This is a genomic window from Agromyces badenianii, assembly GCF_003070885.1.
GTDB lineage: Bacteria > Actinomycetota > Actinomycetes > Actinomycetales > Microbacteriaceae > Agromyces > Agromyces badenianii.
Genome location: NZ_CP028913.1, coordinates 2,391,230 through 2,446,240 on the forward strand (window position 1 = coordinate 2,391,230; position 55,011 = coordinate 2,446,240).

General features: G+C 68.2%; 65 protein-coding genes (2 of these 65 only partly in view). 7 read left to right on the plus strand and 58 right to left on the minus strand.

Going from position 1 to position 55,011, the window contains the following annotated elements:
* On the minus strand, positions 1-847 hold the 5' portion of the coding sequence (guaB, locus tag DCE93_RS11290; protein ID WP_108595964.1) for an IMP dehydrogenase. 656 nt of this gene lie to the left of the window's left edge; the window shows 847 of its 1,503 coding nt (coding positions 1-847); the start codon lies at positions 845-847; the stop codon falls past the left edge of the window.
* Between the two features lie 400 nt (positions 848-1,247).
* Here guaB and DCE93_RS11295 point away from each other — a divergent pair, with 400 nt between their 5' ends.
* Genes DCE93_RS11295 through DCE93_RS11310 form a run of 4 tightly spaced genes read left to right on the plus strand, consistent with a single transcriptional unit; the run spans position 1,248 to position 5,053 of the window.
* Positions 1,248-2,399, plus strand: a complete 1,152-nt coding sequence (locus DCE93_RS11295; RefSeq protein ID WP_338027571.1) for a branched-chain amino acid ABC transporter permease — start codon at positions 1,248-1,250, stop codon at positions 2,397-2,399.
* A 15-nt stretch (positions 2,400-2,414) separates the two neighbouring features.
* Complete coding sequence (locus DCE93_RS11300) at positions 2,415-3,395, plus strand: branched-chain amino acid ABC transporter permease (protein WP_108596744.1); 981 nt, start codon at positions 2,415-2,417, stop codon at positions 3,393-3,395.
* Entirely contained in the window at positions 3,385-4,299 is a 915-nt protein-coding gene (locus tag DCE93_RS11305; protein ID WP_108595966.1) for an ABC transporter ATP-binding protein, read from the plus strand. Before DCE93_RS11300 ends, DCE93_RS11305 begins: the two co-directional genes overlap by 11 nt.
* Positions 4,286-5,053, plus strand: coding sequence for an ABC transporter ATP-binding protein (locus DCE93_RS11310; RefSeq protein WP_108595967.1), 768 nt, complete (start codon positions 4,286-4,288; stop codon positions 5,051-5,053). The genes DCE93_RS11305 and DCE93_RS11310 overlap by 14 nt, the downstream gene beginning before the upstream one ends.
* A gap of 276 nt (positions 5,054-5,329) precedes the next feature.
* Here the strand turns inward: DCE93_RS11310 and DCE93_RS11315 are convergent, their stop codons facing one another.
* The 3 genes from DCE93_RS11315 to groES all read right to left on the minus strand — a co-directional run bounded on the left by DCE93_RS11315 (position 5,330) and on the right by groES (position 8,312).
* Positions 5,330-6,619, minus strand: coding sequence for an ABC transporter substrate-binding protein (locus DCE93_RS11315; RefSeq protein WP_108595968.1), 1,290 nt, complete (start codon positions 6,617-6,619; stop codon positions 5,330-5,332).
* A gap of 265 nt (positions 6,620-6,884) precedes the next feature.
* Positions 6,885-7,841, minus strand: coding sequence for an EamA family transporter RarD (gene rarD, locus DCE93_RS11320; RefSeq protein ID WP_420836956.1), 957 nt, complete (start codon positions 7,839-7,841; stop codon positions 6,885-6,887).
* Positions 7,842-8,015: 174 nt separating this feature from the next.
* Entirely contained in the window at positions 8,016-8,312 is a 297-nt protein-coding gene (gene groES, locus DCE93_RS11325) for a co-chaperone GroES (RefSeq protein WP_108595970.1), read from the minus strand.
* 152 nt (positions 8,313-8,464) lie between these two features.
* Here groES and DCE93_RS11330 point away from each other — a divergent pair, with 152 nt between their 5' ends.
* Positions 8,465-9,652, plus strand: coding sequence for a class I SAM-dependent methyltransferase (locus DCE93_RS11330; RefSeq protein WP_108595971.1), 1,188 nt, complete (start codon positions 8,465-8,467; stop codon positions 9,650-9,652).
* 40 nt (positions 9,653-9,692) lie between these two features.
* On the opposite strand, the gene DCE93_RS11335 is transcribed toward DCE93_RS11330, so the two are convergent.
* The 10 genes from DCE93_RS11335 to glmS form a co-directional block, all read right to left on the minus strand.
* Positions 9,693-10,304: a DUF4190 domain-containing protein gene (locus DCE93_RS11335; RefSeq protein ID WP_133411764.1), complete on the minus strand. Its 612-nt coding sequence runs from the start codon at positions 10,302-10,304 to the stop codon at positions 9,693-9,695.
* A gap of 10 nt (positions 10,305-10,314) precedes the next feature.
* A complete protein-coding gene (locus DCE93_RS14920) occupies positions 10,315-10,980 on the minus strand; it encodes a hypothetical protein (protein ID WP_108595973.1) in 666 nt (221 codons plus the stop codon).
* An 84-nt stretch (positions 10,981-11,064) separates the two neighbouring features.
* Entirely contained in the window at positions 11,065-11,472 is a 408-nt protein-coding gene (locus DCE93_RS11345; RefSeq protein WP_165906008.1) for a DUF4190 domain-containing protein, read from the minus strand.
* A 125-nt stretch (positions 11,473-11,597) separates the two neighbouring features.
* A complete protein-coding gene (gene tsaD, locus DCE93_RS11350; protein WP_108595975.1) occupies positions 11,598-12,665 on the minus strand; it encodes a tRNA (adenosine(37)-N6)-threonylcarbamoyltransferase complex transferase subunit TsaD in 1,068 nt (355 codons plus the stop codon).
* Positions 12,662-13,303: a GNAT family N-acetyltransferase gene (locus DCE93_RS11355; RefSeq protein ID WP_235825134.1), complete on the minus strand. Its 642-nt coding sequence runs from the start codon at positions 13,301-13,303 to the stop codon at positions 12,662-12,664. Before DCE93_RS11355 ends, tsaD begins: the two co-directional genes overlap by 4 nt.
* The gene (gene tsaB, locus DCE93_RS11360; protein ID WP_108595976.1) at positions 13,300-13,935 is read right to left on the minus strand and encodes a tRNA (adenosine(37)-N6)-threonylcarbamoyltransferase complex dimerization subunit type 1 TsaB; all 636 of its coding nucleotides are present in this window, start codon (positions 13,933-13,935) and stop codon (positions 13,300-13,302) included. The genes DCE93_RS11355 and tsaB overlap by 4 nt, the downstream gene beginning before the upstream one ends.
* Before the next feature lie 10 nt (positions 13,936-13,945).
* Positions 13,946-14,527, minus strand: coding sequence for a tRNA (adenosine(37)-N6)-threonylcarbamoyltransferase complex ATPase subunit type 1 TsaE (gene tsaE, locus DCE93_RS11365; RefSeq protein WP_108595977.1), 582 nt, complete (start codon positions 14,525-14,527; stop codon positions 13,946-13,948).
* Complete coding sequence (alr, locus tag DCE93_RS11370) at positions 14,524-15,666, minus strand: alanine racemase (RefSeq protein WP_108595978.1); 1,143 nt, start codon at positions 15,664-15,666, stop codon at positions 14,524-14,526. The genes tsaE and alr overlap by 4 nt, the downstream gene beginning before the upstream one ends.
* Complete coding sequence (locus DCE93_RS11375; RefSeq protein ID WP_108595979.1) at positions 15,663-16,028, minus strand: holo-ACP synthase; 366 nt, start codon at positions 16,026-16,028, stop codon at positions 15,663-15,665. Before DCE93_RS11375 ends, alr begins: the two co-directional genes overlap by 4 nt.
* A 25-nt stretch (positions 16,029-16,053) precedes the next feature.
* Positions 16,054-17,904 carry a glutamine--fructose-6-phosphate transaminase (isomerizing) gene (gene glmS, locus DCE93_RS11380; RefSeq protein ID WP_108595980.1) on the minus strand — a complete coding sequence of 617 codons (1,851 nt, stop codon included), beginning with the start codon at positions 17,902-17,904 and terminating at the stop codon, positions 16,054-16,056.
* A gap of 134 nt (positions 17,905-18,038) precedes the next feature.
* Between glmS and coaA the strand changes: the two genes are divergently transcribed.
* A complete protein-coding gene (gene coaA, locus DCE93_RS11385) occupies positions 18,039-18,995 on the plus strand; it encodes a type I pantothenate kinase (RefSeq protein WP_108595981.1) in 957 nt (318 codons plus the stop codon).
* Between the two features lie 32 nt (positions 18,996-19,027).
* On the opposite strand, the gene glmM is transcribed toward coaA, so the two are convergent.
* From glmM to rpsJ, 34 genes are all read right to left on the minus strand, one after another.
* Complete coding sequence (gene glmM, locus DCE93_RS11390) at positions 19,028-20,392, minus strand: phosphoglucosamine mutase (protein WP_108595982.1); 1,365 nt, start codon at positions 20,390-20,392, stop codon at positions 19,028-19,030.
* 23 nt (positions 20,393-20,415) lie between these two features.
* Positions 20,416-20,901 (minus strand): 30S ribosomal protein S9, encoded by a 486-nt coding sequence (gene rpsI / locus DCE93_RS11395; protein WP_108595983.1) that lies wholly within the window; start codon positions 20,899-20,901, stop codon positions 20,416-20,418.
* Positions 20,902-20,944: 43 nt separating this feature from the next.
* Positions 20,945-21,391: a 50S ribosomal protein L13 gene (rplM, locus tag DCE93_RS11400; RefSeq protein ID WP_108595984.1), complete on the minus strand. Its 447-nt coding sequence runs from the start codon at positions 21,389-21,391 to the stop codon at positions 20,945-20,947.
* Between the two features lie 144 nt (positions 21,392-21,535).
* Positions 21,536-22,507, minus strand: coding sequence for a tRNA pseudouridine synthase A (locus DCE93_RS11405; protein ID WP_108596746.1), 972 nt, complete (start codon positions 22,505-22,507; stop codon positions 21,536-21,538).
* Positions 22,508-22,648: 141 nt separating this feature from the next.
* Positions 22,649-23,185, minus strand: a complete 537-nt coding sequence (gene rplQ, locus DCE93_RS11410) for a 50S ribosomal protein L17 (protein ID WP_108595985.1) — start codon at positions 23,183-23,185, stop codon at positions 22,649-22,651.
* Between the two features lie 52 nt (positions 23,186-23,237).
* A complete protein-coding gene (locus DCE93_RS11415) occupies positions 23,238-24,224 on the minus strand; it encodes a DNA-directed RNA polymerase subunit alpha (RefSeq protein WP_108595986.1) in 987 nt (328 codons plus the stop codon).
* Between the two features lie 138 nt (positions 24,225-24,362).
* Positions 24,363-24,761 (minus strand): 30S ribosomal protein S11, encoded by a 399-nt coding sequence (gene rpsK, locus DCE93_RS11420; protein ID WP_022889749.1) that lies wholly within the window; start codon positions 24,759-24,761, stop codon positions 24,363-24,365.
* Positions 24,762-24,793: 32 nt separating this feature from the next.
* Positions 24,794-25,174 (minus strand): 30S ribosomal protein S13, encoded by a 381-nt coding sequence (gene rpsM, locus DCE93_RS11425; RefSeq protein ID WP_108595987.1) that lies wholly within the window; start codon positions 25,172-25,174, stop codon positions 24,794-24,796.
* A gap of 161 nt (positions 25,175-25,335) precedes the next feature.
* The gene (gene rpmJ / locus DCE93_RS11430; protein ID WP_005050492.1) at positions 25,336-25,452 is read right to left on the minus strand and encodes a 50S ribosomal protein L36; all 117 of its coding nucleotides are present in this window, start codon (positions 25,450-25,452) and stop codon (positions 25,336-25,338) included.
* A 68-nt stretch (positions 25,453-25,520) separates the two neighbouring features.
* Entirely contained in the window at positions 25,521-25,742 is a 222-nt protein-coding gene (gene infA, locus DCE93_RS11435; protein ID WP_021759551.1) for a translation initiation factor IF-1, read from the minus strand.
* A 182-nt stretch (positions 25,743-25,924) separates the two neighbouring features.
* A complete protein-coding gene (gene ptsP / locus DCE93_RS11440) occupies positions 25,925-27,607 on the minus strand; it encodes a phosphoenolpyruvate--protein phosphotransferase (protein ID WP_108595988.1) in 1,683 nt (560 codons plus the stop codon).
* 401 nt (positions 27,608-28,008) lie between these two features.
* Positions 28,009-28,836: a type I methionyl aminopeptidase gene (map, locus tag DCE93_RS11445; protein ID WP_108595989.1), complete on the minus strand. Its 828-nt coding sequence runs from the start codon at positions 28,834-28,836 to the stop codon at positions 28,009-28,011.
* A 9-nt stretch (positions 28,837-28,845) separates the two neighbouring features.
* Positions 28,846-29,472, minus strand: a complete 627-nt coding sequence (locus DCE93_RS11450) for an adenylate kinase (protein WP_108595990.1) — start codon at positions 29,470-29,472, stop codon at positions 28,846-28,848.
* Entirely contained in the window at positions 29,469-30,791 is a 1,323-nt protein-coding gene (gene secY / locus DCE93_RS11455; RefSeq protein ID WP_108595991.1) for a preprotein translocase subunit SecY, read from the minus strand. Before secY ends, DCE93_RS11450 begins: the two co-directional genes overlap by 4 nt.
* 114 nt (positions 30,792-30,905) lie before the next feature.
* Positions 30,906-31,571 carry a 50S ribosomal protein L15 gene (gene rplO / locus DCE93_RS14730; protein WP_108595992.1) on the minus strand — a complete coding sequence of 222 codons (666 nt, stop codon included), beginning with the start codon at positions 31,569-31,571 and terminating at the stop codon, positions 30,906-30,908.
* On the minus strand, positions 31,571-31,756 hold the full coding sequence (gene rpmD, locus DCE93_RS11465) for a 50S ribosomal protein L30 (protein ID WP_108595993.1): 186 nt from the start codon (positions 31,754-31,756) through the stop codon (positions 31,571-31,573). Before rpmD ends, rplO begins: the two co-directional genes overlap by 1 nt.
* Positions 31,756-32,427 carry a 30S ribosomal protein S5 gene (rpsE, locus tag DCE93_RS11470; RefSeq protein WP_268876716.1) on the minus strand — a complete coding sequence of 224 codons (672 nt, stop codon included), beginning with the start codon at positions 32,425-32,427 and terminating at the stop codon, positions 31,756-31,758. The genes rpmD and rpsE overlap by 1 nt, the downstream gene beginning before the upstream one ends.
* A 41-nt stretch (positions 32,428-32,468) precedes the next feature.
* Complete coding sequence (gene rplR / locus DCE93_RS11475) at positions 32,469-32,828, minus strand: 50S ribosomal protein L18 (protein ID WP_108595994.1); 360 nt, start codon at positions 32,826-32,828, stop codon at positions 32,469-32,471.
* Positions 32,829-32,830: 2 nt separating this feature from the next.
* On the minus strand, positions 32,831-33,367 hold the full coding sequence (gene rplF, locus DCE93_RS11480; RefSeq protein ID WP_108595995.1) for a 50S ribosomal protein L6: 537 nt from the start codon (positions 33,365-33,367) through the stop codon (positions 32,831-32,833).
* A 4-nt stretch (positions 33,368-33,371) separates the two neighbouring features.
* Positions 33,372-33,770: a 30S ribosomal protein S8 gene (gene rpsH / locus DCE93_RS11485; RefSeq protein ID WP_108595996.1), complete on the minus strand. Its 399-nt coding sequence runs from the start codon at positions 33,768-33,770 to the stop codon at positions 33,372-33,374.
* 128 nt (positions 33,771-33,898) lie between these two features.
* Positions 33,899-34,486: a 50S ribosomal protein L5 gene (gene rplE / locus DCE93_RS11490; RefSeq protein WP_108595997.1), complete on the minus strand. Its 588-nt coding sequence runs from the start codon at positions 34,484-34,486 to the stop codon at positions 33,899-33,901.
* Complete coding sequence (rplX, locus tag DCE93_RS11495) at positions 34,486-34,845, minus strand: 50S ribosomal protein L24 (RefSeq protein WP_108595998.1); 360 nt, start codon at positions 34,843-34,845, stop codon at positions 34,486-34,488. Before rplX ends, rplE begins: the two co-directional genes overlap by 1 nt.
* 2 nt (positions 34,846-34,847) lie before the next feature.
* Positions 34,848-35,216, minus strand: coding sequence for a 50S ribosomal protein L14 (gene rplN / locus DCE93_RS11500; RefSeq protein ID WP_108595999.1), 369 nt, complete (start codon positions 35,214-35,216; stop codon positions 34,848-34,850).
* 32 nt (positions 35,217-35,248) lie between these two features.
* Complete coding sequence (gene rpsQ, locus DCE93_RS11505) at positions 35,249-35,551, minus strand: 30S ribosomal protein S17 (RefSeq protein ID WP_108596000.1); 303 nt, start codon at positions 35,549-35,551, stop codon at positions 35,249-35,251.
* A gap of 2 nt (positions 35,552-35,553) precedes the next feature.
* A complete protein-coding gene (rpmC, locus tag DCE93_RS14925; RefSeq protein ID WP_108596001.1) occupies positions 35,554-35,883 on the minus strand; it encodes a 50S ribosomal protein L29 in 330 nt (109 codons plus the stop codon).
* Positions 35,883-36,302 (minus strand): 50S ribosomal protein L16, encoded by a 420-nt coding sequence (rplP, locus tag DCE93_RS11515; RefSeq protein ID WP_108596002.1) that lies wholly within the window; start codon positions 36,300-36,302, stop codon positions 35,883-35,885. The genes rpmC and rplP overlap by 1 nt, the downstream gene beginning before the upstream one ends.
* 2 nt (positions 36,303-36,304) lie before the next feature.
* Positions 36,305-37,057: a 30S ribosomal protein S3 gene (gene rpsC, locus DCE93_RS11520; RefSeq protein WP_022893876.1), complete on the minus strand. Its 753-nt coding sequence runs from the start codon at positions 37,055-37,057 to the stop codon at positions 36,305-36,307.
* Positions 37,057-37,422 (minus strand): 50S ribosomal protein L22, encoded by a 366-nt coding sequence (gene rplV / locus DCE93_RS11525; protein ID WP_108596003.1) that lies wholly within the window; start codon positions 37,420-37,422, stop codon positions 37,057-37,059. Before rplV ends, rpsC begins: the two co-directional genes overlap by 1 nt.
* A gap of 25 nt (positions 37,423-37,447) precedes the next feature.
* Positions 37,448-37,729 (minus strand): 30S ribosomal protein S19, encoded by a 282-nt coding sequence (gene rpsS, locus DCE93_RS11530; protein WP_108596004.1) that lies wholly within the window; start codon positions 37,727-37,729, stop codon positions 37,448-37,450.
* A gap of 12 nt (positions 37,730-37,741) precedes the next feature.
* Positions 37,742-38,581, minus strand: a complete 840-nt coding sequence (gene rplB, locus DCE93_RS11535; RefSeq protein ID WP_108596005.1) for a 50S ribosomal protein L2 — start codon at positions 38,579-38,581, stop codon at positions 37,742-37,744.
* Positions 38,582-38,598: 17 nt separating this feature from the next.
* Positions 38,599-38,904 carry a 50S ribosomal protein L23 gene (gene rplW, locus DCE93_RS11540; protein ID WP_056010886.1) on the minus strand — a complete coding sequence of 102 codons (306 nt, stop codon included), beginning with the start codon at positions 38,902-38,904 and terminating at the stop codon, positions 38,599-38,601.
* A complete protein-coding gene (rplD, locus tag DCE93_RS11545; RefSeq protein ID WP_108596006.1) occupies positions 38,901-39,560 on the minus strand; it encodes a 50S ribosomal protein L4 in 660 nt (219 codons plus the stop codon). The genes rplW and rplD overlap by 4 nt, the downstream gene beginning before the upstream one ends.
* Before the next feature lie 3 nt (positions 39,561-39,563).
* On the minus strand, positions 39,564-40,220 hold the full coding sequence (rplC, locus tag DCE93_RS11550) for a 50S ribosomal protein L3 (RefSeq protein WP_108596007.1): 657 nt from the start codon (positions 40,218-40,220) through the stop codon (positions 39,564-39,566).
* Positions 40,221-40,228: 8 nt separating this feature from the next.
* A complete protein-coding gene (rpsJ, locus tag DCE93_RS11555) occupies positions 40,229-40,537 on the minus strand; it encodes a 30S ribosomal protein S10 (RefSeq protein WP_017201594.1) in 309 nt (102 codons plus the stop codon).
* Positions 40,538-41,055: 518 nt separating this feature from the next.
* Here rpsJ and DCE93_RS11560 point away from each other — a divergent pair.
* Complete coding sequence (locus DCE93_RS11560; protein WP_108596008.1) at positions 41,056-41,505, plus strand: OsmC family protein; 450 nt, start codon at positions 41,056-41,058, stop codon at positions 41,503-41,505.
* A 6-nt stretch (positions 41,506-41,511) separates the two neighbouring features.
* On the opposite strand, the gene DCE93_RS11565 is transcribed toward DCE93_RS11560, so the two are convergent.
* The 10 genes from DCE93_RS11565 to rpoB all read right to left on the minus strand — a co-directional run.
* Positions 41,512-42,744 (minus strand): acyltransferase family protein, encoded by a 1,233-nt coding sequence (locus DCE93_RS11565; protein ID WP_108596009.1) that lies wholly within the window; start codon positions 42,742-42,744, stop codon positions 41,512-41,514.
* 139 nt (positions 42,745-42,883) lie between these two features.
* A complete protein-coding gene (gene tuf / locus DCE93_RS11570) occupies positions 42,884-44,077 on the minus strand; it encodes an elongation factor Tu (RefSeq protein ID WP_108596010.1) in 1,194 nt (397 codons plus the stop codon).
* A 112-nt stretch (positions 44,078-44,189) separates the two neighbouring features.
* On the minus strand, positions 44,190-46,304 hold the full coding sequence (gene fusA / locus DCE93_RS11575) for an elongation factor G (RefSeq protein WP_108596011.1): 2,115 nt from the start codon (positions 46,302-46,304) through the stop codon (positions 44,190-44,192).
* Positions 46,305-46,386: 82 nt separating this feature from the next.
* Positions 46,387-46,857, minus strand: coding sequence for a 30S ribosomal protein S7 (gene rpsG / locus DCE93_RS11580; RefSeq protein WP_108596012.1), 471 nt, complete (start codon positions 46,855-46,857; stop codon positions 46,387-46,389).
* Complete coding sequence (gene rpsL, locus DCE93_RS11585) at positions 46,857-47,231, minus strand: 30S ribosomal protein S12 (RefSeq protein ID WP_108596013.1); 375 nt, start codon at positions 47,229-47,231, stop codon at positions 46,857-46,859. Before rpsL ends, rpsG begins: the two co-directional genes overlap by 1 nt.
* 296 nt (positions 47,232-47,527) lie before the next feature.
* Positions 47,528-48,253, minus strand: a complete 726-nt coding sequence (locus DCE93_RS11590; protein WP_338027572.1) for a spermidine/putrescine ABC transporter substrate-binding protein — start codon at positions 48,251-48,253, stop codon at positions 47,528-47,530.
* Positions 48,250-48,729, minus strand: coding sequence for a DUF6121 family protein (locus DCE93_RS11595; RefSeq protein WP_108596014.1), 480 nt, complete (start codon positions 48,727-48,729; stop codon positions 48,250-48,252). Before DCE93_RS11595 ends, DCE93_RS11590 begins: the two co-directional genes overlap by 4 nt.
* Before the next feature lie 119 nt (positions 48,730-48,848).
* Positions 48,849-49,877 carry a hypothetical protein gene (locus tag DCE93_RS11600; protein WP_108596015.1) on the minus strand — a complete coding sequence of 343 codons (1,029 nt, stop codon included), beginning with the start codon at positions 49,875-49,877 and terminating at the stop codon, positions 48,849-48,851.
* A 246-nt stretch (positions 49,878-50,123) separates the two neighbouring features.
* Positions 50,124-54,020 carry a DNA-directed RNA polymerase subunit beta' gene (gene rpoC, locus DCE93_RS11605; protein WP_108596016.1) on the minus strand — a complete coding sequence of 1,299 codons (3,897 nt, stop codon included), beginning with the start codon at positions 54,018-54,020 and terminating at the stop codon, positions 50,124-50,126.
* A gap of 43 nt (positions 54,021-54,063) precedes the next feature.
* Positions 54,064-55,011, minus strand: partial view of a DNA-directed RNA polymerase subunit beta gene (gene rpoB / locus DCE93_RS11610; RefSeq protein ID WP_108596017.1) — the 3' end only. The gene runs 2,544 nt beyond the window's last position; 948 of the gene's 3,492 nt are visible here — the last part of the coding sequence; its start codon lies off the right edge, out of view; its stop codon occupies positions 54,064-54,066.

Genomic DNA, 55,011 nt, shown 5'->3' on the forward strand with positions numbered 1-55,011 from the left:
CACCGATGACGTCGATGTGCGCGAACGTCGGGTCGGACTTCAGCCGGCGGATGATGTCGAGCACGCCCGCGCTCTCGCCGTTGGCCGTGTCGACGACGAGCACGTCGACGCCGGCATCGCGGAGCGCCTCGGCGCGCTCCCACGCGTCGCCGAAGAAGCCCATCGCCGCACCGACCCGAAGGCGGCCCTCGAGGTCTTTCGTGGCATTCGGATACTGCTCGGACTTGTCGAAGTCCTTGACGGTGATGAGCCCGGTGAGGCGGCCGTCTTCGTCGATGAGCGGCAGCTTCTCGATCTTGTGCTTGGCGAAGATCGCGAGCGCCTCGTCGGGGTTCATGCCCACCCGGCCCGTGATGAGCGGCATCTCGGTCATGACCTCGCTCACCCGCGTGGTGGGCTTCTCGAAGTCGGAGACGAACCGCATGTCGCGGTTCGAGATGATGCCGACGAGCTTGCCGTCGGTGTCGACGACCGGCAGTCCGCTGACCCGGTAGGTCGCGCAGAGCGCATCGACATCGGCGACGGATGCCTCGGGCGTCGTCGTGACCGGGTTGGAGACCATGCCCGACTCGCTGCGCTTGACCAGGTCGACCATGTCGGCCTGATCGGCGATCGAGAGGTTTCGGTGCAGGATGCCGATGCCGCCCTGACGGGCCATGGCGATCGCCATGCGGGCCTCGGTCACCGTGTCCATCGCCGCAGACAGCAGCGGGGTCGCGACGCTGATGCGACGCGTCAGGCGCGATGTCGTGTCAGCTTCACTCGGGATCACGTCGGTGTGGCCAGGCAGCAGGAGGACGTCGTCGTAGGTGAGTCCTGTGAGTCCGAACGGGTCGGCCTGGTCCATGTCGCTCCTCGTGTCGAGTGCTGCTCGAATGCCGCGCACACCGTTTTCGCGCGCGATATCCATCTTAAGCGAGTTTGCATCGCGAGCATTCCCGGATAACAATCGAACGCCGTTTGCCTCATGTGTGAAACGTATGAGACATAATCGGCACGTACTGTCGACGAAGTTGTCGACAGGTCAGGACCGAACCCAGACGGCCATCAGCCTGACGGGCGCCCTTGGAGGTGCAGTGAAACCCACACGAACGCTCGCCCATCGGTCTCCAGGGAGGTGGCTCGTTCTCCTCGGAATCCTCGCGTCCGCACTCACTCTGTCCGGCATCGCAGCGTCCCCTGCGATGGCGGAGGATGGGAGTACGGCCCAGGCTTCCGAAGAATTCGAGTACTTCTTCACGGGGAACGTGCAATTCGATCGCGAGCCGCTCGAAGGCGTGAAGATCACGGTCGAAGGCGGCGGCTTCGAAGCCGACGCCGAGACCGACGCCGAAGGCAAATGGCGAATCGGCGTGCCCGAAAAGGGCGAGTACGAGGTCACACTCGACGAAGACACCCTGCCCGAGGGCGTCGTCGTCGCGAAGGGCGAGGCCACGATCACGGCCGAGTTCGCGCTCACGAAGCTGAAGGCCGTCAACTTCTTCCTCGGCGAGGGCGAACGCACGACCACGAACTTCGCGGCCCAGCTGCTCGAACGCGTGATCAACGGCCTGAACTTCGGCCTCCTGCTCGCGCTCGCGGCCATCGGGCTCTCGCTCATCTTCGGCACGACCGGGCTCTCGAACTTCGCCCACGCCGAGATGGTGACCTTCGGTGCACTGATGGTGCTGAGCTTCGGCGTCGATCTCGCCTGGCCGATCTGGCTGGCGATCGCCGTCGCCCTCGTGCTCAGCGCAGCGCTCGGCTGGAGCCTCGACGCCATCATCTGGAAACCGCTCCGCAAGCGCGGCGTCGGGCTGATCCCGCTCATGATCGTGAGCATCGGCCTCTCGCTCGCGATCCGGTACACGTACCAGTTCTTCTACGGCGGAGCGACCCGGCAGCTGCCGGGGGCCACCGCGCCGAAGGAGCTGTCGTTCGGCGGTGTCCAGCTCTCCTGGATCGACGTCGGCAGCATGATCGTCTCGGTCGTCGTGCTCCTCGCCGTGGCGTTCTTCCTGCTGCGCACCCGCATCGGCAAGGCCACGCGCGCCGTCTCAGACAACGCGAGCCTGGCCTCCGCGAGCGGCATCGACGTCGACCGCGTCATCCGCATCGTCTGGGTGCTCGGTGCAGCCCTCGCCGGCCTCAGCGGAATCCTCTGGGCCTACTTCCGCCCCGGCGTCAGCTGGGACATGGGCTTCCAGATCCTGCTGCTGATCTTCGCCGCCGTCACCCTCGGTGGCCTCGGTACCGCCTTCGGCGCCCTCGTCGGCTCCCTCATCGTCGGTCTCTTCATCGAGATCTCGACGCTGTGGCTGCCGAGCGACCTGAAGTACGTGGGCGCGCTCGTCGTGCTGATCCTCGTGCTGTTGTTCCGACCGCAGGGCATCCTCGGTCGCCGCGAGAGAATCGGCTAAGGAGGACCGACCATGATCGACTGGATTCAGATCTTCTCCAACGCGGCGCAGGAGCTCATCAGCCCCACGACCGCGGCGTACGCGCTGGCGGCCCTCGGCCTCGCGATCCACTTCGGGTACACGGGCCTGCTGAACTTCGGCCAGGCCGGGTTCATGGCGCTCGGCGCCTACGGCTACGCCATCTCGGTGCTCTCCTTCGGCCTGCCCGTCTGGGCGGCCGTGCTCGTCGGCATCGGCGCGTCCGTCGTGTTCGCGTTGATCCTCGGCATCCCGACCCTGCGGCTCCGGGCCGACTACCTCGCGATCGTCACGATCGCGGCGGCGGAGATCCTGCGGCTCATCTTCACGACGAACACCTTCGAGGCGGTCACCGGGTCTGCTCAGGGCCTGAACGGGTACAAGGGCAGCTTCGCCGCCCTCAACCCGATCCCGAAGGGCACCTACGGTTTCGGCCCGTTCCAGTACAACGAGTACGACTGGTGGCTGCGAATCGTCGGATGGACCGTCGTGGTGCTCCTGGCACTGCTGACCTGGCTCATCATGCGCAGCCCGTGGGGCCGCGTCATCAAGGGCATCCGTGAAGATGAGGACGCGGTACGCGCACTCGGCAAGAACGTCTACTCGTACAAGATGCAGAGCCTGATCCTCGGTGGCGTCTACGGCACCCTCGCGGGCATGATCTTCGTCCTGCCCCGAGCGGTCGTGCCGGCGAACTACCAGACCTCGCTCACCTTCTTCGTCTATGCGATCCTGCTCCTCGGCGGGGCCGCCACGATCCTCGGGCCGATCATCGGCTCGATGATCTTCTGGGTGCTGCTCTCCTTCTTCTCGGGCTTCATCTCCCGGGCGGTCGAGGCGGGCTGGCTCCCGTTCATGACGCAGGTGCAGGCCGGACAGCTCCGGTTCATCCTCGTCGGCGTCGCGATCATGTTGATCGTGATCTTCAGGCCTCAGGGCATCTTCGGAAACAAGAAGGAGCTGGCCTTTGTCAAGTGATGTCACTCCCACGTCCAAGCCGGTGAAGACCACCGGTCTCCACGTCGGTGCAGCAGAACCGGGATGCCGCAAGGTCGACCCGATCCTCATCGCCGACGGCGTCACCCGCACCTTCGGCGGTCTCAAGGCGGTCGATGTCGAGCACGTCGAGATCCCCCGCGGTGCGATCACCGCCCTCATCGGCCCGAACGGCGCCGGTAAGACCACGTTCTTCAACCTGCTGACGGGCTTCGACAAGCCCGACTCCGGCACGTGGGAGTTCGAGGGGCGCTCGCTCGCGCACGTCCCGGCCTACCGCGTCGCCCGCATGGGCCTCATCCGCACCTTCCAGCTGACGAAGGCCCTCGGGCTGCTGACCGTGCTCGACAACATGAAGCTCGGAGCGAAGGGCCAGAGCGGCGAGAACCTCTTCCGCTCGGTGCTGCCCTTCCTCTGGCGCAAGCAAGAGGAGGAGATCGAGGCGAAAGCCGTCGAGCTGCTGACTCGCTTCAAGCTCGACGCCAAGCAGACCGACTACGCCGCGAGCCTCTCGGGCGGGCAGCGCAAGCTGCTCGAGATGGCGCGGGCCCTCATGAGCGATCCCACGCTCGTGATGCTCGACGAGCCGATGGCCGGGGTGAACCCGGCACTGACGCAGTCGTTGCTCGACCACATCCTCGACCTGAAGTCGCAAGGCATGACCGTGCTGTTCGTCGAGCACGACATGCACATGGTGCGCCATATCGCCGACTGGGTCGTGGTGATGGCCGAGGGCCGCATCGTCGCCGAGGGCGATCCGCACACCGTCATGGAAGACCAGGCCGTGATCGACGCCTACCTCGGCGCCCATCACGACGCCGATCTCGGCGCGACCGACACCGAGCACGTCGAAGTTCTGAAGGAGCTCATCGATGACGAACAGTAATCCCGCCCCGGGCGCGGTGCTCGAACCCGTCGGCGACATGGTCGTCGAGGTCGATACGGTGACGGCGGGCTACCTGCCCGGCGTCAACATCCTGAACGCGTGCTCGCTCCAGGCGCGGCAGGGTGAACTCATCGGCATCATCGGCCCGAACGGTGCCGGCAAGTCCACCCTGTTGAAGGCGATCTTCGGTCTCGTGAAGGTGCGAGAGGGCACGATCCGCCTGAACGGTGAAGAGATCACGAACCTCAAGGCGAACAAGCTCGTCGCCAAGGGCGTCGGCTTCGTGCCCCAGACGAACAACGTGTTCCCGTCGCTCACCATCCAGGAGAACCTCGAGATGGGCCTGTTCCAGAAGCCCAAGGGGCTGAAGGAACGGCTCGAGTTCGTCACCGAGATCTTCCCCGAGCTCGGCAAGCGACTCGGCCAGCGGGCGGGCTCGTTGTCTGGCGGCGAGCGCCAGATGGTGGCCATGTCGCGCGCCCTCATGATGGGGCCGCACGTGATGCTCCTCGACGAGCCGAGCGCCGGCCTCTCGCCCGTGCGCCAAGACGAGGCCTTCCTGCGGGTGAAGGAGATCAACCGCGCCGGCGTCACGACGATCATGGTCGAGCAGAACGCCCGTCGCTGCCTGCAGATCTGCGACCGCGGCTACGTGCTCGACCAGGGTCGCGACGCCTACACCGGCACCGGTCGCGACCTGCTGAACGACCCGAAGGTCATCGGCCTCTACCTGGGCACGCTCGGCCAGGACTGAGCAGCGCCGAGCGCGCGCACGAAACGAAGGGGCGGATGCTGCGGCATCCGCCCCTTCGCGGTGCCGGAGAGGCCCGCGCCGGGGTCGCCAGCGTCCCTCGGCGAGCGGCCGCGAAGCGCACCGGCCGCGCCCTGGCCGGCGCCCGCGCCGCGCACCGGGAGGGCCGCGGTTGACGGACCCGTCGATAACCGGCCCTGCCGCCCTTTGCGAGGCACGACCCGGGGACGCGAAAGAGGGCCCCGGCCGAAGCCGGGACCCTCTCAGTGACGACCCGTACTAGTTGATGCGGGTGTACTTGTTGTCGTCGCCGTACTCGTAGACGCCGATGGTCGCCTCGGTCGGGTCACCGTGCTCGTCGAGCGTGATGGGACCGGAAGCGCCGTCGAAGTCGATCTGCTTGCCCTCAGCGAGGAGCTTCGCGCCGTCGGCGAAGGTGGTGACCTTCTCGCCGTCGCCCGAGCCACCCGACACCTGACGCAGGTACTTGGCGATGTCGGCACCTTCGGTGCTGTTCGCCGCGTACGCCGCAAGTGCGATCAGGACCGTCGCGTCGTACGACTCGGGGCCGTAGCTGAAGTCGGCGAGGTCGGGATCGATTGCGAGCAGGCGATCACGGAAGTCGTCTTCGAGCTTCGGGCCGGGCAGCGTGCCCTTCGAACCTGCGATGAGGCCCTCGGCGAAGTCGGCGCTGTAGTCCGACAGGTTGCCGTCGACGAAGTAGAGCTGTTCGCCGGGGTAGCCCGAGCCGACGAGCGCCGGCACGACGACCTTCGCCTCGTCGAAGGTGATGACCGCGACGGCGTCGGGGTTCGCGGCCGAGATGGCCGAGAGCTGCGCGTCGAAGTTGGAGTCACCGGTGTTGAAGAGCTCTTCGGCGACCACTTCGCCGCCTGCTGCCTCGAACGCTTCCTTCGTCGCGGCCGCGAGGCCGGTGCCGTAGGGGTCGTTCAGCACGAGCAGGCCGAGCGTCGAGTTGCCGTCGTCGGCGATCTGCGTGCCGAGCACCTCGCCCTGGAGCAGGTCGGAGGGCGCCGTGCGGAAGTACAGGCCGGCGTCTTCGTACTCGGTGAAGTCGGGCGAGGTGTTCGCCGGGGAGAACTGCACGACTCCGGCCGAGCTGATCTGGTCGATGACGGTGAAGGAGACACCCGACGACGCAGCACCGACGATCGCCGAGACGTCCTGCGAGAGCAGGTCGGTCACGGAGACGGTCGCGATGTCGGTCGTGGTGTCGCCCGAGTCACGGAAGATCACCTCGAGGCTCATTCCCGCATCCGCCTCGTTGACCTCTTCCGCGCCGAGCGCGACACCGGCCTCCTCGGGCGGGCCGAGGAACGCGAGCGTGCCGCTCTGGGGAAGGATCGTGCCGATCTTGAGGTCGAGGTCTCGCTCGCCGGCTTCGATCGGCAGTGCGTCACCGGTGTCGGCCGGCTCTTCCGTCTCGGCCGACGGCGTGCCGCCCGACGCGCACGCAGACAGGAGGAGGGTGCTGACGCCGGCGATGGCGAGACCCGTCCAGGCTGCGCGAGCCGAACGCTTGGCCGTGGCCTTCGCGAATACGCTCATGTTGCTCCTTGGGACTGAAGGAATTGGTACACAATGCAGCGCCATGGTGACGCCGTTGTCTGACAGTATTCCGCGCCAATGGCGGAAACAAGTCAGTGCGGTCACAACCGTGTAACGCCCCCTCAATCGTTACCTCGCCGACACCTCGCCTCGATCCGGCGCAAGGAACCCGCATGATTCCGGGCTCTCACGCGAGGATCGCGCGTCCGCGACATCCGCTCGCCGTGTGTCGCGAAGAGGGGGACGGCAGACCGTCGGCTCGGCCTCAGGCCGGTTCGGCGACCACGCGTCGCGAGGCGCGAACACCCCGCAGCAGGTCGACCGTCAGCACGATGAGCGCCACCCAGACGAGGGCGAACCCGATCCAGCGTTCGGGCGGCATCGGTTCCTTCAGCACGAAGACGCCCACGAGGAACTGGATGAAGGGGGCGAAGTACTGGATGAACCCCATGAAGATGAGGGGCAACCGTCGCGACGCCGCTGCGAAGAGCAGGAGCGGCACCGCGGTGATCGCTCCGGCGAGCAGGAGCAGCACCGTGTGCCACACGCTGACCGTACCGATGGTGAGGCCCGTGGTCATCGACACGAAGACGAGTTGCACGACGGCGAGCGGCGCGAGCCACACGGTCTCGATGGTCAGGCCCGAGACGGCGTCGACCTTCGGGCCGACCCGCTTCTTGATGAGGCCGTAGAAGCCGAACGAGAACGCGAGCACGAGCGCGATCCACGGCAGCTGCCCGTAGCCGACCGCGAGCACGACGACGGCGACGATCGAGATGCCGACGGCGATCCACTGCGTCAGATTCAGGCGCTCGCGCAGCACGAGCACGCCGAGGAAGACCGTGACGATCGGGTTGATGAAGTAGCCGAGCGCCGCCTCGACCACCTGGTTCGAGAGCGCGGCGTAGACGTAGGTCTGCCAGTTGATGAAGATGAGGAGCCCGGCCAGGCCCATCGTGAGCACGATGCGCCGGTCGCGGAGCAGCACCGCGAGCGGCCGCAACGCCCGCGTGACGGTGATGAGCAGCGCGCAGAAGACGAGGGAGAACAGCACGCGCCAGCCGACGATCTCGAACGGACCCGACGGTGCCAGCGCGATGAAGTAGACGGGCAGGAAGCCCCAGAGCCCGTAGGCGCCGATCGCGAAGAGAAGCCCGGAGCGACTCACGCCTGCCGAGGAGTCCGTCGAGGGGGAAGGCGCGGTCGCGGGGCGGGATGACACCAGCACAGACTACGCCCGGCCCGCGACGCCGCGCCGCGCCGCGTCAGCCGTCTGACGTCGAGATCCAGCCACACTGCCGCGACCCCGATCGGCCGAGGCATCCGCTCACCGGAACGACGACGAGGCCCGGACGCCCCGAGGGGGCATCCGGGCCTCGGATGAATCGTGTCGCCCTTAGCGGACGACGACTGCGAGCACGTCGCGAGCCGACAGCACGAGCAGGTCGTCGCCGCCGAACTTGACCTCGGTGCCGCCGTACTTCGAGTAGATCACCTTGTCGCCGACTGCGACGTCGAGCGGGACGCGGTTGCCGTTGTCATCGATGCGGCCGGGGCCCACTGCCACGACCTCGCCCTCCTGGGGCTTCTCCTTGGCGGTGTCGGGGATGACCAGACCCGATGCGGTGGTCTGCTCGGCCTCGACCTGCTTGATGACGATGCGATCCTCGAGCGGCTTGATGGAAACCGACACGGTTGACCTCTTTCTTGACGAAGACTGGTTAGCAGCCTCAGAGCGAGAGTGCTAAACCGAGTCTAGGCGCGATTTGGCACTCGTGCAACGTGAGTGCCAGCCCGTTCAGCCACGGGCGAACCTCGCCCAAGGGGCGATGCTAGCGTGGCCGGGTGGATCGCGCCGAACTCGTCGAACTGCTCTCGCCCGAGGGCCTCACGCTGCTCGACGGGCTGCCCGACTGGGACTCGAAGGCCGACATCGTCAAGACCGTCGCCGACCTCCGCAAGCAGGGGCATCCGCCGACGCTCGTCGCCGCCGTGCTCAGCCAGGCGAAGCTCCGCGCGAAGGCCGGAACGAAGTTCGGCCCGTTCGCCTCCCGGATGCTCTTCACCGAGGCCGGACTCGAGCAGGCGACGCGATTGAAGGTCGCCGCGCTGCACGCCGGGCGGTTCTCCCGCGCGGGACTCGGGCACGTGGCCGACCTCGGCTGCGGCATCGGCGGAGACGCCCTCGCGATGGCGGCGATCGACCTCGAGGTCACCGCCGCAGAGGCCGACGAGGTCACCGCGGCCATCGCAGCGTACAACCTCACCCCGTTCCCACGGGCGCGGGTGCTCCACGAGCAGGCCGAGCGCGTTCCGCTCGGCGGCATCGACGGCGCCTGGCTCGACCCCGCACGGCGCACCACCGCGGGCGGCACCACCAGGAGAATCACGGATGCCTCGGGCTACTCCCCCTCGCTCGACTTCGCCTTCCGGCTCGGCGAGCGCATGCCCGTCGGAGTGAAGCTCGGCCCGGGCACCGATCGCGAGGTCATTCCGTCTGACGCCGAGGCACAGTGGGTCTCGGTCGACGGCGACCTCGTCGAGCTCGGCGTGTGGTTCGGGCTCGTGGCCCGGCCCGGCATCCGCCGCGCCGCCCTCGTCGTCCGCGGCGAGGCCGCCCACGAGCTCACAGCCGGCGCCGACAGTGAAGACGCGCCCGTCGGCCCACTCGGCGACTACCTCTACGAGCCCGACGGGGCGGTGATCCGGGCACGCCTGATCGGCGACCTGGCCCGCGCCCACGGCGCGTGGATGCTGAGCAGCGGAATCGCCTACCTCACCGCCGACACTGCGTTCGACTCGCCGTTCGCCCGGGGCTTCCGGGTGCTCGAGCGACTGCCGGCCGACGAACGGCAGTTGCGCCAGGCGCTCGCCGCTCGCGGCATCGGCACGCTCGAGATCAAGAAGCGCGGCGTCGACGTCGACCCGGCCGCGCTGCGCACGCGACTGAAGCTGCGCGGTTCGGCATCAGCGACGATCGTGCTGACCCGTGAGGCCGGTCGCCATGTCACGCTGCTCGTCGAGCGGATCTGACGCGGGCGTCAGGGCGTCACCGCGTCGGTGCGTCAGGGCGTCACGACGTCAGCGCGCCGAAGACGATCGCGTAGTACCCGATCCAGACGGCCGAGAAGACGAGCCCGGCGAGCCCGGTGCCGATGCCGACGAAGGCGAGCGCGCGGCCGTGCTCCTCGCGGCGCAGGCCGAGCACCCCGAAGACGATCGCGGCGATCGACAGTGGCAGCATCCAGCCGACGAAGAGGGATGCCGCGCCGCCGATGGTGCCGATCACGGCGGCGACCCAGCTGAAGACCCGCCGCTGGGTGCGATCTTCCGCCGCGTCGCTCGCGTCGGTGCTGCCGGGGCGATGCACGATGAGGAGCTGCCCCGTCGAGATCGACCGGAGCTGCCCGGTGTCGAAGGGCACATCGAACTCGCGCACCGTCGGATCTGGACGGAAGGTCGGCTCGGCCGGCTGGAACGGCGCAAGCGCTTCGAGCGGCGTCGAGGCACGGTCGAGTGGGACGACCGGCCGGCCGTCGCCCGCGCCGGCCGGACCCGACGGGTCGGGTCGACCCGGTGCACCGGCCGCGGTCATCGGGTTCGTTCCGGATGCTTCTGCACTGCTCGCCCCCGACAAGCGGTCGGGGGTCCCGCCGTCGGGCGAAACCCCCTCGCGCTCAACCATGGACTACTCCTCAGTAGTAGTAGTTGTTGTCGTAGCTGGCGAAGAGCACGCCCCACAGCACGAACGACAGCAGCGCGATGCCGATGCCGACGAATCCGAGGATGATGCCCGTCAGCCACATGCCCTTGGCCGCCGGCTCCTTCTTCTTGCCGAGGAAACCGAGCACCACGGCCGCCGCCGGGATGAACAGCTGCAGGATGCCGCCCACGAACGGGATGAAGACGACGAAGAAGCCGATGACGCCGACGATGCCGGCGATCAGCGAGATCAGGCTGAGCACGGGGGTCGACTTGGTCGGTGCTGCCGCGCCATAGGCGGCTGCGCCGTACGCGGCCGCCGGAGCACCGTACGCGGGCGCCGGCTCACCGGGCGCAGCCGGCGCCGGAGCACCGTACCCGGGCGGCGGCGGGGGCGGGGTCGCAGCGCCGTAGCTCGGCGGCACGGGCGGCGCCGGAGGAACGGGCGGTGCGGGCGGCTCGGGCGCGGCCGGCGGCTCGGGTGCAGACGGCACCTCGGGCACGTCGGGGCCGGTCGCGGAGACGTCGACGGGGGCGACAGGCTCGGGCGCGCCCGGAATCGCGGGCTCTGGGGCGTCGGGCGACGTGGGCTCGGGAACGCGCGGCGTCTCGGGCTCGGCCGGCACCTCGGGGAGGTCGGGATTCTTGGGATCACTCATGGCATTCGCCCTTCTGCGTGGTCGATGGAGGCTCGGTCGGCCCGCGGCTCAGTACGGTCGCGCCGCTCAGTACGGTCGCGCCGCTCAGTACGTGGTGTCGAAGCTGCCCGACGACGCCAGCGATGCGAACAGCGCGATGAAGATGATCACGCCGATGATCGAGAGGACGATGCCGATGTACCCGACGATCAGGCCGGCGACTGCGAGTCCACGACCCTGTTCGCCGGTCTTCTTGATCTGGCCGAGCGCGATGTGGCCGCAGATGACTCCGACGATGAAGCCGATGCCCCAGATGACCACGCCGGCGATGGAGGCGACGAGCGAGACGATCGCAAGGGTGTTCGTCTTGGTAGCAGGCGCCTGCCCGTAAGCGGGCTGCCCGTAGGCCGGCTGCCCGTAGGCCGGTGCCGCAGCCTGCGGTTCCCCGTAGGCGGGGGCAGCGGGCGCGGTCGGCGGTACGGCGGGCTGCTCAGGAAGGTTCGGATCAGTCACGGTGGTTCCCCTCGATGCTGTGGAATGCGACCCCGCCACGATGGCGGGAACTCCCGGGCGTCGTCGACGACGGCGGCATCCGGTCTCCCGCTCACACTAGCGCGCCCGGCGTCCGGCCGCACGGATCACGGCATTCGCGCCGCGACCTGGATCTCGGTCGCCGGCAGCGTCGAGTCCGCCCCGAAGTCGAGCGTCGACGGCGGATGGCCCGCCATGACGAGTTGCGCACCGAGCGCCGCGATCATCGCGCCGTTGTCGGTGCAGAGCGACAGCGGCGGAATGCGCAGTGCGATGCCGGCGGCATCCGCTCGCTCGGTCGCGAGCTCACGCAGGCGGGCGTTGGCGACCACGCCTCCGCCGAGCAGCAGTCGCGGCACGCCGAGCTCGGTGCAGGCGGCGACGGCCTTCGTCACGAGCACGTCGGCGACGGCCTCGCGGAAGCTCGCCGCGACGTCTGCGAGCGGCACGGGCTCCCCCGCCGCCTCCCTCTGCTCGACCCAACGGGCGACGGCGGTCTTCAGCCCCGAGAAGCTGAAGTCGTAGCGGTGCGCGGCGAGATCTTTCGGCTGGGTGAGCCCGCGCGGGAACCGGATCGCCCGGGGGTCGCCGCCGATCGCCGCGCGGTCGATCTCGGGGCCTCCGGGGTACGGCAGGCCGAGGAGTCGCGCCACCTTGTCGAACGCCTCCCCCGCCGCGTCGTCGATCGTCTCGCCGAGCAGTTCGACGTCGGAGACGAGGTCGCGCACGAGCAGGAGCGAGGTGTGGCCGCCCGAGACGAGCAGCGCGACGGTGGGGGTCTCGAGCGGCGCCGCGGTGTCGAGCAGGTCGGCGCCGACGTGGCCGACGAGGTGGTTGACGGCGTAGATCGGCACGTCGAGCGCGAGCGCGAGCGCCTTGGCCGCGCCGACGCCGACCATGAGTGCGCCGGCCAGTCCGGGACCACTCGTCACGGCGATCGCGTCGACCTCGGCGAGGGTGACGGATGCCTCGTCGAGCGCTGCCCGGATCGTGGGGCCGAGTGCCTCGAGGTGCGCACGCGCGGCGACCTCCGGCACGACCCCGCCGTAGCGCGCGTGCTCCTCCATGGACGAGGCGATCGTGTTGGCGAGCAGCGTCGTGCCGCGCACGATGCCGATGCCGGTCTCGTCGCAGGAGGTCTCGATGCCGAGGATGAGGGGGGTGTCGCGGTTCATCGACCCGCCTTCGCGTCGCCGGCGCCGCGCCCCGATCGCCCGCCGCTGCCGTCGGTCTCGTCGCCGGCCGGTCGGGTGATCGCCGGTGGCACGGTCAGGCGCATGTGCACCGCGTCGACGCCGTGCCGGTAGTAGCCGCGTCGGACCCCGATCTCCTCGAAGCCGAGCGAGTCGTAGAGCGCCCGCGCGATGGGGTTGTCTGCGCGCACCTCGAGGAAGAGCTCGGCGACGTGGCGTCTGCGGGCCTCGGTGATGAGCGCGTGCATGAGTCCGCGGCCGAGGCCGATGCCGCGCGTCGAGGGAGCCACCGCGATCGTCTGGATGTCGCCCTGACCGCCGCCGGCGGGCGCCAGGAGACCGGCGTAGCCGAGCAGGCCGGCGGCCGGGTCGGCGTCGCCGTCTTGGTCGAGGTCGGGGTCGGCAGCGGGGTCATGGTGGTCGTCGGTGCCGCTCTCCGCGCGGGCGTCTCGCCGGGCCTCGAGCTCGTCGTCGACGGCGATGAGGTAGTAGCCGTGAGGGCTCTCGAGCTCTCGGCGCATGGCATCGATCGACCAGGCATCGGCCTCGAAGGTCTCGCGCTCGAGCACCATGATGCGGTCGAGATCGCCGACGTTCGCACGCCGCATGAACACGCTCATCGAAGCACCTTCTTGCCGGCCGAGGGGGTCACATCGGGTGCCCGAAGGTAGATCGGACGGTCGGCTGCGAGCGGCAGCCGACCGGCGGCGAAGGCGAGTTCGGCGAGCATGCCGACCGCGCCCGCCGAGACGATCGACGCGTCGAAGCGGATGCCTCGGGCCGGCGGCACCTCGTCACGCGGCACGAGCCCCGGGCCATCGACGCGCACCGGCAGGCCGTCGGCGTCGAGGCCCTCGTATTCCGAGACGGCGAACTCCCGGCGCCGCGCGTCGGTGACGACCTGCACGAGACCCTCGTCGCCCGCGAGATACCGAGTCAAGGCGATCGCATCGTGGCTGACGACCGGCACGAAGGGGCGAGCGATGCCGAGCGCGAAGGCGTGAGCGGCCGCGATGCCGACCCGCAGCCCGGTGAAGGGCCCCGGCCCCATTCCCGCCGCGACTCCCGACAGCTCGTGCGGCCCGATGCCCGCGCCCGCGAGCGCGCCTCGGATGAACCCGCCGATCACCTCGGCGTGCCGCATGGTGTCGTCGGTGCCCGTCTCGGCGAGGCAGCGCAGTTCGCCGCTGGCACGGTCTCGATCGACCACGGCGACGCTCGTGCCAGTCGAGGTGTCGATCGCGAGAAGCATGCCGTCAAGCCTACGCGGGCGCGGCGAACGGGGTGGCCGCCCAGCGGGGGCCGAATCCCGTCGCGGTGACGACGCGGGGCTCGTCGGCGTCGAGAGCCGCGTCAGCGTCGGCGGCATCGGCATCGGTGTCGGCATCGGGCGCGACGACGTGCTCGGCGTCAGTTGCGGCATCCGTTGCGGCATCCGTCGCGGCATCCGTCGCGCGCGCACCCGTCGGCCGGTCGATCACGATCTCGAGCCAGGAGTCCGTGACGTCGTCGACGAGCCCCGCGCCCCATTCGACGACGACGACCGAGCGGTCGAAATCGAGGTCGAGGTCGTCGAGCAGGGCCGCACTGCCGAGCCGATAGGCGTCGACGTGCACGAGCGGAGCGCCGCCGATGAGGCTCGGATGGGTGCGCGCGAGCACGAAGGTCGGGCTCTGCACCGGCCCGCGCACACCGAGACCGGCGCCGATGCCCCGCGTCAGGGTGGTCTTTCCGGCCCCGAGCGGCCCGGTGAGCACCACGACGTCGCCGGCGCGGAGCATCGCCCCGAGCTCACGGCCGAACGCCTCCATGGCCGCCGTGTCGGGCGCCTCGAACCGCATCATGCGCCGCCCACGTAGCGCCGCGGCACCCGCGGGCCGATGCGGGTGACGATCTCGTAGCCGATGGTGCCTGCGGCATCGCCCCAGTCGTCGGCCGACGGCGCGCCCGTCGCCGGGTCGCCGAACAGCACGATCTCGTCGCCCGTCTCGACGTGGTCGTCGCCGACGTCGACGACGAACTGGTCCATCGCGACGCGGCCGACGATCGGGCGGCGGGCACCGGCGATCCAGACCTCGGCCCGGCCCGACGCGTGACGGGGGATGCCGTCGGCGTAGCCGAGGGGCACGAGCGCGAGCGTCGTCGGGCGTTCGGCCCGCCAGGTGTAGCCGTAGGAGACGCCTGTTCCGGGCTCGACCCGGCGTACAGCAGCGACTCGGCCGCGCAAAGTCATCACGGGGCGCAGTCCCAGCTCGGCGGCGGTCGTGCCGTCGCCGAACGGGGGGATGCCGTAGATGCCGATGCCGATGCGCACGAGGTCGAATCGCGCGGCCGGCACCCGCAGCGCACCCGCGGTCGACGCGAGGTGGCGTACCTCGGGGCGAAGCCCCGCGGTCGAGGCCTGCACGAGCCCGCGGTCGAAGGCCTCGACCTGGCGCACATCGTCGTCGGGCGAGGCGTTCGCGAGGTGGCTGAAGAGTCCACGAACGTGGATGTGGCCGGCCTGCTCGAGGCGGGCCGCGCGAGCCACGACCGCGGCCCAGTGCTCGGGGGCGACGCCGCTGCGGCTCAGCCCGGTGTCGAGTTTCAGGTGCACGGCCGCGATGCGATCGACGGATGCCGCGGCATCCGCGATCGCCTCGAGCTGGCCGAGCGACGAGACACCGAGGTCGATGTCGCGCTCGATCGCGGGAGCGAATGCGGCCCCGGGGTCGTGCAGCCAGGCGAGGAGCGGCGCGTCGATGCCGGCACCGCGAAGCTCGTGCGCCTCGTCGATGTCGGCGACGCCGAGCCAGTCGGCCCCGCCTGCGAGCGCCGCCCTCGCCACCGGAACGGCGCCGTGGCCGTAGGCGTTGGCCTTCACGACCGCCATCGTCTGCGCGGGCGCCACGGCTGCTGCGAGGGCGGCCACGTTCTCGCGCACGGCGCCGAGGTCGACGACCGCCTCGCGGAACGGGCGCTCCGCAGCATCCGACCCGCTCATGCCCCGCTCCCCCCGGTCTCGAGCACGACGAACGCACTCGCGATGCCGGCGTCATGGCTCATCGTGAGGTGCACCCGATCGATGCCGAGTTCGCGAGTGAGCTGCGAGATGGCCCCGGACAGCTCGAAATCGGGGTTGCCGTGCTCGTCTTGCACGACTCGCATGTCATGCCACCGGATCACCCTGTTACCGCCGAGCGCCTTGATGAGCGCCTCTTTCGCCGCGAATCGGGCGGCGAGCGAGCGGGCCGGTCGGTCCCGTTCGCTCTCGGCGAACAAGCGGTCGCGAAGCGCGGGGGTCCGCGTCATGGATCGCTCGAACCGGGCGATGTCGACGACATCGATGCCGATTCCTGCGATCACGCCGCTCTCCCCCGCGCCCGTCGGCTCACTCGACCGTGACCGACTTCGCCAGGTTCCGAGGCTGGTCGACGTCGAGGCCCTTGGCCTGCGAGAGCTCCATCGCGAAGATCTGCAGCGGCACGACCGCGAGGAGCGGCTCGAAGAGCGGCGCCGCGAGCGGGATGCGCAGCACCTCGTCGGCGAACGGCAGCACCGCGGCGTCGCCCTCCTCGGCGATGGCGATCACGCGGGCGCCGCGTGCGCGGATCTCCTGGATGTTCGAGACGACCTTCGGATGCAGTGCCGCCGAACCACGCGGGCTCGGTACGACGACGAAGACCGGCTGGCCGGGCTCGATGAGCGCGATCGGCCCGTGCTTGAGCTCGCCCGCCGCGAAGCCCTCGGCGTGGATGTAGGCGAGCTCCTTGAGCTTCAGCGCTCCCTCGAGCGCGATCGGGTAGCCGACGTGACGGCCGAGGAAGAGCACGGAACGAGTGTCGGCCATCCAGTGCGCGAGCTGAGTGACCTTCTCGGACTCGGCGAGCACGGCCTCGAGCTTCTCGGGCACCGCCTGCAGCTCGGCCAGCTGATCTGCGAGCGCCTCGGCGGAGAGCGTGCCGCGCACCCGCGCGAGGTGCAGGCCGAAGAGGTAGAGCGCCGCGATCTGCGCCACGAACGCCTTCGTCGACGCGACGGCGACCTCGGGGCCTGCGTGCGTGTAGACGACCGCGTCGGACTCACGGGGAATCGTGGCACCCTGCGTGTTGCAGATCGAGATCGTGCGGGCACCCTGTTCGCGGGCGTACTTCACGGCCATCAGCGTGTCCATGGTCTCGCCCGACTGGCTGATGGAGACGACGAGGGTGTGCTCGTCGAGCACCGGCTCGCGGTAGCGGAACTCGTGGCTCAGCTCGACCTCGACCGGCACTCGCGCCCACTGCTCGATCGCGTACTTCGCGACCATCCCCGCGTAGGCGGCCGTGCCGCACGCGATCAGGGTGATGCGACGGATGCCGCGGAGTTCCTCATCGCCGAACGACTCGAGCTCGGGAATCACGACCCGGCCGTCGACGACCCGGCCGAGGAGCGTCTTCGCCACGGCCTCGGGCTGCTCGGCGACCTCCTTGCGCATGAACGACGACCAGCCGCCCTTCTCGGCGGCGGAGGCGTCCCAGGCGACCTCGAACGACTCGACCTCGACCGGCTGCCCGTCGAAGTCCGTGACGACGACCTCGTCTGCCGTGATCGTCACGATCTGGTCCTGGCCGATCGCGACGGCGCGCTTCGTGTACTCGACGAATGCCGCGACATCCGACCCCAGGAAGTTCTCGCCCTCGCCGAGGCCGATCACGAGCGGCGAGTTCCGGCGCGCTCCGACGACGACGCCCGGCTCCGCGCGGTGCACCGCGAGCAGGGTGAACGCGCCGTCGAGCCGCGACACGGTGTTGCGGAACGCCTCGCGGAGGTCGCCCGTCGCCGCGTACTCCTTGCCGAGGAGCACAGCGGCCACCTCGGTGTCGGTCTCGCTCTCGAAGGAGAAGCCCTCGGCGAGGAGCTCCTCTTTCAGCTCGGAGAAGTTCTCGATGATGCCGTTGTGGATGAGCGCGAGACGCCCGTCGTCGCCGAGGTGCGGGTGGGCGTTGCTGTCGGTCGGGCCGCCGTGAGTCGCCCACCGGGTGTGCCCGATCCCCGTGCCACCTCGGTGCAGAGGGTTCTCGGAGAGTTCATCGGCGAGCACCTGTAGTTTGCCCGCCCGTTTCATGGTTTCGATGGCACCGTCGTCATCGACGACCGCCACCCCCGCCGAGTCGTAGCCACGATACTCGAGGCGGCGAAGGCCTCCCATAAGGACGTCGAGGCTGTTGCGCTCTCCGACGTATCCGACGATTCCACACATGGTTCGATTCTACTGGCGCGCCGGTGTGCGGTCGCGCTGTCCGGGCCCGGCGTGCTGGCGTCCGGGCCCGGCGTGCTGGCGTCCGGGCCCGGCGTGCTGACGTCCGGACCTGGCGTGCTGACTACACTGGCACGGTGTCCGATCCGCAGAGTCCCTCGTCGCACACGGCGCAGATCTCCCCGTTCGTCGAACTCGATCGGGCCGACTGGGCCGCGCTCGCGCCGTCGATGCCCTCACCCCTGCGCGAGACCGAGATCGTGCAGTTGCGCGGTCTCGGCGAGCCCCTCGACCCGCGCGAGGTCGCCGAGGTATACCTGCCGCTCAGCCGGCTGCTGAATCTCTACGTGGGCGGCACGAAGTCGCTGCACAACGTCACGAGCGAGTTCTTGCGCGAGCGGTTCGAGTCGACGCCTTTCGTCATCGGCGTGGCCGGCTCGGTCGCCGTCGGCAAGTCGACGATCGCCCGGCTGCTCCGCGAGCTGCTCGCCCGCTGGGAGCACACGCCGCGCGTCGAGCTCGTCACGACCGACGGCTTCCTCTTCCCCAACGCCGAGCTCGAGCGGCGCGGCCTCATGGCCCGCAAGGGATTCCCCGAGTCGTACGACCGGCGCGCGCTGCTGCGCTTCGTGAGCGAGGTGAAGGCCGGTGCCGCCGAAGTGCGCGCTCCGTTCTACTCGCACCTCGCTTACGACATCGTGCCCGACGCCCAGGTCACCGTGCGCCGGCCCGACGTGCTGATCGTCGAGGGCCTGAACGTGCTGCAGCCCCCCGGACCGGGCCATCGGCTCGCGGTCAGCGACCTCTTCGACTTCACGATCTACGTCGATGCGCGCACCAGCGATATCGCCCGTTGGTACGAGGAACGGTTCCTGAAGCTCCAGCGCGGCGCGTTCGTCAACCCGCGCTCGTACTTCCACCGCTTTGCGAGCCTCACCGAGACCGAGGCCCGAACCCGCGCTCACGAAATCTGGCACTCCATCAACGAGCCGAACCTGCTGCAGAACATCCGGCCGACGAGATCGCGCGCCTCGCTCGTGCTGCGCAAGAGCGCCGACCACGCCGTGTCGAGCGTGTTGCTCCGCAAGCTCTGACCCACGCACCCCGCGTCGCGGGGCGGGAGACCTCAGGCGGTTGCCAGCCGATCGTGCACCACTGCGGCGAGCTTCTCGGCGTGGCGCTCGGCGGCCTCCTGATCGGCCGCCTCGACCATGACCCGAACCATCGGCTCGGTGCCCGACGGTCGCAGCAGCACGCGACCCGTGTCGCCGAGCTCGGCCTCGACTGCGGCGACCGCGGCTGCGATCTCGGCGTCACCGCCGAGGGCGTGGTGGTCGACCCCGCGCACGTTCACGAGCACCTGCGGGTAGACGGTCATGAGCGAGGCGAGCTCTGCCATCGACTTGCCTGTGCGCGCCATCTCGGCCGCGAGGTGCAGTCCGGTCAGCACGCCGTCGCCGGTCGTGGCGAACTCGCTCATGATCACGTGACCCGACTGCTCCCCGCCGAGGGCGAGGCCTTCGGCCGCGAGGGCCTCGAGCACGTAGCGGTCGCCGACCTTCGTCTCCACGACGCGGATGCCGTGTTCGGCCATCGCGCGGCGCAGGCCGAGGTTCGACATGACGGTCACGACGAGCGTGTCGTCGGTGAGCGCGCCGCGCTCCTTCATCGAGACGGCGAGGATCGCCAGGATGCGGTCGCCGTCGATGACGTTGCCGTCGGCGTCGATGGCCAGGCACCGGTCGGCGTCGCCGTCGTGCGCGATGCCCAGATCGGCGCCGTGCTCGAGGACGGCGGCCTGCAGCGGCTCGAGGTGGGTCGAACCCACTCCGTCGTTGATGTTCATGCCATCGGGATCGGCCCCGATGACGACGACCTCGGCGCCCGCGTCGGTGAAGGTCTGGGGCGAGACGCCGGCGGCAGCGCCGTGCGCGCAGTCGAGCACGATCTTCAGGCCTTCGAGGCGGTGCGGCAGCGTGCCCAGCAAGTGCACGATGTAGCGGTCTTCGGCATCGGCGAAGCGGCGGATGCGGCCGACTCCGTCGCCGACCGGCGCGAGCTTCTGGCGCCCGAGGAAGGACTCGATGCGGTCTTCGACCTCATCGGGCAGTTTCGTGCCGCCGAACGAGAAGAACTTGATGCCGTTGTCGGGCGCGGGGTTGTGCGACGCCGAGATCATCACGCCGAAGTCGGCGCCGATCGAGTCGATCAGGAACGCGGCCGCGGGGGTGGGGATGACTCCTGCATCGAGCACGTCGACACCCGAGCTCGCGAGCCCGGCCGAGACGGCGGCGGTGATGAACTCGCCCGAGACGCGCGGATCGCGCGCCACGACAGCGACGGGGCGCCGGCCGGCGGCGCGGAGCTCGTCGGCGTGACGGCCCTGCGTGAGGACTGCAGCTGCAGCCTGGGCGAGGCCCAGGGCCAGGTCAGCCGTGAGTTCACGGTTGGCCAGGCCCCGCACCCCGTCGGTTCCGAATAGCCGTGGCATCGACGAAGGACCGGTCGCCGGGATCAGCGCTTCGAGAACTGCGGCGCCTTGCGCGCCTTCTTGAGTCCGGCCTTCTTGCGCTCGATGACGCGAGCGTCACGCGTGAGGAAGCCCGACTTCTTGAGCGTCGCACGGTTGTTCTCGCGGTCGATCTCGTTCAGCGCACGAGCGATCGCGAGGCGCAGCGCACCGGCCTGGCCCGAGGGTCCGCCGCCGGTGATCTTCGCGACCACGTCGTACGAGCCGGTGAGCTCGAGCACGGTGAACGGGTCGGTGATGAGCTGCTGGTGCAGCTTGTTGGGGAAGTAGGCCGCGAACTCACGGCCGTTGACGGTGATGCCGCCGGCGCCGGGAACGAGGCGCGCGCGCGCGATGGCCTGCTTGCGGCGACCGACGGCGGCGCCCGACACGTTGAGCACGGGGCGGGGGGTGCTGGGAGCTGCCTCGGCGGCGCTCTCGGTGGTGTAGCTCTCGGGAGCCGCTTCGATCTGGTCTGCGATCTTCGCCATGGTGGTGTGAATCCTTATTTCGAGAACGTCGAGGGTGCCGGAATTACTGGGCGACCTGGGTGAGGGTGTACGGCTTGGGCTGCTGAGCCGCGTGCGGGTGCTCCGGCCCGGTGTAGACCTTTAGCTTCTTGAGCTGGGCCCGACCGAGCGAGTTCTTCGGGAGCATGCCGCGGATCGCCTTCTCGACGGCGCGGACGGGGTTCTTCTCAAGGAGCTCGGCGTAGCTGACGGCCTTGAGGCCACCCGGGTACCCGGAGTGGCGGTAGGCCTTCTTCTGCTCGAGCTTCTGACCGGTGAGGGCCACCTTGTCGGCGTTGACGATGATGACGAAGTCACCGGTGTCGACGTGGTTCGCGAAGATCGCCTTGTGCTTGCCGCGCAGCAGGGCTGCGGAGTGGCTCGCGAGGCGACCGAGGACGATGTCGGTTGCGTCGATGACGACCCAGTCGCGCTGGATGTCGGACGGCTTGGGAGTGAAAGTGCGCGTCACGGAAGTGCTGCTTTCTGATCGAGTGAGAAGTTCGTGAATCCCACTCCGGTGGGTGTTCGCCTGCGATGCGTTCGAACGCCCCGTTGGAGGGCTCATCTTCGGATGCCGCCGCGGACGACGGCACCAACGGGCAAGTTTAGCGGTTCATGCCCCGGGCGTCCAATCGACCCCGGATCGCTCCCCCACCTTCGGCTCCTCGGCGCCGGTCGAGTCCGGTTGCACGCGCAACTCCCGCCGGGCCCGGGTCTGCGCCGCACGGGCCTCGAGCTCGCCGTCGTCGGGGTACCCGACCTCGGTCAGCACGAGGCCCTTGGCGGGCATCACCATGAAGGCGCTCGTGCGATGGGCCGCTCGAAGCAGGTCCGCCGGTTCCTCGACGGTCAGCCGCCCCTCGCCCACCGCGACGGCCGCGCCGATCAGCGCGCGGACCATCGAGTGGCAGAAGGCATCGGCCTGCAGCGACGCGACGAGCACGCCGTCGGCGTCACGGCGCCAGCGGTAGGACTGCAGGGTTCTGATCGTCGTGGCACCGTCTCGCGGCTTGCAGTATGCGGCGAAGTCGTGCAGCCCCACCAGCCGGTCGACGGCTGCCCCCATCGCCGCGTCGTCGAGTACTCGCGGGTGGGCGACCGTTCGGTGACGCTGAAGCGGGTCGCGGCGAGCGGATGCATCGGCCACGCGATACTCGTACCGCCGCCACACGGCCGAGAACCGCGCATCGAAGCCGCGGGGTGCATGATCGATGCCGTTCACGACGACATCGGAGCCCGCGCCGAGGATGCCGGTGAGTCGACGTGCGAGCACGCTCGCATCGCTCGTCGCCTCACCCGGATGACCGCGGCGCACTCTCGTCACAGCGCTGAGCGCCTCGCGCGGCACATCGAGGTGGGCGACCTGGCCGATCGCATGCACGCCGGCGTCCGTTCGACCGGCGACCGTGAGCCGAGGTGCGACCCCCGACCGGCGGAACAGGGTCGCGAGCGCGTCTTCGAGCACGCCCTGCACGGTGCGGAGCCCCGGCTGACGGCTCCACCCCGTGAAGCCAGCACCGTCGTAGGCGAGGCTCAAGCGAAGTCGCGCGAGGGATACCGCGTCGGCGGCGGCTTCGAGAGCGATCTCGGGCGCGACGGGCGCGCCCTCGCGAAGCGTCAGCGGGTCGTGCTCGGTCACGCCTCCCAGCCTAGACGCCGAGGCACGCCGGAGACGGCGAAGGACCCCGGCGCATGCACCGGGGTCCTTCGTGAACGAGCGTCGAGACTACTTGGCCTCGGCGGGCTCGGCCTCTTCGACGGGAGCCTCGTCGGCGGCAGCCTCGGAGGTCTCCTCGGCAGCAGCCTCTGTCTCCTCGACCGCTGCGGTCTCTTCGACCTCGACGGGAGCCTCCTCGGCGACGGGCGCCTCGGCGGCCGGCTTCGCGGCCCGCTTCTTCGGGGTCACGGGCTCGAGCACGAGCTCGATGACCGCCATGGGCGCGTTGTCGCCCTTGCGGTTGCCGATCTTCGTGATGCGGGTGTAGCCGCCCTCACGGTCGGCGACCTGGGGTGCGATGACCGTGAACAGCTCGTGCACGACGGTCTTGTCACCGATGACGGCGAGCACGCGACGGCGCGCGTGAAGGTCGCCGCGCTTGCCGAACGTCACGAGACGCTCGGCGAGCGGACGCAGGCGCTTGGCCTTCGTCTCGGTGGTGGTGATGCGCTTGTGCGTGAACAGCGCAGCCGCGAGGTTCGCGAGCATCAACCGCTCGTGGGCGGGTCCGCCTCCGAGGCGGGGGCCCTTCGTGGGCTTCGGCATGGTTCGTTATCTCCAGTAGTCGGGGGTTGGTGCGGCGGCCGCCTTGGCCGTCTCAGTTCTCGTCGTCGAAGCCCGTGTAGAAGTGGGCGCCGTCGAATCCGGGGACGGAGTCCTTCAGCGACAGGCCCATTTCGGTGAGCTTGTCCTTGACCTCATCCACCGACTTCTGACCGAAGTTGCGGATGTTCATGAGCTGCGACTCCGACAGGGCGACGAGCTCGGACACCGTGTTGATTCCCTCGCGCTTCAGGCAGTTGTAGCTGCGCACCGAGAGGTCGAGGTCTTCGATCGGGATCGAGAGCTCGCTGGAGAGCACGGCGTCGACCGGCGCGGGGCCGATCTCGATGCCCTCGGCAGCGGTGTTCAGCTCGCGGGCGAGACCGAACAGCTCGGTGAGCGTACGGCCCGCCGAGGCGATCGCGTCGCGCGGCGTGATGGCCGGCTTCGACTCGACGTCGACCACGAGGCGGTCGAAGTCGGTGCGCTCGCCGGCACGGGTGGCCTCGACGCGGTAGGTGACCTTGAGCACCGGCGAGTAGATCGAGTCGACCGGGATCTGGCCGGCCTCGGAGTACTCGTTGCGGTTCTGACTGGCCGAGACGTAGCCACGGCCGCGCTCGATCGTGAGCTCGAGCTCGAACTTCGCCGAGTCGTTGAGCGTCGCGATGACGAGCTCGGGGTTGTGCACCTCGACACCCGCCGGAGCGGAGATGTCGGCGGCCGTGACCTCACCGGAGCCCTGCTTGCGCAGGTACGCGGTGATGGGCTCGTCGTGCTCGCTGGAGACGACCAGGTTCTTGATGTTGAGGATGATCTCGGTGACATCCTCCTTCACGCCCGGAACGGTCGAGAACTCGTGGAGCACGCCGTCGATGCGGATGCTCGTCACGGCTGCGCCGGGGATCGAGGAGAGGAGGGTGCGACGGAGCGAGTTGCCCAGGGTGTAACCGAAGCCCGGCTCGAGGGGCTCGATCACGAAACGCGAACGGAACTCCGAGATGTTCTCTTCGGTGAGCGTCGGGCGCTGTGCGATCAGCACTGTTGATTCCTTTCGGCAGGGTGTCCGCTATATGACACCTGCGAGTACGAGGATCTTGAGTTGTGTGAGAGAACGGATGTCCCGGTGATCGAGGAGTGCCCGGCTGAGCCGGACCTCTCCTCGATCACCGGGAGCGAATCAAACGCGGCGACGCTTGGGCGGGCGGCATCCGTTGTGCGCCTGGGGCGTCACATCGTTGATGCTGCCGACCTCGAGGCCTGCGGCCTGGAGCGAGCGGATCGCGGTCTCGCGGCCCGAGCCGGGGCCCTTGACGAAGACGTCGACCTTCTTCATGCCGTGCTCCTGCGCCTGGCGAGCGGCCGACTCGGCGGCGAGCTGCGCGGCGAACGGGGTCGACTTGCGCGAGCCCTTGAAGCCGACGCCACCGGAGGAGGCCCAGCTGATCACGGCACCGTTGGTGTCGGTGATCGAGACGATCGTGTTGTTGAACGTCGACTTGATGTGGGCCTGGCCCACGGCGATGTTCTTCTTTTCCTTCTTGCGCGGCTTGCGAGTAGCCGCCTTGGGTGCTGCCATGTGTGAAATCTCCTAGATCTGGCGACGAGCGGTTACTTGCGGCCGGGCTTCTTCTTGCCGGCGACGGTGCGCTTCGGGCCCTTGCGGGTACGAGCGTTGGTCTTGGTGCGCTGGCCGCGGACCGGGAGACCGCGACGGTGGCGGATGCCCTCGTACGAGCCGATCTCGACCTTGCGGCGGATGTCGGCGGCCACCTCGCGGCGGAGGTCACCCTCGACCTTGAAGTTTCCCTCGATGTAGTCGCGCAGCGCGACGAGCTGGTCGTCGCTGAGGTCTTTCACGCGGATGTTTCCGTCGATGCCGGTCTCGGCAAGCGTGGTGAGCGCTCGCGTGCGGCCGACGCCGTAGATGTAAGTCAGTGCGATCTCCACGCGCTTCTCGCGCGGGATGTCGACTCCTGCCAGACGTGCCATGTGTGGCTTCTCCTGTTTCGAAGTGGAGGTGTGGAGCAGCGCCGGTGCCCGGGCCTCCAACCTGAGGTGTCCCCGCGGCATCCGTGGATGCCTGCGGTTCTGGCGCTGCCGATGTGTTCAGTTGCGGGAAGCGGGGCGCGATGCGCCCCGACGTCTGGTGCCTAGCCCTGGCGCTGCTTGTGGCGCGGGTTCGACTTGCAGATGACCATGACGCGGCCGTGGCGGCGAATCACCTTGCAGTGGTCGCAGATGGGCTTGACGCTGGGGTTGACCTTCACGATTGTTCCTTGATGTCGCTGTCCTCGTACCCGCGAGATGTCGCGGGCCGTTACTTTCCGAGCAACCCTTACTTGTAGCGGTAGACGATGCGGCCGCGCGTCAGGTCGTATGGGCTCAGCTCGACGATCACGCGGTCCTCGGGGAGGATGCGGATGTAGTGCTGGCGCATCTTTCCTGAGATGTGCGCGAGGACCTTGTGCCCGTTCGTGAGTTCCACCCGGAACATCGCGTTCGGGAGGGCCTCGACAACCGAGCCTTCGATCTCGATGACGCCGTCTTTCTTGGCCATAGCCTCACTATCGCTTGAGTTTGGGATGCTGGTCGTGCGATGGTTCCGCTCACCGAGCTGAAGATCCGTGAGAACACAGCTCGTCAGGCATGCCGAAGCAGGCGTGCAGAACACCAAGGGTCAACTCTAGGTGATTCCGAGCATTTTCGCCAGTCGGGCCGAGGATGCCGCCGGCCCGGCGCTCACGACGCGGTCTCCCGCGCCTGGGTGCTGATGACGGCGGCGGCGGCATCTGCCGCCGTTCGGGCTTCGGCCGCTCCCTCAGCGGCCAAGGCTGCCCGGGCGAGCGCTTTCGCGTCGTCCAGGCTGTACCGCGCGAGGGAGGCGCGGACATCGGCGAGCGCCGACGGCGACATCGACAGGCTCGTGGCACCGAGTCCGACGAGCACGACGGCGAGCAATGGGTCGGCGGCGGCCTCGCCGCAGATGCCGACCGGCTTGCCGAGCTCGGCACCGGCCGCCCCGACCTCCGCGATGAGGCGGAGCACGGCGGGGTGCCAGGGGTTCTGCAGCATGGCGATCGTGCCGAGCAGGCGGTCGGCGGCCATCGTGTACTGCGTCAGGTCGTTCGTGCCGATCGAGGCGAAGTCGGTCTCGGCGAGCACGCGGTCGGCGATGAGCGCCGCCGAGGGCGTCTCGACCATCACGCCGGCGACCGCGATGCCGAGTTCCTTCGCGAGCGCGGTGAAGTAGCGCGTCTCCTCGACGGTCGCGACCATCGGCGCCATGACCCACAGCTCGGCGTCGGTCGCCGCGCCGGCCGCGGCGAGCGCGGTGAGCTGCTCCCGCAGGATCACCTCGGAGTGACGCAGGGCCCGGATGCCGCGGAGCCCGAGTGCCGGATTCTCCTCCGGCGCGTCGTTGAGGAACGCGAGCGGCTTGTCGGCGCCGGCGTCGAGCACGCGTACGACGACCTTCTTGCCGGCGAACGCCGTGAGCAACCGCGTGTACTGGGCCTGCTGCTCGCGCACGCTCGGTGCGGTGTCGGCGTCGAGGAAGAGGAACTCGGTGCGGAAGAGGCCAACGCCCTCGGCGCCGAGGCGGAGCGCCTCGGCCGCACCGTCGGCCGAGCCGAGGTTCGCGAGCAGCGGCACCGGCGTGCCGTCGGCGAGGGCGCCCGGCGCGAGCGGTGCGGCGGCCTGCGCGGCGCGCTCGGCGATCCTCGCCTTCGCCGCGGCGATCTCGTCGGCAGTGGGCACGGCCACGACGAGGCTCCTCGCGGCATCGACGATGACGGTGTCGCCGTCGGCGAGACTCGCGGCATCCGCTGCCCCGACGACCGCGACGATCGACTTCTCGCGGGCGAGGATCGCCGTGTGCGAGGTCGGGCCGCCGTCGATCGTGACGAGGCCCTGCACCTGGTCGAGGTCGAGCAGTGCCGTGTCGGCGGGCGCGAGATCGCGAGCCACGAGGATGAACGGATGCCCGGGGTCGGGCACGCCCGGAGCCGGGAGCTTCAGCAGGTGCGCGATGACCCGCTGCGAGATGTCGTCGAGGTCGGCCGCGCGCTCGGCCATGTACCCGCCCATGCCGGCCAGCAGGTCGCGGTAGGAGGCGAAGGCCTCGAACACCGCACGCTCGGCGGTCTTCCCCGCGGCGAGCCGTGTGGTGATGACATCGATGAGGCTCGGGTCTTCGGCCATCATGGCCTGGGCCTCGAGCACGTCCTTCGCGGCGCCGCCGGCCTTGGCCCCGCGACCGGCGAGCTCGGCTGCGACGACCGAGAGCGACGCCCTGGCCCGCTCCCCCTCGCGCTCGGGGTCGAGGTGGCTCGGCCGGTCGACCGGCTCTGGCAGGTGTTCCGCCATGCGCACCACCGGCCCGATGGCCACCCCCTGGCCGATGCCCGTTCCCGTGATCTCCATCAGTCGCCTTTCCGAATCGGATCGACGGGAGACGAATGTCCCGCCCTACTCGTCGTGATCGGTTCGTTCAAGCATGTGTCCGGCCTCCGTCGCGAGTGTCCGTTCCCTCGTCCACCATATCCCCCGGCCGCGGATGAGGGCGCGGTGAGCATCGCGCAGCGGTTCATGGGCGCGTCTCGATCGAGTCGAGCACGAGGTCGAGCACCCGGCCTCCGTCGGCGGCTGCCGCGTCGGCGGGCCGCACGGCGAGGGCGACGGATGCTGCGGCCGCCCGTGTGCGCACCGACTCGAGTCGCTCGCCGAGATGGGCGCCGACGAGCGTCAGATCGCCACACGACTGGCGGGCACCGGGCTCTCGCTCGTCGGTCTACATCGCCCACGAACTCGCCCAGATCGAATGCTCAGGCGATCTCCGTCGGGCGTACGCCGAACGGTGCGAGGCCCGCTGCACCGCCGTCCGGGGCCGTGAGCACCCAGATCCCGTCGGCGTGCACGGCGACGGAGTGCTCCCAGTGGGCGGCATCCGAGCCGTCGGACGTCGTGACGGTCCAGTCGTCGTCGCGCGTGAACGTGTCGATCGCGCCGCCGACGATCATCGGCTCGATCGCCACGACGAGCCCCGGCTTGACCGCGGGACCCCGACGGTCGACGCGGTAGTTGAACACCGGCGGTTCCTCGTGCATGGAACGGCCGATCCCATGGCCGACGTAGTCGGTGAGGATGCCGAAGTCGCCCTCGCTGCGGACGAAGTCCTCGATGGCCGCTCCCACCTCGTTGAGGTGGGTCGAGCGGGCGAGCGCGGCGATGCCGTGCCACAGGGCCTGCTCGGTCACGCGGTTGAGCTGCTCGCGCGAGGACACCACGTCGGGGCGCGACGCATCGGGCAGCACGACGGTGAAAGCGGAGTCGCCGTTCCAGCCGTCGACCTCGGCGCCGCCGTCGATCGAGACGATGTCGCCCGGCCGCAACGGCCGATCGCCGGGAATGCCGTGCACGACGTCGTCGTCGACGGAGACGCAGAGCGTGTGCCGATAGCCCGGGACGAGCTGGAAGTTCGGTCGGCCTCCGCCGCTTCGGATCACCCGCTCTGCGGCGGCGTCGAGTTCGAGCGGGGTCGCGCCGGGAACGAGCAGTCGGCGTGCCTCGGCGAGTGCTGCGGCCGTCAGCTCACCGGCCGCCCGCATCGAGCGCAGCTCGGCCGGCGACTTGTAGATCGAACGTCGGAACACCCGCGCCGCTCAGGCGGAGACGGTGTCGCCGGCCGACGGCGTGAGGCCGCGGTCGGCGAGTGCCGCGAAGATGCGCTGCGTGACCTCGTCGAGCGAGCCCACGCCGTCGACGCGTGCGACGATGCCGTGATCGCGATAGACGTCGAGAATCGGCGCCGTCTCGCGCTCGTAGATCGCCAGGCGGTTCGCGATGACCTCTTCGGTGTCGTCGGTGCGCCCCTGCTCGGCCGCGCGCTGCTGCAGGCGGTCGATGCTCTCGTCACGCGGAACCTCGAGTTCGATCACCGCGTCGAGCGCCTCGCCGCGAGCTGCGAGGAACGCGTCGAGGTCGTCGACCTGGCCGCGGTTGCGCGGATAGCCGTCGAGCAGGAACCCGCCAGCGGCATCGGGCTGCTCGAGTCGATCGCGCACGAGCGCGCTCGTCAGCTCGTCGGGCACCAGGTCGCCGGCCTCGACGATCGTCTTGACCTGTTGGCCGAGCTCGGTGCCGCCCGAGATGTTCGCACGGAAGACGTCGCCGGTCGAGACCTGCGGCACACCGAACGCCTCGGCGACGAGCACGCCCTGTGTGCCCTTGCCAGAGCCCTGAGGGCCGACGATCAGGAAGCGAGCGGAGGCGGGTGCAGAAGCCGTCATCGGAGGAGTCCTTCGTAGTGTCGTTGCTGGAGCTGGGCGTCGATCTGCTTGACCGTCTCGAGGCCGACGCCGACGATGATCAGGATCGATGCACCGCCGAACGGGAAGTTCTGGTCGGCGCCGACCAGTGCGAAGGCGATCAGAGGGATCAATGCCACGAGACCGAGGTAGAGCGAGCCCGGGAGGGTGATGCGGGTGAGCACGTAGTCGAGGTACTCGGCGGTCGGGCGCCCGGCACGGATGCCCGGGATGAAGCCGCCGTACTTCTTCATGTTCTCGGAGACCTCGTCGGGATTGAACGTGATCGCGACGTAGAAGTAGGTGAAGCCGACGATGAGCAGGAAGTACATGAGCATGTACAGCGGGTGGCTGCCCTGCGTCAGGTAGTTCGTGATCCACACGACCCACGGCTGCGGCGTCTCACCGGCGGCCGGGGTGTTGAACTGCGCGATGAGCGCCGGCAGGTAGAGCAGCGACGAGGCGAAGATGACCGGCACGACGCCCGCCATGTTGACCTTGATCGGGATATAGGTGTTGTTGCCGCCGTAGGTGCGCCGGCCGACCATGCGCTTCGCGTACTGCACCGGGATGCGCCGTTGCGACTGCTCGACGAAGACCACGGCGACCACCACCAGCAGGCCGATGGCGAGCACGATCGCGAACACGTCCCAGCCGCGGGCGATGCCGATCGCCCACAGCGAGCCGGGGAAGGTCGCGGCGATCGAGGTGAAGATCAGGAGCGACATGCCGTTGCCGATGCCGCGCTCGGTGATGAGCTCGCCCATCCACATGATGAGGCCGGTACCGGCGGTCATCGTGATGACCATGAGGAGGATCGCGTACCAGGCGTCGTTCGTGATGAGCTGCGAGCACTCGGGGGCGCCCGACGGGAACAGCGCGCCGGAACGGGCGACCGTGATGAGCGTCGTCGACTGGAGCACGCCGAGCGCGATCGTGAGGTAGCGGGTGTACTGGGTGAGGCGGCCCTGGCCGGCCTGGCCCTCTTTGTACAGCGTCTCGAAGTGAGGGATCACCACGCGCAGCAGCTGCACGATGATCGACGCGGTGATGTAGGGCATGATGCCGAGCGCGAAGATCGAGAGCTGCAGCAGCGCGCCGCCCGAGAAGAGGTTGACGAGGTCGTAGAGGCCGGCTGCGCCGGCCTGGTTGGCGGCGAGGCACGCCTGCACGTTGCCGAAGTCCACGAACGGCGCGGGGATGAACGAGCCGAGCCGGAACAGGGCGACGATGCCCAGTGTGAACCCGAGCTTGCGGCGAAGATCCGGCGTGCGGAAGATCCGCCCGATGGCGTTGAACACTCGTCCTCCTGTTGCTCCGTGTGGAGTCAGTCCATATGCGGCTCGAGCCAGTCGAGACCCCCGTGAATCATACGCGAGGTCCCGACTGGCTCGAACAATCGGTGCTGTTTCGGTCTACTTGACCGAGCCGCCAGCGGCGACGATCTTCTGCTCGGCGGAGCCGGAGACCTTGTCGACGGCGACGTTGAGCTTCACCTGGATGTCACCGTTGCCGAGCACCTTGACGCGCTCGTTCTTGCGAACGGCACCCTTCTCGACGAGGTCGGCGATCGTGACGTCGCCGCCCTTCGGGTACAGCTCGGCGAGCTTCTCCAGGTTGACCACCTGGTACTCGACACGGAACGGGTTCTTGAAGCCGCGCAGCTTCGGCGCACGCATGTGGTACGGAAGCTGGCCACCCTCGAACCCGGGGCGGATGTTGTTGCGGGCCTTGGAACCCTTGGTGCCGCGACCGGCCGTCTTGCCCTTCGAACCCTCACCGCGTCCGACGCGGGTCTTGTCCTTCTTGGCACCCGGAGCCGGGCGGAGGTGGTGAACCTTCAGCACCTGCTCGCGCTTCTCCGCGACGTCGGCCTTGGGAGCAGCCTTCTTCGCGGGAGCCTTCTTGGCCGGAGCCTTCGCGGCGTCGGCCGAGTCGGCCTTCGCAGCGGCAGCCTTGGGAGCCGCCTTCGCAGCGGCAGCCTTGGGGGCGGCCTTCGCGGCAGCGGGCTTGTCGGCCGTCTTCTTCGCCGGAGCCTTCTTGGGGGCCTCGGCGGCGGCGTCGTTCTTCTCGTCAGCCATTAGTCAATCTCCTCAACCTTCACGAGGTGGGCGACGGTGTTCACGTAGCCGCGGTTCTGCGGGTTGTCCTCGCGAACCACCGAGTCACCGATGCGCTTGAGTCCGAGGCTGCGCAGCGTGTCGCGCTGGTACTGCTTCTCGCTCACCTTGGACTTGATCTGGGTCACCTTCAGCTGCTTGGCCATCAGGCACCTGCCTTCGCTGCTGCGGCAGCCTCGGCCGCCTGGGCCTCGGCACGCAGCAGACGGGGCGGGGCGACCTCGTCGTAGTCCAGACCACGACGGGCGGCGACCGCACGCGGCTCTTCGAGCTGCGAGAGGGCTGCGACCGTGGCGTGCACGATGTTGATGGTGTTCGACGAACCGAGCGACTTGCTCAGCACGTCGTGGATGCCGGCGCACTCGAGCACCGCACGCACCGGACCACCGGCGATAACACCGGTACCGGCCGAAGCGGGGCGCAGCAGGACGACGCCGGCTGCGGCCTCACCCTGCACGGGGTGCGGGATGGTCGCTCCGACGCGAGGGACACGGAAGAAGTTCTTCTTCGCCTCCTCGACGCCCTTCGAGATCGCGGTCGGAACCTCGCGCGCCTTGCCGTAGCCGACGCCGACGAGTCCGTTGCCGTCGCCCACGACGACGAGCGCCGTGAAGCTGAAGCGACGGCCGCCCTTGACGACCTTCGACACGCGGTTGATGGTCACGACGCGCTCGAGGAACTGGCTCTTCTCGGCGTCACGGCCACCGCGGTCGCGGCCACCCTGGTTGCGGTCGCGGCCGCCACCACGACGGTTGTCGCGCTCGTTGCGGGCCGGCTCCGAAGCTGCTGCCGTCTCGACGGGTGCCTCTGCGGTCACCTCGGTCTCCTTCGTAGTGCCATTTTCAATAGGTACGGTGCTCACAGGTTGAGCCCTGCCTCTCGCGCTCCATCGGCGATCGCTGCGACACGACCGGCGTACTTGCTGCCACCGCGGTCGAAGACGACTGCCTCGACACCGGCCTGCTTGGCGCGCTCGGCGACGAGTTCGCCGACCTTCTTCGCCTTGGCGGTCTTGTCACCGTCGAATGCGCGGAGGTCGGCCTCCATGGTCGAGGCGGATGCCAGGGTGTGACCCTTGGCGTCGTCGACGACCTGCACGAAGACGTGACGAGCCGAACGGGTGACAACGAGACGCGGACGCGCCTCGGTGCCGACGATCTTCTTGCGAAGGCGGGTGTGGCGGCGCGCACGCGCAGCCGACTTGCTCTTCACGGCCATGATTACTTACCAGCCTTTCCGGCCTTGCGACGCACGACCTCGCCGGCGTAGCGGATGCCCTTGCCCTTGTAGGGCTCCGGCTTCTTGATCTTGCGGATGTTCGCGGCGGTCTCGCCCACGGCCTGCTTGTCGATGCCGGCAACGGTGATCTTGTTGTTGCCCTCGACGGTCAGCGTGATGCCGGTCGGTGCTTCGACGACGACGGGGTGCGAGAAACCGAGCGCGAGTTCGAGGGACGAGCCCTTCTGCGCGACGCGGTAACCGGTGCCGACGATCTCGAGTGCCTTGGAGTAGCCCTGGGTCACGCCGATGATCTGGTTGGCGATGAGGGTACGCGTAAGGCCGTGCAGCGAACGCGAGGTGCGCTCGTCGTCGGGGCGGGTGACGAGAACCTGGTTCTCTTCGAGCTTGACCTCGATGGGGGCGGCGACGGTGAGCGCGAGCTCACCCTTCGGGCCCTTCACCGAAACGGCCTGGCCGTCGATCTTGACGTCGACGCCCGCGGGGATGTCGATGGGAAGTCGTCCGATTCGTGACATGGAACTACCACACGTAGGCGAGGACTTCTCCGCCTACGCCCTTCTTCTCGGCCTGGCGGTCGGTGAGCAGACCGCTGGAGGTGGACAGGATGGCAACGCCGAGGCCGCCGAGCACCTTGGGGAGCTCCGTCGACTTCGCGTACACGCGGAGGCCGGGCTTGGAGACGCGCTTGATGCCGGCGATCGAACGCTCGCGGTTGGGGCCGAACTTGAGCTGCAGCGTGAGCGTCTTGCCCACGCGCGCGTCGGTCACCTCGAAGTCGGCGATGTAGCCCTCTTTCTTCAAGATCTCGGCGATGTGCGCCTTGAGCTTGGAGTTCGGCATCGAGACGGAGTCGTGGTGTGCGGAGTTCGCATTCCGCAGACGGGTCAGCATGTCAGCGACCGGGTCGGTCATCGTCATGACGAGTGTTTCCTTACGTTCACCAGGTTTCAGCGCCCGTTACACGAGCGATGACCTGTGGTGTCGGTCCCCGCGGATGCGGGGAACCGGTTCGGATGCTGCGGGCGTGTGCCCGCAGCATCCGTGGTTCAGTTGGCGGACTCGGCCGACTTGAAGGGGAAGCCGAGCTGCTTGAGCAGCGCGCGGCCCTCTTCGTCGGTCTTGGCGGTGGTCACCACGGTGATGTCCATGCCGCGGACGCGGTCGATCTTGTCCTGGTCGATCTCGTGGAACACCGACTGCTCGGTGAGACCGAAGGTGTAGTTGCCGGTGCCGTCGAACTGCTTCTCCGACAGACCGCGGAAGTCGCGGATGCGCGGCAGCGCGAGCGAGAGCAGGCGGTCGAGGAACTCCCACATGCGGTCGCCGCGAAGCGTGACGTGGGCGCCGATCGGCTGGCCCTCGCGCAGCTTGAACTGCGCGATGGACTTGCGGGCCTTCGTGACCTGCGGCTTCTGACCGGTGATCTTGGTGAGGTCGGCGATCGCACCGTCGATGACCTTGCCATCGCGCGCGGCCTCGCCCACACCCATGTTCACGACGATCTTCACGAGGCCCGGCACCTGGTGCACGTTGGTGTAGCCGTGCGCCTCGGTGAGGTTCTTCGAGATCTCGTCCCGGTACTTGGTCTTCAGTCGCGGCTGGATTTTGCCAGCCTGCGTAGCCGTATCGGTCATTACAGGTCCTTACCTGACTTCTTGGCGTAGCGGACGCGGACGGTCTTCTCGACGCCGTCCTTCGTCACGGTCTCGTTGCGGAAGCCGACGCGGGTCGGCTTCTTCGACTCGGGGTCGACGATCGCGACGTTCGAGACGTGGATCGGGGCCTCTTGGGTCTCGACGCCGCCGGTCTTCGAACCGCGCTGCGTCTGGCCGACGCGAACGTGCTTCGTCACGAAGTTGATGCCTTCGACGACGACGCGGTTCTCGGCGACGAGCACCTCGAGGACCTTGCCCTGCTTGCCGCGGTCTCCACCGCGAGCCTGGCTGCGGCCGGAGATGACCTGCACGAGGTCACCCTTCTTGATGTTGGCCATGACTAGATAACCTCCGGTGCCAGCGAGATGATCTTCATGAACTTCTTGTCGCGAAGCTCGCGACCGACCGGTCCGAAGATACGGGTGCCGCGAGGGTCACCGTCGTTCTTCAGGATCACTGCGGCGTTCTCGTCGAACTTGATGTAGGAGCCGTCGGCGCGACGGGTCTCCTTGACGGTGCGGACGATGACGGCCTTGACCACATCGCCCTTCTTCACGTTGCCGCCGGGGATCGCGTCCTTGACGGTCGCGACGATGGTGTCACCGAGGCCGGCGTACCGGCGCTTCGAGCCACCGAGCACGCGGATCGTGAGCAGCTCCTTGGCGCCGGTGTTGTCGGCGACCTTGACTCGTGATTCCTGCTGAAGCACTTTGAACTCCTTCTTTCAAGTAAGCCCGAGGCCTACTTGGCCTTCTCGACGATCTCGACGAGGCGCCAGCGCTTCGTGGCGGAGAGGGGACGGGTCTCGCTGATGACGACGAGGTCGCCGATGCCGGCGGTGTTCGTCTCGTCGTGCGCCTTGACCTTCGAGGTGCGACGCAGGACCTTGCCGTACAGCGGGTGCTTCACGCGGTCCTCGACCTCGACGACGATGGTCTTCTCCATCTTGTCGCTGACGACGTAGCCGCGACGAACCTTGCGGTAACCGCGGACGAGCTCGGCCGCGGTGTCGACCTCGGCCGAAGCCTTCTTGGTCTCAGCCATGATCAGGCCTCCTTCGTCTCTGCGACCTCGGCAGCGGCATCCTCGGATGCCTCGGCCTTGGCCTTCTTGGTCTTCTTCTCGGCCTTGACCGGAACCTCGACCGGCGCGGGCGTGGCCCGGATGCCGAGTTCGCGCTCGCGGATGACCGTGTAGATGCGCGCGATGTCGCGCTTGACCGCCCGGAGGCGGCCGTGGCTCTCGAGCTGACCGGTGGCCGACTGGAAGCGCAGGTTGAACAGCTCTTCCTTGGCCTTCTTCAGCTCGTCGACGAGTCGCTCGTCTTCAAAGGTGTCGAGCTCGGTGGGGCTGAGCTCCTTGGTGCCGACGGCCATTATGCGTCGCCCTCCTCGCGCTTGATGATGCGTGCCTTGAGGGGCAGCTTGTGGATGGCACGGGTCATGGCCTCACGAGCGAGTTCCTCGGAGACGCCGGAGACCTCGAAGAGGACTCGACCCGGCTTGACGTTCGCGACCCACCACTCGGGCGAACCCTTACCGGAACCCATGCGGGTTTCGGCGGGCTTCTTGGTGAGCGGACGGTCGGGGTAGATGTTGATCCACACCTTGCCGCCGCGCTTGATGTGACGGGTCATCGCGATACGAGCGGACTCGATCTGACGGTTCGTCACGTACGCGGGGGTCAACGCCTGGATGCCGAACTCACCGAAGGTGACCTTCGTGCCGCCGGTGGCGTGGCCCGAACGGCCGGGGTGGTGCTGCTTGCGGAACTTGACTCGACGGGGAATCAACATGGTTATGCCTCAACTCCTGCTGCCACCGGCTCCTGCGCCTTGGGCGCACGACGGGGACGGTCACTGCGCTCGGGGCGCGACGACTTCTGGTTGGCCTGCTCGCGGGCGAGCTCCTTGTTGGTGATGTCGCCCTTGTAGATCCAGACCTTCACGCCGATGCGGCCGAAGGTGGTCTTCGCCTCGTAGAAGCCGTAGTCGATGTTCGCGCGGAGCGTGTGCAGGGGCACACGGCCTTCGCGGTAGAACTCGGAACGGCTCATCTCGGCGCCGCCGAGGCGGCCGGAGACCTGGATGCGGACGCCCTTGGCGCCGGCGCGCTGGGCACCCTGCAGACCCTTGCGCATCGCGCGGCGGAATGCCACACGAGCGGAGAGCTGCTCGGCGATGCCCTGAGCGACGAGCTGAGCGTCGGCCTCGGGGTTCTTCACCTCGAGGATGTTCAGCTGGATCTGCTTGCCGCTGAGCTTCTCGAGGTCGGAGCGGATGCGCTCGGCCTCGGCTCCGCGGCGGCCGATCACGATGCCGGGACGCGCCGTGTGGATGTCCACGCGAACGCGGTCACGGGTGCGCTCGATCTCGATGCGCGAGACACCTGCGCGGTCGAGCGACGTCTGCAGCAGTCGACGGATCTTGATGTCTTCTGCCAGGTAGTCGGCGTAACGCTGACCGGGCTTCGTCGAGTCTGAGAACCACCGCGACACATGGTCGGTGGTGATGCCGAGACGGAAGCCGTACGGGTTGACCTTCTGACCCATTACTTCGTACCCTCCTCGGGCGTGGCGAGCACGACGGTGATGTGGCTCGTTCGCTTGTTGATGCGGAAGGCACGACCCTGCGCACGCGGCTGGAATCGCTTGAGGGTGGTGCCCTCATCGACGAATGCGCGGCTGATGTAGAGGTCCTGCTCGTCCAGGTAGGTGTTCGTGGCATCGGCCTTGACGCGAGCGTTCGCGATGGCCGAGGCGACGAGCTTGTACACCGGCTCGCTCGCACCCTGGGGTGCGAACTTCAGGATGGCGAGTGCCTCCTGTGCCTGCTTGCCGCGGATCAAGTTGACGACGCGGCGGGCCTTCATGGGGGTCACGCGGATGTGTCGCACGCGTGCGATCGACTCCACCATTTCTTCTCCTCCTCACGCCACCGCGTCAGCGGCGGCGGCCCTTCTTGTCGTCCTTCACGTGTCCACGGAAGGTGCGGGTGGGGGCGAACTCGCCGAGCTTGTGACCCACCATGGTCTCGGTGACGAACACCGGGATGTGCTTGCGGCCATCGTGCACGGCGATCGTGTGCCCCAGCATGGCGGGGATGATCATCGAGCGGCGTGACCAGGTCTTGATGACGTTCTTGCTGCTGGCCTCGTTGGCCGAGATCACCTTGCGAAGCAGGTGATCGTCGACGAAGGGGCCCTTCTTCAGACTGCGTGGCATCTTCTACAACTCCTACTTGCGCTTCTTGCCGACGTTGCGGCGGCGAACGATGAGCTTGTCGCTGGGAAGATCGCGCTTGCGCGTACGGCCTTCCTTCTGGCCCCACGGGCTGACGGGGTGACGTCCACCGGAGGTCTTGCCCTCACCACCACCGTGCGGGTGGTCGACCGGGTTCATGGCGACACCACGCACGGTCGGGCGGACACCCTTCCAGCGCATGCGACCGGCCTTGCCCCAGTTGATGTTCGACTGCTCGGCGTTGCCGACCTCGCCGATCGTCGCGCGGCAGCGCGCGTCGACGTTGCGGATCTCGCCCGAGGGCAGACGCAGCTGGGCGTAGGGCCCGTCTTTCGCCACGAGGCGAACGGAGGCGCCGGCCGAGCGGGCCATCTTGGCACCGCCACCGGGGCGCAGCTCGATGGCGTGCACGACGGTACCGGTGGGGATGTTGCGCAGCGGCAGGTTGTTGCCGGGCTTGATGTCGGCGTTCGGACCCGACTCGACGATGTCGCCCTGGGCGAGCTTGCTCGGCGCCAGGATGTAGCGCTTGGTGCCGTCGGCGAAGTGCAGCAGTGCGATGCGCGCCGTGCGGTTGGGGTCGTACTCGATGTGAGCGACCTTGGCGTTCACGCCGTCTTTGTCGTTGCGACGGAAGTCGATCACGCGGTACTGGCGCTTGTGGCCACCACCGATGTGACGGGTCGTGATGCGGCCCTGGTTGTTGCGACCACCGGTCTTCGGCAGCGGGCGGAGCAGCGACTTCTCGGGCGTCGAACGCGTGATCTCCGCGAAGTCGGCGACCGACGATCCGCGACGACCCGGGGTCGTGGGCTTGTACTTACGAATAGCCATTCTTATTCCTCTGCTCCCTAGCCGACAGCCGTGAAGATGTCGATCGAGCCGGACTTGAGGGTGACGATCGCGCGCTTGGTGTCCTTGCGCTTGCCCATGCCGAACCGGGTACGGCGGGTCTTGCCCTGACGGTTCAGGGTGTTGATCGACGCCACCTGGACGTTGAAGATCTTCTCGATGGCGAGCTTGATCTCGGTCTTGTTCGAGCGGGGGTCCACGATGAACGTGTACTTGCCCTCGTCGATCAGGCCGTAGCTCTTCTCCGAGACGACGGGCGCGATGATGATGTCGCGCGGGTCCTTGTTGTTCGCGGCGGCGGTCATGCCGAGACCTCTTCCTTCTTCGCCGACTTCGCGGCCACGAAGGCCTCGAGGGCGGCGGTGCTGAAGACGATGTCGTCGGAGACGAGCACGTCGTAGGCGTTCAGCTGGTCGACGCGCAGCACGTGCACGGTCGGGATGTTGCGCACTGCGCGCTCCGACGTCTCTTCGCCCTGTGCGAGCACGATGAGGAAGCGCTTGGCGGGAGCGATCGCACCGAGGAGCGACACGGCTTCCTTCGTCTTCGGCGTCTCGCCGGCGACGAAGCCGGAGACCGCGTGGATGCGGCCGCCGCGTGCGCGGTCGGAGAGCGAACCGAGGAGGGCCGCGGCGATCATCTTCTTGGGGGTGCGCTGCGAGTAGTCACGCGGCTGCGGGCCGTGGACGACGCCACCGCCGGTCATCTGAGGTGCACGGATCGAACCCTGACGGGCGCGGCCGGTGCCCTTCTGCTTGAACGGCTTGCGACCGGCGCCGGAAACCTCGCCGCGGGTCTTGGTCTTGTGCGTGCCCTGGCGCGCTGCTGCGAGCTGGGCCACGACGACCTGGTGGATGAGCGGGACGTTGGTCTGCACGTCGAAGAGTTCGGCGGGCAGCTCGACCGAGCCGGACTTCTTGCCGGTCGCGTCGAGCACGTCAATGGTGTTGGCGGTAGCCATGGACTACGCCCCCTTCACTGCGTTGCGGACGAAAACGAGGCGGCCGCGAGCGCCGGGAACCGCGCCCTTGACCAGGAGCAGGCCCTTCTCGGCGTCGACGGCGTGCACGCGGAGGTTGAGCACGGTGACGCGCTCGCCACCCATGCGACCGGCCATGCGCATGCCCTTGAAGACACGGCTGGGGGTCGAGGAGGCGCCGATCGAACCGGGCTTGCGGTGGTTGCGGTGCGAACCGTGCGAAGCGGAGACGCCCTTGAAGTTGTGACGCTTCATGACACCGGCGAAGCCCTTGCCCTTGCTCGTGCCGACGACGTCGACGAGCTGGCCGGCTTCGAAGGTGGCCTCGACGGTGAGCTCCTGGCCGCGCTCGTACGAGGCGGCGTCAGCTGTGCGCACCTCGGTGAGGTGGCGACGAGGGGTCACACCGGCTTCACGGAAGTGACCGGCGGCGGGCTGGTTCACCTTGCGCGGGTCGATGGCGCCGGCCGCGATCTGCACGGCCTGGTAGCCGTCCTTCTCGGGCGTGCGAACCTGGGTGACCACGTTCGGGGCGATCTCGATGACGGTGACCGGGATGAGCTTGTTGTTCTCGTCCCACACCTGGGTCATGCCGAGCTTGGTGCCGAGCAGACCCTTCACGTTCTTGGTAGCGGAAGACATCTGTTACCTCAGAGCTTGATCTCGATGTTGACGTCGGCCGGCAGGTCGAGTCGCATGAGCGAGTCGACGGCCTTGGGCGTCGGGTCCACGATGTCGATGAGACGCTTGTGGGTGCGCATCTCGAAGTGCTCGCGGCTGTCTTTGTACTTGTGGGGCGAACGGATGACGCACACCACGTTCTTCTCCGTCGGAAGCGGCACGGGGCCGACGACCGTGGCGCCCGCGCGGGTCACCGTGTCGACGATCTTGCGCGCCGAGGTGTCGATGACCTCGTGGTCATACGACTTCAGTCGAATGCGGATCTTTTGTCCCGCCATTGCTGACTCTCTCTCTGTCAAGGCGTCTTACCCCTTCCGAGGGCATCGGACGCCGCGTAGCTACTCCGTGTGAAGCACCACTGTTCTTCTGTCAAAGGCCGGTGATCGAGCCTGTCGAAACCACCCGCCCGGATGCTCCGGGGCGGTGCTCTCGACACGCTCGACCTTCGAGCCCACCGAGGCGCACGCGCGCATACCTGTGTCTTTGCAGGCACAGGCCTGATGCGTGGTTGTCGGCTTGTCTGTTCTCCTGCCTGCGGCCTAGCCTGACCCCCGTGCGAACCCTGTTGGAACGGGGTGAACCGGGTGGCTATGCACTGCCTGACAGTGATCCGATCGGCGCGCACGAGTGCACGCGTTCGAAATGTTGAACTCAACGAGTTTGCCACAGTCCGGGCCACCGTGCAACCCGGGCGTGTCGCGCGCGAGCGGGTTCACAGCGAGTCGCAGGGCGAGGGATGCCTCGCGCCCCCGTGATCCGTGATGGAATCGAGCTCACGACCATGTCAGGAGACCGAATGACCGAGCACGCGCACGGGGTCGGCGAGCGGATCAGGCCGGGCAGCGTCTCGGTCACCCGCACCGGCTCACGCACCTACGAGGGCTTGAACGAGCGCGGATCGACCGTGCTCATCGGGCCCGAGGAGGTCGAGGGGCACTTCACGCCCGGTGAGCTGCTCAAGCTCGCTCTCGCCGGTTGCGCCGGCATGAGCGCTGATCGCGTCGCCGCACGCCAGCTCGGCGAGGACTTCGAGATGACGGTGTGGGCGCACGGCACCTCCGACGCCGAGAACCGCTACTCGCGCGTCGATGAAGAACTGCTCGTCGATCTCTCGGTGCTCGACGAGTCCGAGCGCGCGAAGCTCGTCGCGATCATGGTGAAGGCGATCGACCGGGGTTGCACCGTCGCGCGGAGCGTGCACGGTTGCGTCGACCTCGAGACGACGATCGACGGCACACCGGTCTGAGGCTCGTCAGTCCCGATTGCCGCGCCCGACGTCGTCACCGCGGTCGCACGCGACGCTGGGCTCGGCCGCGACGCTCGGCGCGACGACCCCTGCGCTGACGACGAGAGCGATCGCCGCGGCGATGCCGCCGAGCACGAGCGCGGGGTGCGAGCGCCGGCCGGGCGCCGGCGTGCGGAACGGATCCTCGATGAGGCGCTTGGAGAGTCCGGCGACCAGGAACGCCAGCACCACGAGCAGCACCATCAGCCACGGCGGGCTCGGCATGCCGGTGAGGTAGGGCGTGAACATGAAGATCGGCCAGTGCCACAGGTAGAGCGAGTACGACACGTCTCCCATCCACTGCACCGGCCCGAGCGCGATGAGTCGGGCGGGCGACCACGCGGCATCCGGCATGCCCGCCCAGATCACCGCGAGGGCGCCCGTCACCGGCACCAGCACGATCACCCCCGGGAAGAGTTCCGGTGAGCGGAAGACGACGATCGGCACGGCGATGAGCACGAGACCGGCCAGCGACACGGCACTGCGCAGCCGGTGCCGCCCTCGCATCGGCTCAGCGGCGAGCAGGGCGAGCAGGCCGCCCACCCCGAACTCCCATGTACGGGTCAGGGTCGAGAAGTAGGCGAGATCGGAATCCAGCGCGGTCAGCACCACGCAGTGCACGAACGACGCCGCCGTGACCGTGCCGAGCACGAGCAGCAGCACCCGCCGTGACCCCACTCCACTGCGGGCCGCGATCCAGAGCGCCACGATGAGCAGGAGCGGCCAGAAGAGGTAGAACTGCTCCTCGACCGAGAGCGACCAGTAGTGCTGCACGGGCGTCGACTCGAGATCGGCGCGGGCCGGGATCTGGGAGTCGATCGCGAGCTGCCAGTTCTCGTAGTAGAGCGCGCTCGCGACGATCTCCCTGAACCAGGCACGCCACTCCCGCTGCGGCACGAGCGCGAGGGTGAGCGCGGCGACGACGGCCAGCACTGCGACGGCGGCGGGCAGGATGCGCCGGGCTCGACGCACGTAGAACGAGCTGAGCGAGATGCGACCACGCGCCTCCGCCTCGCGGAGGAGGAGTCCGGTGATGAGGAACCCCGAGACGACGAAGAAGACGTCGACCCCCATGTACCCCGCCGGCGCCACGGCCGGCCAGCCGTGATGGAGCACGACGGCTCCGACGGCGAGCGCCCGGAGAGCTTGTATCTCTGGGCGAACCGTCGATCGCACGAATGGCTGAGGGGGAGCTGCCATCCGTTCCAGACTAGAAGCGTCGTCTGGAACCCGAAAGGGCTTGACCCGACACGAGACCGGGCCCCGGAGAGCGCTGCCGGGGTACGCGAAAGGGGCCGGGCCCGAAGGCCCGACCCCTGTCGGCGATCAGTAGGAGAACCTACTTGACGATCTTGGTGACCGTACCGGCACCCACGGTGCGTCCACCCTCGCGGATGGCGAAGCCGAGGCCCTCCTCCATGGCGATCGGCTGGATGAGCTCGACCGTCATGTCGGTGGTGTCGCCGGGCATGACCATCTCGGTGCCCTCGGGCAGCGTGATGACGCCGGTGACGTCGGTGGTGCGGAAGTAGAACTGCGGACGGTAGTTCGCGTAGAACGGGTTGTGACGCCCGCCTTCCTCCTTGGAGAGGATGTACGCGGTGCCCTCGAAGTTCGTGTGCGGGGTGACCGAGCCGGGTGCGACGACGACCTGGCCGCGCTCCACGTCTTCGCGCTTGGTGCCGCGAAGGAGCAGACCGCAGTTCTCGCCGGCCCATGCCTCGTCGAGCTGCTTGTGGAACATCTCGATGCCGGTGACCGTGGTCTTCTGCGTCGGGCGGATGCCGACGATCTCGACCTCGGAGTTGATCTTCAGCGTGCCACGCTCGGCGCGGCCCGTGACGACGGTTCCACGACCGGTGATCGTGAAGACGTCCTCGATCGGCATGAGGAAGGGCTTGTCCTTGTCGCGCACCGGGTCGGGGATCGACTCGTCGACGGCGTCCATGAGGTCGAGGACCGACTGGACCCACTTCTCGTCGCCCTCGAGCGCCTTGAGGCCCGAGACGCGCACGACGGGAGCGTTGTCGCCGTCGAAGCCCTGGCTCGAGAGCAGCTCGCGAACCTCGAGCTCGACGAGCTCGAGGATCTCTTCGTCGTCGACCATGTCGGACTTGTTGAGCGCGACGAGCAGGTAGGGCACGCCGACCTGCTTCGCGAGCAGCACGTGCTCACGCGTCTGAGCCATCGGACCGTCGGTCGCCGCGACCACGAGGATCGCGCCGTCCATCTGGGCAGCACCGGTGATCATGTTCTTGATGTAGTCGGCGTGACCCGGGGCGTCGACGTGCGCGTAGTGGCGCTTCGGCGTCTCGTACTCGACGTGCGAGATGTTGATCGTGATGCCGCGCTGGCGCTCTTCGGGAGCGGAGTCGATCGACGCGAAGTCGCGCTGCACGTTGGTGGCCGACGGGAACTTGTCGGCGAGCACCTTCGAGATCGCGGCGGTGAGCGTGGTCTTGCCGTGGTCGACGTGACCGATCGTTCCGATGTTGACGTGCGGCTTGGTCCGCTCGAACTTGGCCTTAGCCACTGTGGGTCCTCCTCAGGACTCGTGTAGAACCGCCGGGCGCTGGATTGCGACCGGTGGCCTACGGGGGTTGTGTTGATATGTTACGCGAACCGGCAGGTTCGTGCGTATCGGACTATTCGCCCTTGTTCTTCTGGACGATCTCGTCGGCCACAGCCTTCGGGACCTCCGCGTAGCTCTGGAACTCCATCGAGTACACCGCGCGACCAGAGGTCTTCGACCGAAGGTCGCCGATGTATCCGAACATCTCCGAGAGCGGGACGTGCGCACGCACGACCTTCACGCCGGCGGCATCCTCCATGGACTGGATCTGGCCGCGACGCGAGTTCAGGTCGCCGATGACGTCGCCCATGTACTCCTCAGGAGTACGGACCTCGACGGACATCAGCGGTTCGAGAAGCACGGGGTTCGCCTTGCGAGCGGCTTCCTTGAAGCCCATCGAGCCGGCGATCTTGAACGCCATCTCGGAGGAGTCGACGTCGTGCGCCGCACCGTCGAGCAGGCTCGCCTTCACGCCGACCATCGGGTAGCCCGCGAGGATGCCGTACTGCATGGCGTCGCGGAACCCGGCGTCGACCGAGGGGATGTACTCGCGCGGAACGCGGCCACCGGTGACCTTGTTCTCGAACTCGTAGATCTTGTCGCCTTCGATCTCGAGCGGCTCGAGCGCGAACTGGATCTTCGCGAACTGGCCGGAACCACCGGTCTGCTTCTTGTGGGTGTAGTCGTGCTTCTCGACCGCGCGCTTGATCGTCTCGCGGTACGCGACCTGGGGCTTGCCCACGTTGGCCTCGACGTTGAACTCGCGCTTCATGCGGTCGACCAGGATGTCGAGGTGGAGCTCGCCCATGCCCTTGATGACCGTCTGACCGGTCTCCTGGTTCTGCTCGGTGCGGAAGGTCGGGTCCTCTTCGGCGAGCTTCTGGATCGCCGTGCCGAGCTTCTCCTGGTCGGCCTTGGTCTTCGGCTCGATCGCGACCTCGATCACGGGCTCGGGGAAGGTCATCGACTCGAGCACGACCTGGTTGTTCGGGTCGCAGAGGGTGTCGCCGGTGGTGGTGTCCTTCAGGCCGATGACGGCGTAGATGTTGCCGGCGGTCACCGACTCGACGGGGATCTCCTTGTTGGCGTGCATCTGGAAGATCTTGCCGATGCGCTCCTTCTTGCCCTTGGTCGAGTTGACGACCTGGGCACCGCTGTCGAGGCGGCCGGAGTAGACGCGGACGTAGGTGAGGCGACCGAAGAACGGGTGCACGGCGACCTTGAACGCGAGGGCCGTGAACGGCTCCGTGGCGTCGGCGTGACGCATGACGACCTTCTCTTCGTCACGAGCGTCGTGCGCCTCGATGGCGGGCACGTCGAGCGGCGAGGGGAGGTAGTCGATGACGGCGTCGAGCATGGGCTGCACGCCGCGGTTCTTGAACGCCGAGCCGCAGAGCACGGGGTAGATCTCGGAGTTGACGGTGAGCTTGCGGATCGCGGCCTTGATCTCGGCGACGGTCAGCTCTTCGCCGCCGAAGTACTTCTCCATGAGCTCGTCGCTCGTCTCGGCGACGGTCTCGAGCAGCGCGGTGCGGTACTCGGCGGCCTTGTCGACGAGGTCGGCGGGGATCTCCTCGATGGCGTACTCGGCGCCCATCTTGACGTCACCCTTCGCGTCGCCGCGCCAGGTGAGCGCACGCATCTCGACGAGGTCGACGACGCCCTCGAACGAGGACTCCGACCCGATCGGGAGCTGCAGCACGAGGGGCTTCGCACCGAGGCGGTTGACGATGGTGTCGACCGTGAAGTAGAAGTCGGCACCGAGCTTGTCCATCTTGTTGACGAAGCAGATGCGCGGCACGTCGTACTTGTCGGCCTGGCGCCAGACGGTCTCGGACTGGGGCTCGACGCCCTCCTTGCCGTCGAAGACGGCGACCGCGCCGTCGAGCACTCGGAGCGAGCGCTCGACCTCGACCGTGAAGTCCACGTGGCCGGGGGTGTCGATGATGTTGATCTGGTTCTTGTTCCAGTAGCAGGTCACGGCGGCAGACGTGATCGTGATGCCGCGCTCCTTCTCCTGCTCCATCCAGTCGGTCGTCGAGGCGCCGTCGTGGGTCTCGCCGATCTTGTGGTTGACGCCCGTGTAGAACAGGATGCGCTCGGTCGTGGTGGTCTTGCCGGCATCGATGTGCGCCATGATGCCGATGTTGCGGACCTTGTTCAGGTCGGTGAGCACGTCTTGTGCCACGGGGGTTCCTCCGGAGATCAGGAAGGGAAAGAGAAGGGGGAGCGGATGCCGCATGCCGCGGCCGCGGCATCCGCTCGGCCTGCTACCAGCGGTAGTGGGCGAAGGCGCGGTTCGACTCGGCCATCTTGTGGGTGTCTTCGCGGCGCTTGACCGCGGCACCCAGGCCGTTCGATGCGTCGAGGATCTCGTTGGTGAGACGCTCGGTCATCGTCTTCTCGCGACGAGCCTTGGCGTAGCTGGTGAGCCAGCGGAGAGCCAGGGTGTTGGCGCGGTGCGGCTTGACCTCGACGGGGACCTGGTAGGTCGAGCCGCCGACGCGACGCGAACGCACCTCGAGGGTCGGGCGCACGTTGTCGAGCGCCTTCTTCAGGGTGGCGACGGCGTCTTGACCGTTCTTCTCGGCGACGTTCTCGAGCGCCTCGTACACGATGCGCTGCGCGAGGTCTTTCTTGCCGTCGATGAGGATCTTGTTGACGAGCTGGCTGACGACGGGCGAACCGTAGACCGGGTCGGCGACGACGGGGCGCTTCGGAGCGGGTCCCTTGCGAGGCATTACTTCTTCTCCATCTTCGCGCCGTACTTGCTGCGACCCTGCTTGCGGTTCTTCACGGCCTGCGTGTCGAGCGCGCCGCGGACGATCTTGTAGCGCACACCCGGAAGGTCTTTCACACGACCGCCGCGGATGAGCACCATCGAGTGCTCCTGGAGGTTGTGGCCCTCGCCGGGGATGTAGGCGGTGACCTCACTGCCGTTGGAGAGCTTCACACGGGCGACCTTGCGGAGCGCGGAGTTCGGCTTCTTCGGGGTGGTGGTGTACACACGCGTGCACACGCCGCGCTGCTGGGGGTTGGCCTTCAGGGCGGGAGCCTTGGTCTTGGTGACCTTCGGCGAGCGACCCTTTCGGACCAACTGCTGAATCGTTGGCACTGCTTCTCCTTGTTGGTGCTGCACGGTGACAGCGTTTGATGGAATTCACATCACGACCCACCAGCACTGCAGAGCTGCAGCACCTGTGAACGATGGGTATGCCGTGGGGGCGACCCGCGAGGGTGCCCATGAAGTGGTCGGATCTCCGCTGCCTGCCTCGTGTCGTCGATTCTCGCGAATGTCATGGCACGATGCAGGCACGCGTCAAAGCGCACACCGGATCAATCGTAATGCCACGTCACCCTGCGGTCAAATGACTGCGGATGCCGCCCGCCCCGTTCGCGGCCGGCCGGCCGTCAGCCGGCCCAGCCGGGGGCGTCGAGCTCGCGCTCGAGGTCGGCGAGGAGGTCTTCGACCTGCGGTTCGACGAACTCGGTGACCGCGTCGCCGATGCGCCCGCGGTGCTGGGCGAGCTCGACGCAGATGCGGCGACCGAGCTGCTTGGCGAACTCGTCGGCGAGGCGCACCTCTTCACGGAGCGCCTCCTTCTCCTCCATCGTGAAGGGCCGCGGTGCCGGTTCGAGGGCCTCGGCAGCGGCATCCGCTTCGAGGCCGCTCAGCGTGAACAGGAAGGGCTGGTCGGGCAACGGCTCGGGATCGAGGTCGAGTCCGAGGAACTCGGGGTCGAGCCCCTCCCCCGCGCGATACGGCCGCCGTGCCTTGCGCTCTTCGGCGAGCCGGATCTCACGGTGCAGCATCGGCAGGTTGCGCTCGGTGTAGTCGTCGACCGCGACGTCGATGATGCCCTTCATGCGCATCGAGAAGGCATGCTGCACGGGGTGCGGCACGTCGACGTCGAGACCGGCCGCGGCGAGGATCGGTGAGCCGAAGCACCGCGTGCAGAGGCGCACGCGGGCGCGATGCGTGCCGGGTCGCCACCGGGGCAGCCACGCCAGCCACCGGTCGACCTCGTGGCTCACCCTGGCCTCGATCGAACCCTGCATCACGTTCACGATAGCGCTGCGCCCGTCGCGCGTCACCGAACCGCCGGCGAAGGCGCGCCGACCGGCGGCTTCCGTCACTCGTCTTCGTCGCGCTCCCACGGCCAGCGCGGCCGCGCCATGCCGGCGTCACGGCCGCGTGCGACGAGCACTGCGAACGAGGCCGTCAGCGCGGCGAGCGCCGGAATGAGCAGGCCGAACCAGCCGATGCCGAAGCCCAGTCCGAACAGGAGCGCCGCCAGCAACGTGCTCGAAGCGCTCGCGATCGCATACCCGATGATCGCGACCACGACCGCGGCGAGCCACGTGCAGGCCGCGGAGACCACGACGCTCGGCGACATCCGATCGGGTCGGCGCAATGTGCCGGCAAGGGTCAGCAGCAGGGCGACGACGGATGCCCCGACCGCCGCCGGTGCCACGAAGCGCCCGGCCGCGGGGTCGGCGATCACCTCGATGCCGCCCAGCAGGCTGACGAACCCGTACGCGCAGACGACGAGCGCGAGATCGAGCGCGGCGGCGAACGAGGCGACGATCCATGCCGTGCGGCGGGGGTCCATGCCTTCGAGCGTACGCCTGGGCGAAGAGGGTCACTCGCTGCGAGCCGCCGTCACGTGGTGATCGCGAACACGACACCCGCGGCGATGAGGCGGCTCCTCGCTGCGTCGGCCGGCTCCGCTCAGTAGCGCTGCACCTGCGGACCGGCCGCGAGTTCGCGGTCGTACGCCTCGATCGCGAGACGGTTGCGTTCGGTGACCGCACGGCCCCGTGCCGCGATCCAGCCGCCGAACCAGATCGGGATCTCGCGGGCGATCACGGCCGCGACGATCGCGAAGGGGTCGAGCCAGCGCTCGGCGATGAACCCGTTCGCCTGTTCGAGGGTGAGCGTCCATGCCTGCACGGCGAGGAGCGAGCCGCCGATGTACGCGAAGTAGACGAGCACGCCGACGAGCAGGCCGAACACTGCGTAGGTCCACCAGGGACCGCGATTGATGATCGCCGCGAGCAGCGCGAACCCTGCGAAGAAGGCGACGAGCGGCACCCAGAACGTGGGCTGCACGAGGAAGTCGACGATGCCGATCGCCTCACCCGCCGGTGCGCCGTAGCTCAGATAGAGCACATAGGCGATGGCGGCGTAGAGGATCCCGAAGAGCACCGTGCCGACGAGAGCGACGAGCACGCCGAAGCCGCGGTTGCCCTTCGCCTTCGGCGGGGTCGGCGCCTGCACGTAGATCGTCTGCGGCCCGGGCTGCCGGGCGACGTAGACCGGTTCGGGAGCGTCGGCGAGGGTCGCTGCACCCGCGGTGGTGCCCGCCGTGACGGTCGCGGCCGGCACGTAGGTCTCGCGCCGAACGGCGTCTGCGGCGACCGGCGCGGGCGCCGACGAGCCGTCGGTGTCATCGATGCCGTTGGTCTCCGTCGCCGCGGAGGCGTTGGCGCGCTCGACGGCCTCGTCGAGGCGCGACGTCACCGCGAGGTCGTCGCTCCCGCCGTCGGCGGCGGCCGCGTCGGGGAGTTCCGCAGAGCGCGCCGATGCGTCGGCGTCGGCGTCGGCGTCGGACGAATCGACCGGGGCCGGCTCGTCGTACGCCCCGGTGTCGTTGACGGCGAGGGCGGGGGCAGTCTCGTCGGCGCCGGCCTGGTCATCGACCGGGCCGGTGTGCTCGTCGCGGCGCTCCGGGTCGGTTCCGGGGGTCGTGCTGCTCATGATCGCGCTCCTTCCGGGCACCCCTCGTACCCGCGGTTGGCCAACTGTAGCAAGGCGGCGCCCCGGAACCCGTCAGCGCGCACGGCGCTTCGCTCAGCCGAAGACCGCCGGTGCCCGCCTGTCACCGGCGATCAGGCACGGATGCCGCGGCATCCGTCACCCGAGCGGGCGCGCGGATGGCGCGGCATCCCCCGACACGAAACAGGGCCCCGGATCGCTCCGGGGCCCTGCTGTCGTGTTCGGCGACTAGCTGTAGTTGCCGGGGGTGAAGTCGTCGCTCGAGAACGCGTCGAAGTCGACGAAGCTCAGGTCTCCCTCGGTGAACGCCGCGTCGTCGGTGAAGATGCGGTTCGGGTAGCGCTCCGCCTTCGCCTCCTCCGTTGCCTCCACAGCGACGTTGCGGTACTTGCCGAGGCCGGTACCCGCCGGGATGAGCTTTCCGATGATGACGTTCTCCTTGAGCCCGACGAGCGGGTCGGACTTGCCCTCCATGGCGGCCTGCGTGAGCACGCGGGTCGTCTCCTGGAACGACGCGGCCGACAGCCACGACTCGGTCGCGAGCGAGGCCTTGGTGATACCCATGACCTCCTGGCGGGCCGAGGCGGTCTTCTTGCCCTCGGTCAGCGCAGTGCGGTTGATGTCGTTGTACTTCAGGCGGTCGACGAGCTCACCGGGCAGCAGGTCGGTGTCGCCGTGGTCGACGACGGTGACCTTGCGCAGCATCTGGCGCACGATGACCTCGATGTGCTTGTCGTGGATCGGCACACCCTGCGAACGGTAGACGTCCTGCACGCCGTTGACGAGGTGCTTCTGCACTTCGCGCACACCCTTGACCCGGAGGACCTCCTTCGGGTCGACGGTGCCGACGATCAGCTGCTGGCCGAGCTCGACGTGCTGTCCGTCTTCGACCAGGAGGGTCGAACGCTTGAGCACGTTGTACGCGATCGGCTCGTCGCCGTTGTCGGGCGTGAGGATGACCTTGCGCTGCTTGTCGGTCTCGTCGATCGTGATGCGACCCGGGGCCTCGACGATGGGCGACGCACCCTTGGGGGTACGCGCCTCGAAGAGCTCCTGCACGCGGGGCAGACCCTGCGTGATGTCGTCGGCCGAGGCCGAACCACCGGTGTGGAAGGTACGCATCGTCAGCTGCGTGCCGGGCTCACCGATCGACTGGGCCGCGATGATGCCGACGGCCTCGCCGATGTCGACGAGCTTGCCGGTCGCGAGCGAACGGCCGTAGCACTTCGCGCAGACACCGACGGCGGACTCGCAGGTGAGCACGGAGCGCACCTTGATCGTCTCGACGCCCGCGGCGATGAGCTCGTTGATGAGCACGTCGCCGACGTCGGAGCCGCCCTCGGCCACGACCTCGCCCTTGGCGCTGACCGCGTCGGCGGCGAGGCTGCGGGCGTAGACCGCGTTCTCGACGTTCGGGTCGCGCACGAGCGCCCCCGAGGCATCCGTCGTCGCGATCGGCAGCTCGAGTCCCTTGGTCGTGCCGCAGTCGTCTTCGCGGATGATCACATCTTGCGAGACGTCGACGAGACGACGCGTGAGGTAGCCCGAGTCGGCCGTACGGAGGGCCGTGTCGGCCAGACCCTTGCGGGCACCGTGGGTCGCGATGAAGTACTCGGCGACCGAGAGGCCCTCGCGGTAGCTCGAGATGATCGGGCGAGGGATGATCTCACCCTTCGGGTTGTTCACGAGGCCTCGCATGCCGGCGATGTTGCGCACCTGCAGCCAGTTACCACGAGCGCCCGACGTCACCATGCGGTTGATGGTGTTGTCGGTCGGGAAGTTCTCCTGCATGGCCTTGGCGACCTCGTCGGTGGCCTTGGTCCAGATCTGGATGAGCTCCTGGCGACGCTCGAGGTCGGTGGTCAGACCCTTCTCGAACTGGCCCTGGACCTTGGCGGCCTGCTTCTCGTACTTCGAGACGATCTCGCCCTTGTTGGGCGGCGTCAGGATGTCGGAGAGCGCGACGGTCACGCCCGAACGGGTCGCCCAGCGGAAGCCGGCGTCCTTGATCCGGTCGAGGGTCGCGGCGACCTCGGTCTTCGGGTAGCGCTCGGCGAGGTCGTTGACGATCTCGGAGATCTGCGACTTGCCCGCCTGCGCGTTCACGTAGGGGTAGTCCACCGGCAGCGCCTCGTTGAAGAGCGCACGCCCGAGGGTCGTCTCGAGCAGGTAGGGCTTGCCCGGCACGAAGTTCTCGGGGGTCTCGCCCTCGGCGAAGTGCAGCCCCTCGAGGCGGATCTTCACCGTGGCACCGAGGTCGAGCGCGATCTCGCCCGGACGGTTCTGGTCGAACGCGAGGATGGCCTCGGCGATCGACGAGAATGCACGACCCTCACCCGCTGCGCCGGGCTTGCCCGTCGTCAGGTGGTGCAGGCCGATGATCATGTCCTGCGTGGGCAGGGTCACCGGGCGGCCGTCGGACGGCTTCAGGATGTTGTTCGAGGCGAGCATCAGGATGCGGGCCTCGGCCTGCGCCTCCACCGAGAGGGGAAGGTGCACGGCCATCTGGTCGCCGTCGAAGTCCGCGTTGAACGCAGCACACACGAGCGGGTGGAGCTGGATCGCCTTGCCCTCGACGAGCTGCGGCTCGAACGCCTGGATGCCGAGGCGGTGCAGCGTCGGTGCACGGTTCAGCAGCACCGGGCGCTCGCGGATGATCTCCTCGAGCACGTCCCAGACCTGCGGACGCGAACGCTCGACCATGCGCTTGGCGGCCTTGATGTTCTGAGCGTGGCTCAGGTCGATCAGGCGCTTGATGACGAACGGCTTGAAGAGCTCGAGCGCCATCTGCTTGGGCAGACCGCACTGGTGCAGCTTCAGCTGCGGGCCGACGACGATGACCGAACGGCCCGAGTAGTCGACGCGCTTGCCGAGCAGGTTCTGGCGGAAGCGACCCTGCTTTCCCTTGAGCATGTCGCTCAGGGACTTCAGGGCGCGGTTGCCGGTGCCGGTGACGGGACGACCGCGACGGCCGTTGTCGAACAGTGCGTCGACGGCCTCCTGCAGCATCCGCTTCTCGTTGTTGACGATGATCTCAGGAGCACCGAGGTCGAGCAGACGACGAAGACGGTTGTTGCGGTTGATCACACGACGGTAGAGGTCGTTGAGGTCGGAGGTCGCGAAGCGGCCACCGTCGAGCTGCACCATCGGGCGGAGCTCGGGCGGGATGACCGGCACGACGTCGAGCACCATCGCGGCCGGCGAGTTGCCGGTCTGCAGGAAGGAGCTGACGACGCGCAGGCGCTTGATCGCGCGGATCTTCTTCTGGCCCTTGCCCTCGGCGATCTGCAGGCGCAGGTCTTCCGCCTCGGCGGCCAGGTCGAAGGCCTCGAGGCGCTTCTTGATGGCCTCGGCGCCCATGTAGGCGTCGAAGTACATGCCGAAGCGGTCTTGGAGCTCGTGGAACACCGAGTCCTCGGGCTTGAGGTCGCCGACCTTGAGGGTGCGGAAGTCCTCCCACACGCGCTCGAGGTGCGCGATCTGCTCGTCTCCCGACTTGCGGACCTGCGTCATCTCCTTGTCGGCTGCGGCCTCTGCGCGCTTCTTCTGGTCGCTCTTGGCGCCTTCGGCCTCGAGCTGCTCGAGCTCGGACTCCTTGCGCTTCATGAGCTCGGCGATGCGGGCGTCGCGCTGGTCGCCGATGGTCTTGATCTCGAGCCGGAGCTCGTTCTCGAGGCCGGGCATGTCGGCGTGACGACCCTCGTCGTCGACGTCGATGACCATGTACGCGGCGAAGTAGATGACCTTCTCGAGGTCTTTCGGCGCCATGTCGAGCAGGTAGCCGAGACGGCTCGGCACACCCTTGAAGTACCAGATGTGCGTGACCGGCGCGGCGAGCTCGATGTGGCCCATGCGCTCACGGCGGACGGAGGACTTGGTGACCTCCACGCCGCAGCGCTCGCAGACGATGCCCTTGAAGCGCACCCGCTTGTACTTGCCGCAGGCGCACTCCCAGTCGCGGCTCGGGCCGAAGATCTGCTCACCGAACAGACCGTCCTTCTCGGGCTTCAGGGTGCGGTAGTTGATGGTTTCGGGCTTCTTGACCTCACCGTAGGACCACTTGCGGATGTCCTCTGCGGTGGCCAGGCCGATGCGAAGCTCGTCAAAAGTCGTTGCGTCGAGCAATTTCTCTCCTTGGAAAGTCTCTGGAATCGTCTACTGGCCTGGCTTAGATCTCGTCGATGTTCGACGACTCGAAGCGCGCGGAGATGTTGATGCCGAGCTCTTCCGCAGCGCGGAAGGCCTCGTCGTCGGTGTCGCGGAGCGAGACCGCGGTGCCGTCGGCCGAGAGCACCTCGACGTTCAGGCAGAGCGACTGCATCTCCTTCATGAGCACCTTGAACGACTCGGGGATGCCGGGCTCCTGGATGTTCTCGCCCTTGACGATCGCCTCGTAGACCTTCACGCGGCCGAGGATGTCGTCGGACTTGATCGTCAGGAGCTCCTGGAGCGCGTATGCGGCGCCGTAGGCCTGGAGCGCCCAGACCTCCATCTCACCGAATCGCTGGCCACCGAACTGCGCCTTACCACCGAGCGGCTGCTGGGTGATCATCGAGTACGGGCCCGTCGAACGCGCGTGGATCTTGTCGTCGACGAGGTGGTGCAGCTTCAGGATGTACATGTAGCCGACCGAGACCGGGTACGGGAAGGGCTCGCCGGAACGACCGTCGAAGAGCTGCGTCTTGCCGCTCGAATCGATGAGCCGCTCGCCGTCGCGGTTGGGGAGCGTCGAGTCGAGCAGACCCGCGATCTCCTCCTCGAGCGCGCCGTCGAACACCGGGGTCGCGACCTTGGTGCCGGGCGCGGCCTCGTGCGCTTCCTTCGGGAGCTTCTTGGCCCACGACGGGTTGCCCTCGACCTTCCAGCCCTGCTTGGCGACCCATCCGAGGTGGGTCTCCAGCACCTGGCCGAAGTTCATGCGGCCGGGGATGCCGAGCGGGTTCAGGATGACGTCGACGGGAGTGCCGTCGGCGAGGAACGGCATGTCCTCGACCGGCAGGATCTTCGAGATGACGCCCTTGTTGCCGTGGCGGCCGGCGAGCTTGTCGCCCTCGGTGATCTTGCGCTTCTGGGCGATGTAGACGACCACGCGCTGGTTGACGCCCGAGCCGAGCTC

Coding starts and splice junctions, on each gene's coding strand:
- DCE93_RS11310 (WP_108595967.1), top strand. CDS start 4,286: ATGACGAACAGTAATCCCGCCCCGGGCGCGGTGCTCGAACCCGTCGGC.
- DCE93_RS11315 (WP_108595968.1), bottom strand. CDS start 6,619: ATGAGCGTATTCGCGAAGGCCACGGCCAAGCGTTCGGCTCGCGCAGCC.
- DCE93_RS11335 (WP_133411764.1), bottom strand. CDS start 10,304: ATGGTTGAGCGCGAGGGGGTTTCGCCCGACGGCGGGACCCCCGACCGC.
- DCE93_RS14920 (WP_108595973.1), bottom strand. CDS start 10,980: ATGAGTGATCCCAAGAATCCCGACCTCCCCGAGGTGCCGGCCGAGCCC.
- tsaD (WP_108595975.1), bottom strand. CDS start 12,665: ATGAACCGCGACACCCCCCTCATCCTCGGCATCGAGACCTCCTGCGAC.
- DCE93_RS11355 (WP_235825134.1), bottom strand. CDS start 13,303: ATGAGCGTGTTCATGCGGCGTGCGAACGTCGGCGATCTCGACCGCATC.
- tsaB (WP_108595976.1), bottom strand. CDS start 13,935: ATGCTTCTCGCGATCGACACCTCGACTGGCACGAGCGTCGCCGTGGTC.
- tsaE (WP_108595977.1), bottom strand. CDS start 14,527: ATGATGCGGTTCGAGGCGCCCGACACGGCGGCCATGGAGGCGTTCGGC.
- alr (WP_108595978.1), bottom strand. CDS start 15,666: ATGAGCGGGTCGGATGCTGCGGAGCGCCCGTTCCGCGAGGCGGTCGTC.
- glmS (WP_108595980.1), bottom strand. CDS start 17,904: ATGTGTGGAATCGTCGGATACGTCGGAGAGCGCAACAGCCTCGACGTC.
- glmM (WP_108595982.1), bottom strand. CDS start 20,392: ATGCCACGGCTATTCGGAACCGACGGGGTGCGGGGCCTGGCCAACCGT.
- rpsI (WP_108595983.1), bottom strand. CDS start 20,901: ATGGCGAAGATCGCAGACCAGATCGAAGCGGCTCCCGAGAGCTACACC.
- rplQ (WP_108595985.1), bottom strand. CDS start 23,185: ATGCCGAAGCCCACGAAGGGCCCCCGCCTCGGAGGCGGACCCGCCCAC.
- rpsK (WP_022889749.1), bottom strand. CDS start 24,761: ATGGCAGCACCCAAGGCGGCTACTCGCAAGCCGCGCAAGAAGGAAAAG.
- rpsM (WP_108595987.1), bottom strand. CDS start 25,174: ATGGCACGTCTGGCAGGAGTCGACATCCCGCGCGAGAAGCGCGTGGAG.
- infA (WP_021759551.1), bottom strand. CDS start 25,742: ATGGCCAAGAAAGACGGCGTCATCGAGATCGAAGGCTCGGTTGTCGAG.
- ptsP (WP_108595988.1), bottom strand. CDS start 27,607: ATGGAGATCACGGGAACGGGCATCGGCCAGGGGGTGGCCATCGGGCCG.
- DCE93_RS11450 (WP_108595990.1), bottom strand. CDS start 29,472: ATGACGGCTTCTGCACCCGCCTCCGCTCGCTTCCTGATCGTCGGCCCT.
- rplO (WP_108595992.1), bottom strand. CDS start 31,571: ATGGCTGACGAGAAGAACGACGCCGCCGCCGAGGCCCCCAAGAAGGCT.
- rpmD (WP_108595993.1), bottom strand. CDS start 31,756: ATGGCCAAGCAGCTGAAGGTGACCCAGATCAAGTCCAAGGTGAGCGAG.
- rplR (WP_108595994.1), bottom strand. CDS start 32,828: ATGGCCGTGAAGAGCAAGTCGGCTGCGCGTGCGCGCCGCCACACCCGC.
- rplF (WP_108595995.1), bottom strand. CDS start 33,367: ATGTCACGAATCGGACGACTTCCCATCGACATCCCCGCGGGCGTCGAC.
- rpsH (WP_108595996.1), bottom strand. CDS start 33,770: ATGACGATGACCGACCCGGTCGCTGACATGCTGACCCGTCTGCGGAAT.
- rplE (WP_108595997.1), bottom strand. CDS start 34,486: ATGACCGATACGGCTACGCAGGCTGGCAAAATCCAGCCGCGACTGAAG.
- rplX (WP_108595998.1), bottom strand. CDS start 34,845: ATGGCCAACATCAAGAAGGGTGACCTCGTGCAGGTCATCTCCGGCCGC.
- rpsQ (WP_108596000.1), bottom strand. CDS start 35,551: ATGGCTGAGACCAAGAAGGCTTCGGCCGAGGTCGACACCGCGGCCGAG.
- rpmC (WP_108596001.1), bottom strand. CDS start 35,883: ATGGCCGTCGGCACCAAGGAGCTCAGCCCCACCGAGCTCGACACCTTT.
- rplP (WP_108596002.1), bottom strand. CDS start 36,302: ATGTTGATTCCCCGTCGAGTCAAGTTCCGCAAGCAGCACCACCCCGGC.
- rpsC (WP_022893876.1), bottom strand. CDS start 37,057: ATGGGTCAGAAGGTCAACCCGTACGGCTTCCGTCTCGGCATCACCACC.
- rplV (WP_108596003.1), bottom strand. CDS start 37,422: ATGGTGGAGTCGATCGCACGCGTGCGACACATCCGCGTGACCCCCATG.
- rpsS (WP_108596004.1), bottom strand. CDS start 37,729: ATGCCACGCAGTCTGAAGAAGGGCCCCTTCGTCGACGATCACCTGCTT.
- rplB (WP_108596005.1), bottom strand. CDS start 38,581: ATGGCTATTCGTAAGTACAAGCCCACGACCCCGGGTCGTCGCGGATCG.
- rplW (WP_056010886.1), bottom strand. CDS start 38,904: ATGACCGCCGCCGCGAACAACAAGGACCCGCGCGACATCATCATCGCG.
- rplD (WP_108596006.1), bottom strand. CDS start 39,560: ATGGCTACCGCCAACACCATTGACGTGCTCGACGCGACCGGCAAGAAG.
- rplC (WP_108596007.1), bottom strand. CDS start 40,220: ATGTCTTCCGCTACCAAGAACGTGAAGGGTCTGCTCGGCACCAAGCTC.
- rpsJ (WP_017201594.1), bottom strand. CDS start 40,537: ATGGCGGGACAAAAGATCCGCATTCGACTGAAGTCGTATGACCACGAG.
- DCE93_RS11560 (WP_108596008.1), top strand. CDS start 41,056: ATGACCGAGCACGCGCACGGGGTCGGCGAGCGGATCAGGCCGGGCAGC.
- DCE93_RS11565 (WP_108596009.1), bottom strand. CDS start 42,744: ATGGCAGCTCCCCCTCAGCCATTCGTGCGATCGACGGTTCGCCCAGAG.
- rpsG (WP_108596012.1), bottom strand. CDS start 46,857: ATGCCTCGCAAGGGACCCGCTCCGAAGCGCCCCGTCGTCGCCGACCCG.
- DCE93_RS11595 (WP_108596014.1), bottom strand. CDS start 48,729: ATGGACCCCCGCCGCACGGCATGGATCGTCGCCTCGTTCGCCGCCGCG.
- DCE93_RS11600 (WP_108596015.1), bottom strand. CDS start 49,877: ATGAGCAGCACGACCCCCGGAACCGACCCGGAGCGCCGCGACGAGCAC.